The organism is Candidatus Obscuribacterales bacterium, from assembly GCA_019744775.1.
GTDB lineage: Bacteria > Cyanobacteriota > Vampirovibrionia > Obscuribacterales > Obscuribacteraceae > SBAT01.
In genome coordinates, this window is record JAIETZ010000006.1 from 1 (window position 1) to 57,671 (window position 57,671).

At 50.5% G+C, this 57,671-nt stretch carries 20 protein-coding genes and 1 tRNA gene (1 of these 21 running past the window's edge); 13 read left to right on the forward strand and 8 right to left on the reverse strand.

The features are described from left to right. Nucleotides 1-46: 46 nt before the first annotated feature. The 4 genes from K2Y22_13440 to ruvB all read right to left on the reverse strand — a co-directional run bounded on the left by K2Y22_13440 (nucleotide 47) and on the right by ruvB (nucleotide 3,500). Nucleotides 47-136 (reverse strand) — tRNA-Ser (locus tag K2Y22_13440). A 130-nt stretch (nucleotides 137-266) separates the two neighbouring features. Continuing rightward, on the reverse strand, nucleotides 267-1,163 hold the full coding sequence (locus K2Y22_13445) for a phosphatidate cytidylyltransferase (protein ID MBX9879459.1): 897 nt from the start codon (nucleotides 1,161-1,163) through the stop codon (nucleotides 267-269). After that, entirely contained in the window at nucleotides 1,160-2,341 is a 1,182-nt protein-coding gene (locus tag K2Y22_13450) for a YibE/F family protein (protein MBX9879460.1), read from the reverse strand. Before K2Y22_13450 ends, K2Y22_13445 begins: the two co-directional genes overlap by 4 nt. Next, nucleotides 2,334-3,500 (reverse strand): Holliday junction branch migration DNA helicase RuvB, encoded by a 1,167-nt coding sequence (ruvB, locus tag K2Y22_13455; GenBank protein ID MBX9879461.1) that lies wholly within the window; start codon nucleotides 3,498-3,500, stop codon nucleotides 2,334-2,336. The genes K2Y22_13450 and ruvB overlap by 8 nt, the downstream gene beginning before the upstream one ends. Before the next feature lie 79 nt (nucleotides 3,501-3,579). On the opposite strand from ruvB, the gene K2Y22_13460 reads away from it, so the two are divergent. The 3 genes from K2Y22_13460 to K2Y22_13470 all read left to right on the forward strand — a co-directional run bounded on the left by K2Y22_13460 (nucleotide 3,580) and on the right by K2Y22_13470 (nucleotide 7,981). After that, nucleotides 3,580-4,629, forward strand: coding sequence for a glycosyltransferase family 2 protein (locus K2Y22_13460; GenBank protein MBX9879462.1), 1,050 nt, complete (start codon nucleotides 3,580-3,582; stop codon nucleotides 4,627-4,629). Between the two features lie 98 nt (nucleotides 4,630-4,727). After that, a complete protein-coding gene (locus K2Y22_13465; protein MBX9879463.1) occupies nucleotides 4,728-6,740 on the forward strand; it encodes an HDIG domain-containing protein in 2,013 nt (670 codons plus the stop codon). Nucleotides 6,741-6,847: 107 nt separating this feature from the next. Then, nucleotides 6,848-7,981 carry an aromatic ring-hydroxylating dioxygenase subunit alpha gene (locus K2Y22_13470; GenBank protein ID MBX9879464.1) on the forward strand — a complete coding sequence of 378 codons (1,134 nt, stop codon included), beginning with the start codon at nucleotides 6,848-6,850 and terminating at the stop codon, nucleotides 7,979-7,981. Between the two features lie 42 nt (nucleotides 7,982-8,023). Here the strand turns inward: K2Y22_13470 and rsmD are convergent, their stop codons facing one another. Next, nucleotides 8,024-8,566, reverse strand: a complete 543-nt coding sequence (rsmD, locus tag K2Y22_13475) for a 16S rRNA (guanine(966)-N(2))-methyltransferase RsmD (protein MBX9879465.1) — start codon at nucleotides 8,564-8,566, stop codon at nucleotides 8,024-8,026. A 174-nt stretch (nucleotides 8,567-8,740) separates the two neighbouring features. Between rsmD and nusB the strand changes: the two genes are divergently transcribed. From nusB to K2Y22_13495, 4 genes are all read left to right on the forward strand, one after another. Further along, nucleotides 8,741-9,517, forward strand: a complete 777-nt coding sequence (gene nusB, locus K2Y22_13480) for a transcription antitermination factor NusB (protein ID MBX9879466.1) — start codon at nucleotides 8,741-8,743, stop codon at nucleotides 9,515-9,517. 2 nt (nucleotides 9,518-9,519) lie between these two features. Continuing rightward, nucleotides 9,520-10,545 carry a signal recognition particle-docking protein FtsY gene (ftsY, locus tag K2Y22_13485; protein MBX9879467.1) on the forward strand — a complete coding sequence of 342 codons (1,026 nt, stop codon included), beginning with the start codon at nucleotides 9,520-9,522 and terminating at the stop codon, nucleotides 10,543-10,545. A gap of 77 nt (nucleotides 10,546-10,622) precedes the next feature. Then, complete coding sequence (locus tag K2Y22_13490) at nucleotides 10,623-10,874, forward strand: type II toxin-antitoxin system prevent-host-death family antitoxin (protein ID MBX9879468.1); 252 nt, start codon at nucleotides 10,623-10,625, stop codon at nucleotides 10,872-10,874. Further along, nucleotides 10,871-11,125, forward strand: coding sequence for a Txe/YoeB family addiction module toxin (locus tag K2Y22_13495; protein ID MBX9879469.1), 255 nt, complete (start codon nucleotides 10,871-10,873; stop codon nucleotides 11,123-11,125). Before K2Y22_13490 ends, K2Y22_13495 begins: the two co-directional genes overlap by 4 nt. Before the next feature lie 8 nt (nucleotides 11,126-11,133). Here the strand turns inward: K2Y22_13495 and K2Y22_13500 are convergent, their stop codons facing one another. Beyond that, complete coding sequence (locus tag K2Y22_13500; protein ID MBX9879470.1) at nucleotides 11,134-13,107, reverse strand: AMP-binding protein; 1,974 nt, start codon at nucleotides 13,105-13,107, stop codon at nucleotides 11,134-11,136. Nucleotides 13,108-13,253: 146 nt separating this feature from the next. Between K2Y22_13500 and K2Y22_13505 the strand changes: the two genes are divergently transcribed. The 4 genes from K2Y22_13505 to def are packed head-to-tail and all read left to right on the forward strand — an operon-like array spanning nucleotide 13,254 to nucleotide 17,891. Next, nucleotides 13,254-14,663 (forward strand): hypothetical protein, encoded by a 1,410-nt coding sequence (locus K2Y22_13505; protein ID MBX9879471.1) that lies wholly within the window; start codon nucleotides 13,254-13,256, stop codon nucleotides 14,661-14,663. Nucleotides 14,664-14,671: 8 nt separating this feature from the next. Beyond that, nucleotides 14,672-16,819, forward strand: coding sequence for a hydantoinase/oxoprolinase family protein (locus tag K2Y22_13510; GenBank protein ID MBX9879472.1), 2,148 nt, complete (start codon nucleotides 14,672-14,674; stop codon nucleotides 16,817-16,819). Nucleotides 16,820-16,840: 21 nt separating this feature from the next. Continuing rightward, nucleotides 16,841-17,386, forward strand: a complete 546-nt coding sequence (locus tag K2Y22_13515) for an ACT domain-containing protein (protein ID MBX9879473.1) — start codon at nucleotides 16,841-16,843, stop codon at nucleotides 17,384-17,386. Nucleotide 17,387: 1 nt separating this feature from the next. Next, entirely contained in the window at nucleotides 17,388-17,891 is a 504-nt protein-coding gene (def, locus tag K2Y22_13520) for a peptide deformylase (GenBank protein MBX9879474.1), read from the forward strand. On the opposite strand, the gene K2Y22_13525 is transcribed toward def, so the two are convergent. Together K2Y22_13525 and K2Y22_13530 are read right to left on the reverse strand one after the other, a co-directional pair. Beyond that, on the reverse strand, nucleotides 17,892-19,274 hold the full coding sequence (locus K2Y22_13525; protein ID MBX9879475.1) for a glycosyltransferase: 1,383 nt from the start codon (nucleotides 19,272-19,274) through the stop codon (nucleotides 17,892-17,894). Continuing rightward, the gene (locus K2Y22_13530) at nucleotides 19,267-20,619 is read right to left on the reverse strand and encodes a nucleotidyltransferase family protein (protein MBX9879476.1); all 1,353 of its coding nucleotides are present in this window, start codon (nucleotides 20,617-20,619) and stop codon (nucleotides 19,267-19,269) included. Before K2Y22_13530 ends, K2Y22_13525 begins: the two co-directional genes overlap by 8 nt. A 333-nt stretch (nucleotides 20,620-20,952) precedes the next feature. Between K2Y22_13530 and K2Y22_13535 the strand changes: the two genes are divergently transcribed. Next, on the forward strand, nucleotides 20,953-38,232 hold the full coding sequence (locus tag K2Y22_13535) for a hypothetical protein (protein MBX9879477.1): 17,280 nt from the start codon (nucleotides 20,953-20,955) through the stop codon (nucleotides 38,230-38,232). 263 nt (nucleotides 38,233-38,495) lie between these two features. After that, nucleotides 38,496-57,671, forward strand: the 5' portion of a protein-coding gene (locus K2Y22_13540; GenBank protein MBX9879478.1) for a hypothetical protein. It continues 3,039 nt past the right edge of the window; only the first 19,176 of its 22,215 coding nucleotides appear in the window; it begins with the start codon at nucleotides 38,496-38,498; its stop codon lies beyond the right edge, outside the window.

The following is a 57,671-nucleotide window of genomic DNA, read 5'->3' on the forward strand; positions in this document are numbered from 1 at the left end:
TAAAATTCAAAAAAAAAGAGCCCTGCAAAGCAGAGCTCAAAAGATTCGGAGAGGGTGGGATTTGAACCCACGGTACAGCTTTTGACCGTACAACTTCTTAGCAGGAAGCCGCTTTCGACCACTCAGCCACCTCTCCAGGACCTAGAAATATATCATATGCTGAATCAAAGAAGCGAAGCAAGGGCGGCGATGAGCCGTCCGCCGCTAGCGCACTCCCACAGCCGGATGGCAAGCGAAGGTGCTGGCTTTGCAGCACCGGAGCGTTACTAAAGAATCCCTAATACGACGAGACAAACCCAGTAGTAAGCAATCGGAGCTGCGATGATTAAGCTGTCGCCTCGGTCAAGCATGCCGCCGTGTCCTGGAATAAGCGCGCTCGAGTCCTTAAACCCGGCGTCGCGTTTCAACAGAGATTCGCAAAGATCACCAAGTTGGGCAGCCACTGAAAGCACGGCTCCCATAAAGGGTGCCTGCCAGTAACGGAATTGAAATGGGTGATTGGGAAAAAGATAGTTGTCGGCGACATAGCAAACAAGACACGAGAAAAATATTGATGCAACTAGTCCGCCAATTGCACCTTCAACGGTTTTCTTGGGACTGACTTGCGGATACAAAAGAGTCTTGCCGAATCTCTTTCCAATTACATAGGCAAAGACATCAGTCGCCCAGACGATAAATAGAGTTGCCCAAACATACGCCAGTCCAGGTTGTTGCAATGGATTGAACGGAAGTTCAGTCATATTTGGTGGTATGAGCGTGCGCAACATAACTAGATGGCTAGGCATCCAACCAACGTAAATAAATCCAAGCACGGTGGTGGCGATATCCGCAATTGTTGCCGGTGGATTTTCATGACGGAAAAGCAATCGAAAGAATGATGTGCAAACTCCAACAGTTAAAACAACAGGCAAATGCTCAATAGAAAAATCCCAGGAAAGATTCAATCCAGGAATTGCCGGCAACGCAGCAAGCACAAAAAATGCAATGACCATGCTACGAATAATTCTTGGCGATGGATTCATACCCTTAGCCCGTGTCATGGCAATATATTCTTCACCAGCTAGTAATGAAACCGCACAAAGAGCAATTGCCAGAAACACACCGCCGGCCATAATGCTGCCGACGGCAACTGCAAACATCAGCCATCCCCAGAGCACTCTCATAGCTTCACCCCGGGATCGGAATTCGTCTTCGATGCATTGAATGACTTCATATCTGCACTGTCTTTGCTATGGGACATGAGACGAGCGGATATGAGAGCCGTTAATGGAATAGTTAACACCAGTCCAATGCTGCCTGAAAGCGCAGCTGCTATTTCAGTCGCCAAAAGATCAAGATTCAAAAGCTTTATCGAAGGCATTTGTGCAACCAACAACAAAAGTGGCAACGCACTTCCAGCGTAAGCCAACACAAGCGTATTGGTCATCGTGCCCATAATGTCGCGACCAACATTCATACCGGACTTGTACAAATCAGCCACGGTCAAAGTCTTATCCGTGGAACTTACTTCAGCAACACTGGAAGCAATTGAAATTGCCACATCCATAATGACGCCCAATGCTCCGATAAGCATTCCCGCTGCCAAAAGTCCGCTGTAGAACTTAAGCGGCACGCCGGCAAGAGTCGCTCTTAGGATTTGCGCTTCTTCACTGGTCAATCCCGTAAGTGGAGCGGTAATGATAACCACATAGGAAATGAGCCCGGCAACAATGACCCCGCCAATGGTTCCTAAAATTGCGGCATATGCTTTCTTACTGAAGCCGGCAACCAAAAGCATTGAACTTGCTGTAGCTACAAGACAAATTCCTGTCGCAATGAGCAAGGGATTGCCGCCCTGAAGACTCAAAGGCAAAAGCACAAAGGCAATTAGCGCTACACAGATAACGAGACCGGCAAGTGACTTAATGCCTTTCTTACCGCCAAAAATTAGAAACACCGTTAGGAAAGCTGCAAACAACCAACCAAGAATTGGCGCGCGGTGGTAATCGGAAATATTTACTTCACTATGTCCATTCTTGTCAGTGATAACAGACAAGATAAGTTCTTGCCCTGGTTTAATATTTATATTGTAAGCAGGGTTGTCCGTAACTTCGTTGGTTACGGTAACGGTTGCGCCCTTAAGCGTGCCTTCCAATATATTCACTTCAACCAATTGCTGCCCGCTAACGATACCGGTTGATTGTTGCAACGCTTGGTTAATTGACGGCTGAGAAATTTTCAGCACCTTACCCGCTACAAAATCTTCTTTCAATTCGTCAATGGCAAAAGCAGGCAACAGAGAAATCACCATCAGCATAGTGGCCACGACAATCACTTGAAAGAAGCTTTTCAAATTAGCCAATCTCTTCGCCTTCTTCAAATTCCAGGCTCAACTGCAAGCCGTTAAACTTACGTCCAAGATGTTTGTACGCGGCAGGTGTAGCCATGCGTCCTCTAGGAGTCCTTTGCACAAAGCCTCTTTGAATTAAAAATGGCTCGTACACATCTTCCAAAGTATTGCTGTCTTCACCAAGCGTTGCAGCAATGGTATCGATGCCGACAGGACCGCCGCCATAACTATCAATAAGAATTTCCAGAAATCTTCTATCAGTTGGATCGAGACCTAATGCATCAACTTGATACGTGTTCAATGCTTCTTCTGCCAATGCACGATTAACGGAAGTCTTTTCTTTGTATTGGGCAAAATCTCGCACCAGCCTTACCAGCCTATTTGCAATACGTGGCGTGCCACGCGATCTAGCTGCTACAACTTCTACACCATCGGCTTCGATGCGAACATTCAAAATGCCTGCTGTTCTGTGAACGATAGAGGCCAATTCTTCCAGCCCGTAATATTCAAGGCGAAGAACAAATCCAAATCGATCACGCAGAGCGTTCGAGATCATTCCTGCTTTAGTCGTTGCACCAATTAGAGTGAAACGCGGTAGAGGCAATCTCATACTGCGTGTTGCATGCCCCTTACCAGTTGTTAAATCAATGACGAAATCTTCAACGGCCGGATAAAGCAATTCTTCCGCCACGCGGCTCAACCGATGAATCTCATCGATAAACAAAACATCATGCGCTTCCAACTGGTGCACAAGACCAATGATGTCGCGCGGACGCTCAAGAGATGGTCCTGATGTGATGTGCAACTTGGAACCCATTTCATTGGCAATTACGTGAGCCAAAGTTGTTTTACCCAATCCAGGTGGACCGTAAAAGAGAATATGGTCCATCGCTTCGCCACGCGATTTAGCTGCGGCAATTGACATCTCTAAAATTGATTTCAGACGAGCCTGTCCAATGTACTCAGCAATACCCTTTGGTCTAAGGCTCAAATCAATGCTTTTATCAGAGGCAAATTCCTCACCTGACAAAATTTTAGACCTGTTATTTTTAGGAGCGGAGCTAGGTCCCGGATTGCCTTGAGTCTCCGAAACAATTGGCGTCACAGACGGCTTTCCGCCGCTTGCGCGCCGAGGTTCGGCATCTTCAGCAAAGCTCGATTTAATAGTCATCGCCATATTATAAGGTGACATTTACGGTTAATGAGAAATTCTTCAAGGTACTCAGGGCAAGCGACCATATAATGTCAACATGCCAATAGAGTCATCTATCCAAAACAATGTTATGGCAGCGTCGGCGCAGATTGAAGCGCCCGCAGCTTCCACGCCTGCACTTATTCCGTCAAATCCTGAATTGTCGGTGATTATTCCTGTTCTCAACGAAATTGAGAATCTGGAAAGGCTGCACAAGCAAATAACAACAAATTTGGCCGGTCTCAACCGCGCCTTTGAGGTTATTTACGTTGACGACGGATCGACAGACGGCTCCTATGAATTGCTTTCAAAAATTGCCGCCAAAGACATGCGCGTCAAAGTCGTAAAATTCGTGCGCAATTTTGGTCAAACAGCAGCATTGGCTTGCGGTATCGATCACGCAGCCGGTGACATTCTTATTCCAATGGATGCCGACTTACAAAATGATCCTGCCGACATCGAACAACTGATTCAAAAGCTGGAACAAGGCTATGATGTGGTGAGCGGCTGGCGCAAAGAACGTCAGGACGAACTTTTCTTGAGACTCATCCCATCATGGTGCGCCAACAAATTGATTTCCGTTATTAGCGGCGTGCGCCTACATGATTATGGCTGCTCACTGAAGGCTTATCGTCGCGAAGTAATTAAAGACATTCGCCTCTATGGTGAAATGCACCGCTTTGTACCCATCTATGCAAGCTGGGTAGGCGCGAAAGTCACGGAAATGCCTGTTACTCACCATGCCCGCCAATTCGGCAAGTCGAAATACGGCATTGAACGCACCTTCAAGGTCATCCTTGATCTCATGACCGTCAAATTTCTCTCGTCCTATGCAACCAAGCCAATTTACGTATTCGGCTCGGCCGGTCTTTGGTCCTTTGTGGCAGCGGCAGCCGGCTTTACCTGGATGGTCATCCTCAAGTTTTTCTACAATTGCACCTTCATTCAAACACCACTGCCTGTGCTTGTAGCCATGTTTTTCATGCTCGGTATCCAGTTCATTCTCATGGGACTTTTGGCTGAAATCCTCATGCGCACCTATCACGAGTCCCAGGACAAGCGCATTTACATAGTAAAGTCATCTATTAACTGCCAGAGCGACAGATAAAGTAGCTTAGCCTTGAGAAAGAACACCTAAGATGCGCTTGTAGCGCTACAATTAGATATTGCGGATATCGGTTTTAAGCATTTCATAGAAGAAGAGAAATGGCACCCACCAAGGAACAAGCAGGAATCGACTTCCTACATCCTGGGGCAGAATTAGGTTATTGGCTGGCAGTTGTAGTAGCCGGCTACATTGGTCTTGTCTTTGCATTAGGCGCTCCCCACATTTTCAATCAGCGGATTGAAGTGGGAGAAGTTGCCACTAAAAATATCATCGCTAAAAAATCCATGCAGGTCGTAGATGAGCTGGCAACGCATAGAGCACGTGATTTTGCCAGACATGCAGTAGCGCCCGTGCTGAAATGGGACCATAGCGCCGACGATAGAATTATCACCCGCCTGAATAAGGCATTGGAAAGCGGGATTTACTCAAATACTTACAGCGCGGATCAAAAAGCTCAAGTCATTCAATCAACAAAACAATTGCTCAAGATAAGTCCGCTTTTGCCTGAACAAGATCAAAAGCAATTGCAGCTTTCCGCCTTGGAAGTCTTGCCGGCGAACTGGGATGCCGGACTAAGAGCTAAAACGGCACACTTAATTGCGGCGTGCCTTGAATCTAATGTACTTCTCGATACGGAAGCCACCAAAGCAAAAGGTGAGCAAGCGGCGCGTCAAATTGATCCGGTGATGAAAGAGGTCAAGAAAGGTGACCTGATTGTCCAGCGCGGACATGTAGTATCAGCAGAACACGTGCACACGTTGAGCACAGTCGGTGGAAATCAGGAAAGAGATACAGCCGCTCTCATGAGCCTTTGCCTTTCATTGCTGGCTGCATTTGTCTTGACCGGCATTTTCCTCTGGTCGTATGAACCACGGCATATGTTCTCACATTCATCGATTGGTTTGATATGCACAATTTGTGTAGTCACATCATCTATCGCAGCTTTTGCCGGCGCACAGTACCCGCAGTTTATTCCATTGCCTGCGGCGGCCCTGGTGATGACTATTTTCCTTGGACCGCGAATTGCTGCCGTCATTGCAATGCTGTTGATCATCTTCCTATATACAGACAGCCTGCTGAAAATTCCTGATCTCATTGCACTGGGCACAGCTTCAATGTTTGCCTTGGGTGGACGCATATCAGATCGCCAACACCTGATGTTGCGTGGAGTATTAATTGGATTAACTCAAGCCGGTGCTTACTTTGCGGTTGTACTTCTAACCCAATCGGCTCATTCGGTATCGGAACTCGTTGCCGACCTCACTTTGCAATTACTCGGCGGTCTATCATCGGCTATTGTGGCCATAGGCAGCTTGCCATTCCTGGAAAATCTCTTTGGTGTTGTGACACCATTTCGTCTTGCTGAATTGACTGACCCCACACAACCTTTATTGCGGCAATTAGAAGATAGAGCACCCGGTACATATCAGCACAGCCTCGCTGTGGCCAATCTTGCTGAAGCAGGCGCTAAAGCAATTGGCGCTGATGCCAATCTTGCCCGCACAGGTTCGCTCTATCACGACATAGGCAAACTTGTTCGTCCGGTTTATTTTATTGAAAATCAACTAGGCAATAAGAATCCTCATGATGAAATTTCACCAGAAGAAAGTAGAGATCGTGTGCTTGCCCACGTAACGGACGGCATAACACTTGCACACAAATATGGTCTACCGAAAATCGTGCAAGACTTCATTCCGCAACATCAAGGCACAACAGTGATGGCATATTTCTATCACAAGGCATGTTTGCGCGATGGCACGGAAAACGTTAACACTTCGTTTTACAGATACCCAGGGCCTAAGCCACAGTCAAAAGAAGCGGCAATTGTAATGCTTGCCGACGTATCGGAAGCAGTTACACACAGCATGCGCGACCCCAGCGAAGAAGAGGTTGAAGCTGCTATTTCCGCAGTATTTAAGGCTCGTACCGACGACGGGCAATTTACGGAATCAGGAATGACCGCCCAAGATCTTGAAAAGGTGAAAAAAGCTTTCGGTCGAGTATGGCGCACTTTGCACCACGAAAGGCTAAAATATCCCTCCACAACCACTGGTCGGATGCCATCACCTCCGGATTCAGTAGCTCCTTCGCCCGAGGAAGGTTGTTGTTAGGAAGGACTGGATCGCTTGATAGCTCAAAAGGTTTAAAGTGGATTTAACCTTTCTGATAATTAAATGGATCAAATTTATGATCTAATTAGGGCATGACTTGGAGACCGATGAGCCCTAATTTCACATACAGCACGCAGATGTCGTCGTTCGTGGCGCCACCTGTCAACGATGAGACGTCCGCCAAACAAGATGTCTTACCGGTTGGCTTAACGTATGTCGATCACATGTGGTATTTCGCGCTATCCGGAAAGGCCCTTAAGCCAGGCAAAATGACTGCCAAAGTAATGCTCGGTCAACCAATACTTATTGGTCGCGATCGTGACGGCAAAGTGTTTGCCATGAAAGACATTTGCCCGCACCAGGCTGTACCTTTATCCAAAGGTCGCTTTGATGGTTGCGAAGTCGAGTGTTGCTTCCACGGCTGGAAATTTGATACTGAAGGTGTCTGCACAGAAATTCCTTCACTTGTTGAAGGTCAATCAATCAACTTGTGCAAGATAGCCACCCAGGCATATCCGTGCAGAGAAGTGCAGGGTAATATCTGGGTCTACTTCGGCAAGCACAAAGAAAATACACCGGAAGTTCCAAGTGCTCCAGGACTAGATGGAATTTCCTATGATCAGACAACAACTACACTTTATTTGCCCACGCATATTGATTATGCCGCCGCGGCGTTAATTGATACGGCTCATGTTCCATACGTGCACAATGCCTGGTGGTGGCGTTCCGCTCGCGTGCTCAAAGAAAAGACAAAGACTTATGTACCTGAAGGTACCGGCTGGACAATGGTGCGCCACAAGCCATCTAAGCACTCAATGATTTTCAAACTAATAGGCGATTATATCGAAACTGAAATTAGTTTCCGTCTGCCTGCCTGCCGCCGTGAATACATTGTCTTTGGTGGACGCACAATACTTTCCGGCATCACAACGTTGACTCCTATTGATGAAAACACAACGGAGTTAAACCACACAACCTACTGGACAATTAGAGGATTCAAACCACTTGTTGAACCAATAATTCAATATTTCGTCCGCGTGTTTTTAGGACAAGATGCCACCATTGCCCAAATGCAAGCTGAAGTCTTGAAGTACAAACCGGATTTGATCATGACCATCAAAGATGTGGGCACGCCGGGCAACTGGTATTTCCAACTCAAAAGAAATTGGAACTACGCTGCCGCCAAAGGCATTCCGTTCGTAAATCCGATCAAAGAGAAAGTCTTAAAGTGGCGGACATGATCTCGGTTCTGTACGCGCATTGCATGCGCCCTTTTTTGTGCCCTATTGCTTGCGACGATAAAACGAAATCGACGTCTGTCCGTAGTCTCGACGGTCATAGACAACTAGATCGCCAGATTCTTCCGGCAATTTGAATTCTCTTGCGTGTTCAATGGCAAGAACACCATCATCATGCAGAATATCTCGACGCGCGACTTGATGAAGAACACTCTCCGATTGCCGACTCTTATAAGGCGGGTCCGCAAAGATTATGTCGAAGCCGCGTTTGGGTAATTGGTCTAGAAAACTTCGGACGTCGGCTTGAATGACCTGTCCTTGGAAGTTGAGCTTCTCCAAGTTATCTTCGATGACTTTGACCATCTTGCGGCTTTCATCAATGGCTACGAGTTCACGGGCCCCTCGGCTAAGCGCCTCCAGCCCCATGAGACCAGAACCGGCAAAGAGGTCCAGAAAACGGGCGTCATCTACTTTGTTACGCAATATGTTGAAAAACGCCTGCCTAATCTTAGAGGCAGTAGGTCTGGCTTCCAGCCCCGGTGGGCAGTTTATTTCACGTCCCCTGGCTATACCTGCCGTAATTCGCATGGACCTTTATACAACCTAAACAATATGTAATAGGGAGACATGGTAACATGTCATGTTATGCCCGCACTAGCGGAGCAAGGGTTGCGTAGAGCAATCCGCCGCGGAGCGCTAACGAATGCTGGACAGCAAGCGAAGGTGCTTACGCAGAAAGCACCGGAGCGTTAAGAGTTAGATATGTCATCCCGCCGCCTAGCTCGCGAACTAGCGATTATTACATTGCCCCAGTTGCCCAAAGATGAGGCAAAACTGGATCAGTTGGAATTGGACTTTTTGGTGTCCAAAGCCGTGCAAATGCTTTGCGACTATGCCAAGCAAAATTTGGCTGACGCCAATGCTTTACTGGTGAAGGCCGACAAAGAACTCAACGAAATTGAAATTGAACACAGCGACAATGCTAAAAATGTAGACGAATTGGAATCAGTTCCACTGACGACCGGTCAGTTGCGCAAACAACTTGAATTGATTGAGAGATCTCTTCATCTTGCTTCGGAAGCTTTGGATATTCCTGAGATTGCTACACATAGCGCGCACATCATCAAAGAAGTAAATTGCAAAAAATGCAAAGTCACGTTGGAAGTACCGATTCAAAAAACAAGTGAGTCGGATGTACTTTCGTTCTTCCGTCAACTAATAACCACTTACATGGAACATCGTGAGCAAATTGACGAATTCCTCAAGCAAATTAAAGCGAAGTGGCGTTTGGACAGAATGATCTCCATCGACCGCGATATCCTTCGCCTGGCTTGTGCAGAGTTATTCTTCATGCCTGATGTACCAGTCAAAGTTGCTATCAACGAAGCCATTGAATTGACACATCGTTTCGCTGATGACAGAGCTGCGAAGTTTATCAATGGCGTGCTTGCCGATCTTTCTGAAACTGCTGGTCAATACAGAACCACCGGCGAATTCACGTTACAAGAAGAAGCAGCAACACATTCATCCGACAAATAGAGATGGCTGACGAACAAACCAATCAAGAACAAGGCAAAGGCTGGTGGGGTTCCACCCTCGGCAAACTAAAATCCGCGCTTTCCAAAACGAAGGAAGCCGTAGTTGATTCTGTTGTTGAACATCCAACCGCTCACGAACAAACCGACTTTTCACAAGCCACCGAACATGTAGCGGCCCCAGTTGCAGCACCGCCCGCTCCTCCTCGTGCAATTGACTATGACTATCTGGAAGACCTCGAAGAGAAACTCATCAAAGCAGACTTGGGTCTTGCCACAGTTGAGCTGATGATTGGTCATCTACGTACTCAAGCAAAACAATCAGGCTGGACTTCACATGATGTAGAGAAGTTTCTGCAAAAGGAATTTCAAACTCTTCTGCAAGCTGCTCCTGATTGCAAACTCAGAATTGAAGATAACAAGCTCAATATCATTCTCGTAGTCGGTGTTAACGGCACAGGCAAGACAACCAGCATTGGCAAATTATCCTGGCGATTTAGATCACAAGGACACAAAGTCTTAATTGCTGCCGGCGACACATTCAGAGCTGCCGCCGAATCCCAATTGGAAATCTGGTCCCAAAGGGCCGAAGTAGATATAGTCCGCTTAGCAGACGGCTCTGATCCAGGCGCAGTAGTCTTCAAAGCAATACAACGCGCCAAAGAAGAAAACTACGACATTCTCATCGTTGATACTGCAGGTCGCTTGCATAACAAATCCAATTTAATGGCTGAATTGAAAAAGATAAGGGGCGTTGTCGACAAGAATGCTCCAGATTGCAATATCGAGTCGCTACTTGTTATTGACGCATCCACCGGACAAAACGGTATGCAACAAGCCCGCGTCTTCACAGACATATGCCCACTGACAGGTGTCATCTTAACCAAGCTTGACGGCACATCCAAAGGCGGCATCGTCTTCAGCATAGCCCGCGAACTAAAAATTCCAGTCAAACTAATTGGACTCGGCGAGCAAATAGATGACCTGCGTGACTTTGAGCCGGAATTGTTCGTTGAGGCGTTATTCGCCTAAATTCAAGCTTGACCGGACCTTGACAAAAGCTCATCCTGTACGTAGAATTGTACATGTACAGAATAGGAGGCATTGCCATGGAAGCCATTTCGTATACGCAAGTCCGAGAGAAACTGGCCAAAACTATGGATCAAGTTTGCGAGAACCACGCTCCAATTATTATTACAAGACAGAATGCAAAGCCTGTAGTAATGCTCTCGCTCGAGGACTATGAGGCAATGGACGAAACAGCCTATCTCTTAAGAAGTCCGGCCAATGCCAAAGAACTGTTGAAGTCCATAAAAGAAATTGAAAAGGGTAAAGTTAAGGAGAGAAAACTCCTTAAGTGAAAATTCTCTTTAGCGAAACATCGTGGCTACATTATTTGTACTGGCAGGAAAATGATCCAAAACGCCTGGCACGAATCAATGACCTTATTAAGGACGTGCAGCGCAGCCCTTTCCAAGGCATAGGCAAGCCGGAACCTCTAAAAGCAGATCTGTCAGGCTACTGGTCTCGACGAATAGATCGAGAACATCGACTAGTCTACAAAATACAAGACGATTGCATTCTCGTTGCCCAGTGTCGCTATCATTACTAAGATAGTGATCAACTGCGATGAATGTCGTCCAGGGCATCAGGATTTTCCACTGATGAAAGATCGCCAATCGGTTCACCAATATACTTTCGACGAATAGTTCCACGAACTATTTTGCCTGAACGTGTCTTCGGCAATGCACGTACGACATGAACCGCTTCCGGCTTCAGTGGCCCGCCAAGTTTTTTGGCAACAAGATCTTTCAACTGTTTGATGATTTCATCACTTGGCTGTGTATTGGGAGTTAAAACAACGAAGCAGACAATTCCTTCACCCTTAATTTCGTGTGGCACACCAATGACGGCAGCCTCTGCTACTTGGGGATGCTCGATAAGAATTGACTCTACTTCACCGGGACCTACGCGCTTACCGGCTACCTTAAGGGTATCGTCGGAGCGACCGAAAAGGAACCAGTAACCGTCTTTGTCCACTTTAGCCCAGTCACCGTGATACCAGACTCCAGGGAATTTGCTGAAATAGGTTTCTAGATATCTATCCGGATCTTTCAAGAAGCCTTTGGTCATGGACGGCGCCGGCTTTTTGCATACAAGATGCCCAATGGCGTCATGAATACTATTGCCTGATTCATCAAATACATCTGCATCCATGCCTAATGCTGGCGCTCCTAGGGAACATGGTTTCAATGGCATGATTGGCAAAGGTTGTAAGTGACAGCCGACAATTTCCGTGCCACCGGAAATATTGATAATCGGACAACGCTTGCCGCCTACTTTGTTGAAGAACCACATGTAACTGTCTTCATCCCACGGTTCGCCTGTTGATCCAAGCAAACGCAAACTGGAAAGATCGTGTTTGTCCACCCACTCATCGCCAGCCGGCTTAATTACGCGCACGGCTGTCGGGCTTATGCCGAGCATGGTTACTTTATGCTTGTCCACCATTTCCCAGAGTCTGTCAGGATTTGGATAATTCGGTGCACCTTCAAACAGCACCATCGTGCCGCCCCAGAAAGTAACTCCTATCATTTCCCAGGGTCCCATCATCCAACCAATATCCGTGACCCAGAAAAATACATCGTCCGCTTTTGTATCAAAAGCAAAACCTACTTCTTTGGCAATTTGCGCAAGCGCTCCACCATGCGTGTGCACTGTGCCTTTCGGTTTACCAGTTGTTCCAGATGTATACAAATACATAGACGGGTGCTCAGCCGGCAATTTTGCTGTTTGCGCAAGCGGTTTCTGCGCTAAGACTGCATCTTCCCACTTAAGGTCCCTGCCTTCTGTCCAATTTTGTTTAGTGCCACAGTGATCCAATACGACAATGTGTTTCAGACTAGGAACAGCCTTAGCAGCTTCATCCGCATCAGGTTTAATTGGAATGATTTTTCCACGACGTCTTCCCGCATCAGCTGTAAAAAGAACTTTTGCTTCAGCATCGGCTAATCGCGCCGACAACGCTTCTGTACCAAATCCACTAAAAATAGGAACCGGCACTGCACCAATTTTCAAACAACCAAATAATACGGCCACAACTTCGGGCACCATAGGCATGTAGACGCCGACTGCGTCGCCTGCACCAACAGACATGTTTACCAATGATGCGGCAACTTTCGATGACATTTCATCGAGTTCACCATAGGTAAGTTTGCGCAGACCGCCATCATCAGCTTCCCAAATAATCGCCATATGGTCCTTGCCCACAGGCTTGCGATTGACAACAGACTCACCAGTTTCACCTTTTACATGCCAGTCCAAACAATTGGCATATATATTGATTTCACCATCGACAAACCACTTAGCCCAGGCAAACCCTTTTGATGTGTCCAGCAGTTTGCTGTAGGGCTTAAACCAGGAGACTTCCATATATTTGAGGGCTTCCTGCCAGAACCATTCGGTATCTTGGCTTGAACGTTCTAGGAGCTTCCGCCAGTCGGAAATACCTTGCTTGCTCATGAATTCGGCTACACGACAATCCATGTATTTGCCGCTTGGCTGCCAGATGAATTCCGTCAAAGTTTTGTTCATGTTGCCCGCTTATTTGCCCGTATATGAAAGACAAAATTGTACCCGATCAATCCGGCAGATGTCATGCGCGCGAATGCAGTGAAAAACAAGGCTGGCAGCTATACTAAATGGGCGCATGCAATGCGCCCCTACAAAAGGCTACAAGAGTGGATTCGTCGCTAATCGGCATAGCTTGTTTTTTAGTTTTCCTGGCAATGGCTGCGCTTATGTACACGCGCCATTTGTCGACATTGTTGGCTTTGCCGATAATGGCAGTGGCAATTGCTGTCATTGCTCAAGTTTCCACTAAAGACATTTTGTCGGAAATTATCAATCAAGGCGCATTGAAATACGGTGACGTTGTCACAACCGCTATGTTCGGTGCAGTGCTGGCTGAACTTATTAATCAACAAGGCATAGCCAAAAGTCTCGTGCGTTGGGTTGCTGAATTTGGTGGGGACAATCCATTTATGTTGGGCATCTTGCTCACCTTAGTCACAGCTGTTTTGTTCTCAACACTTGGTGGACTTGGCGCTGTAATCATGGTCGGCACAATTGTTTTACCGGTAATGCTTTCGCTGGGAATTTCTGCTGTAACTGCAGCTGGACTTTTGTTATTCGGCATTAGTTTTGGCGGCATGTTCAACTTAACCAACTGGCAGCTCTACATAAATACTCTTGGGCTAACGCGACAAGACATGATGGCATTTCTTTTGCCGTTTTCAGCTGTTGTAGCACTTGGTATTATGACTTTCCTTTTTGTGCAATTAGGCGCCCGTCACGTAAAGTCGGCAATAGCAACAGTGTTTGTCCTTTTGCTGGGCTACGGTGTTCTCTATTACCAGATGTCCAGTTTCAAGGAAAAGGAAGCTCTTACAGCAACGCCGGAGTCAATTCTAGTGGCCACTGTGCTGTTGGGACTTTTAATTGTTTATGCTCTTTATCGTCATCTAAAACGCGTGAGCACTTTACCCTCGTTAGCGTTGATTACACCTCTTATTCCATTGTTGTTGGTTCTTGTTTGCCACTGGGAATTCATTCCGGCATTTGTCGCCGGCATCACTTACGGCGTACTTATCTGCTGGCAGCATAGTTCGGTCAACACCTTAACTAAATCCATAATTGAAGGCATTTCTCAAGTTGTACCGGCAATTGTTTTGATAATCGGATTAGGAATGCTTGTCAAATCTGTAATGCATCCAAATGTTTCTCACGCAATGGCACCACTTTTGCAAATGTCCGTACCGAGCCATGCACTGGCTTATGTCATCGGCTTTACAGTATTTGCGCCACTGTGCCTTTACAGAGGTCCCTTAAACATGTGGGGCATGGGTGCCGGACTGCTTTCGCTTATCAGCAAAGTTAATATCCTATCTTCCAAGGCAATTCTCGGCATGGTTTGGTCGGTCGGACAAATTCAAGGAATTTGCGATCCGGCAAACACACAAAATCTTTGGGTCGCTAACTATCTAGCAATTGACACTCAAACTATTTTGAAAAACACATTGCCCTACGCCTGGACATTAGCATTTCTTGGACTTTGTCTGGCAGTAGCGTTTGGCTACGTGAGCTTTTAGGAGATAGGATGCCTGGCATAATTAGAATCGGCATTGACGTCGGCGGCACATTTACACATGCCGTAGCCATTGATGGTTTAACACTTTCCATTTTAGGAAAGGTGAAAGTGAAGACTACTCACAAGGCAGAAGAAGGTGTAGCTAAAGGTATTATCGAATCACTCAATAAACTTTTGCAGCAAGCTAATATTGATCCGGCATCTGTCGGCTTCATCGCTCACAGCACAACTCAGGCAACCAATGCACTTCTAGAAGGTGATGTTGCTGAAGTTGGTGTCATCGGAATGGGTCAAGGCGCCAATAGCTGGCTGGCAAAAGCAGCAACAAATATTGGCAAAATTGAACTAGCTAAAGACAAATTCCTTACCACTTATCACCGCTTCATCGATACATCTACTCCGCCAACTGATGCAGTCGTTAAACAAGCGATTAATGAGTTGATTTCACAAGGCGCTAAAGCCATTGCCATAAGCGAAGCATTTTCCGTCGATTGTCCTGAAAATGAAAAACGTGTATTGGCGATGGCGCAAGAGATGAGTCTACCAGCCACAGCTGGATCCGACATTAGCCAGCTTTACGGACTAAAGGTAAGGACCAGAACGGCAATTATTAACGCCTCAATGTTGCCGAAAATGATGCAGACAGCTGATATGACCGAGTCATCTGTTCGCCAGGCAGGCATCAAGGCGCCAATTATGATCATGCGTTCGGATGGCGGCGTCATGGATATTGAAGCCATGCGCAAAAAGCCGATTCAAACCATGCTTTCCGGTCCGGCTGCCGGCGTGGCGGCGGCAATGATGTATTTGCATATTTCAGATGGCATTTTCTTAGAGATTGGCGGCACCAGCACTGACATATCCGCAATTAGAAACGGCAAAGCATTGGTTAAATCAGCCGAAGTCGGCGGACACAGAGTCTATATGCGCACACTTGATGTACGAACAATAGGTGTTGCCGGTGGCTCAATGATTAGATTTAAGAACAACCAAATTACAGATGTCGGGCCACGTTCAGCACACATTGCCGGTCTCGATTACGTATCATTTGCAAATTCATTAACTGAACCAAGAGTTCATCAGATACAGCCAGATGCAAAAGATCCAAACGATTACCTAGCAATTTCTGATGGCGATACAAAACCGGCGTTTTGTCTAACCACAACATGCGCCAGCAATTTATTGAATTTAGTTCCCCAAGATGACTGCGCATTTGGAAAGCCAGATCAGATTAAATCGGCATTTAATGTCTTTGCCAAACAACTGGGCAAAAGCGCCGAAGAAACAGCTCGTGAAGTATTAACTCAAGCAAGCAAGAAAGTTATTCCAGTCGTTTCGCAATTAATCAAAGACTACAAACTGGACCCGGAACTGGTGACACTTGTCGGCGGCGGTGGCGGCGCTGCAGCGCTTGTGCCTTTTACAGCGCAAGAAATGAAGTTGCGCCATACTCTTGCAGACAATGCTGATGTAATTTCGGCAATTGGTGTAGCGCTTGCCCTTGTTAGAGAAACGGTTGAAAGACAAATTATTAATCCGAGCAATGATGATATTTTGCGCGTTCGCCAGGAAGCACAATCAGCTGTTGAGAAGATGGGCGCCGATGCGCGTTCTATCGAAGTGCACGTGGAAGTAGACAGCCGTACTAATATAGTGCGCGCCACTGCCTATGGGGCAACATCAACGGAGACCTCCACAAATGGGAAGCATTCATTGAGCGATGAAGATAAGCGAATTCTTGCAGCAGAGTCAATGCGTGTGCAGAACGATGCAGTTATCGTGGAAGCCAAAAGCGAAAAATTCACCGCATTTGCAGCGCCGACAATAAATAAACGTCTGTTTGGTTTGATAAGAACCAAAGGAAATTCATTGAGATTAATTGATGAATCGGGAACTATTCGTTTGCAAATCAAAAAAGGAATTGCTCGCGAAACAACTGCTTCTTCTGCTGCAGAAGTTGTCGCGCAAATTGGCGAAGACCATGCCAATTACGGTGATGCCGGTAAGCTTGTACCGAGAATGCTGATTGCCGCCGGCAACAAAATAATTGATTTGTCCGGATTGTTGAATCTGGGACAAATGCAAGCACTGGCCAAAATAGAACTTGAGCTTTTACCCAAAGACACCAAAGTCCTAGTAATTGCCAATTTGGATTAGGAAATTGAGAGAGGAGCAGCTGTGTCCAAAACAATAGTACTTACAGGTACAGGACGTGATCAGGTAGGTATAGTAGCCAGACTTACCGAAGCTCTCTTTGAACTCGGCTGCAACCTGCTTGACTCCAGCATGACTTTACTACGGGGCGAATTTGCCATTATCGTCATGGTCGAACTACCTGGTGAAGAAACACTTGAGGCATTGCAAGCGAAACTTGCCTCTATAGAAAAGTCGTTAGGATTAACCATCCACGTGCGCGAGTTAAGCGAAGCTGAATTAGAACCAGGTGATACTCCCAGAAACCCTTACTTGATTTCCGTCTATGGAGCCGATAAGCCGGGAATAGTCGCCGGCATTACGCGCGTGCTGGCCAACCTCGGCATCAATATTTCCGACGTGCAAACCTCATCCACAAAATCAGAAACAGGCGATGTATTTGTGATGATTCTGGAAGTCGAGGCGCCTGACAATCTTTCGGTCAATGAACTGACAGGCATTCTTACCAAAGAGGGAAAAGCCCTGGGAGTCGATGTAACCGTTCAACCGATTGAAATAATGGAATTGTAGAATGGCCGTCCTGCCCATACTTACTTATCCGAATGCTCTTTTAAAAGCTGTCTCTGAGCCGGTTTCGGTATTAGACGAACAACTACTCGACTTTGTTGAGGACTTACGTGAGACTTTATACAGTCATCCTGGTTGTGTTGGCATTGCCGCGCCACAAACTGGAAACCTAAGACGCGTGATTGTCATAGATGCACAAAGAGCGAAAGCAGGACAAGACTTCAACAGCGGTCCCCTCGTCATGATCAATCCGGAAATCAACTGGCAGCAAGGCGACGTGCTTGCCCGCGAAGGCTGCCTGAGTTTGCCTCATCTAACAGCCAATGTCAGACGAGCAAGAAATATTCGTGTAAGTTATATGGACAGTCAAGGCACACAACACTCATTAGAGACGCGAGACTTTGAAGCACGCGTAATTCTGCATGAAACTGATCATTTAGACGGGCTTTTATTTTTAGATCGCGTCAGTTCTTTAAAAACAGATGTCTTCAGGCGTAAGCGATATTAATTAGCTGCGCAATAGTGAGCCTTGGGAAAGCCGTCGTGACACTTTCTCGATAATACCTGACAGTCCAATTTTTCTCGCGTACAACAAACTATCTTCCATGCGCGAAATATTGAGCGCACACTGGTCGGAAAATCGTTCCATAAGTGAACCAGAAGCCGGAAAACTTTCATTTTCTGCTTCCGTATATTCGGACAACCAGCTTTCTGTCAATTCATAAGAATCATCGATACCCGGCTCCGGAAACTTAGAGCTGGACTTGTTTTTAACCTTTGTCAAAGACGCAATGATAAATCTTCTCAGTCGGGACTCAACAATCTCAGGCGCAAAAGTCTGGTTCATATAAGTACGTCCAGCTAGTGCCAGTTTTTCTTTTTTGTCGGTATTTTCACTTAGATACATGAGTGCCGCAGCCAGTGAAGAGACGCTATTGGCAATCAAGCCTCTTTGATTGTGCCGGCAGAATTCGATTTGCGCATTGTCCATCGAAGGAGTTGAGTTGGCTATTACAGGCAACCCGGACATCATTGCTTCAGCCATTGCCAGACCAAATGTTTCACCGATAACCGAATAGTTGACGACAACGTCGCTGGCAGCAAGGGTCCTGCGCACATCGGCGTCTTTGGCGCTTGGTTCCAGCAAAACAGCGGCATTTCCCAGCTTTGCCTTAACCCAATCATGCCTTTCAGGCGGTGCAGCGCGCAAAACAAGACAAGTTTTCTTCCTCTTTTGCAGTTTTTCCATTGCCAGCACTGGTAACGGATCCCATTTTCGTAAATCCGGACGGACCAGGCGTGCCACCACAAAGGCATCTCCAGGCACATTCAATATTTTGCGAGCTTCTTGTCTTTCAGCATTAGTGATACTGCTTGCAATACCAGATACGGTATCACTTGCGGTACCGCTTGCGACACTAACTGCATATCCAATGGCTTTTTGATTACTCAAGTCTAGTGGTGCCGCTCCGCGTCTTCGAGCATATTGCAAAAGACTAGCTCTTGAAAGATGAATATGTCCTGTCCATAGATGATCGGTAGCAGCATCAACTCTTGCAAATGTATTGTATTCAAAACAAGCAACTCCAGCCTGATGGAAAACTTCTACCAGAGCCGTTTCTGTTGAATTTGGAGCGCCATTACGATGAACGATCAATACATCGGGGTCGTTGAGTTGCAACCAGGAAGTTAGTTTGGACGATGCCACCATATCAGGTGCAACAATAACCTGCGCATTTAATTGATCAGATCTTGGTCCTGGCTCATTGGTCTGCGTTAAAACGGAGACACGAGCCCACTTTGCTTGTTCGTTTGCAAGTGATACCAGGTTTTTGGCGTCACCACCAAGTCCCAGATCTAATATCCAGTGTGCTATATGTACTTCAGCCATCTACACCAAATTTCTCCGCATCGGGATGCTTCCAATACGCATAACCGAACATTTTTCTCACGACGCCGGCAGGCAAAAATAAAACAAGCCAGTGCAACACAATCGATTTCAAGCGACTCAAGATGTTTAGTTTCTGTCCATCACAGTAGTAGTCCGACAAAAATTGGTCATCAGGAAAAATACTTTCCGACAGTATGCGCAATTTTCTTTTCCCATCGCCCATCGTCATAGCATTGAGGACAAGCATTGCCAGACCGTTAGCATTCCAAACAAATTCCGTGCTGACAAACTTCATAAGCGGTGCTGTCAATACGACATTATTACCCAATTCATCGATAACTTCATCGGGAATTTCGGTATGCAAAAGCGATTTCACTCTTAAAAGAGCTGCTCTAGCACTTTCATTCACGCCTTCTTTCTTTAGTCTTGCAGTCAACGTACGCCATTGAGATGGGTCTTCATTAAGTTTATTGCAAATCATATGCACATCGTGAATCCAACCAAAACCAAAAAGTCTGTGTTTATGCAAATGGACAAGCTCGACAATTAAGTGATCAACCAACGAAGGCGCCTTAAATACACTTTCACGCCAATGAACATCAACAGCATCCGCAAAAAACCTGTCCAACTCTTTCATGGATACCCCATTATCGAGCGGATTTATTTTCAATTCCAGATGCGGCCAACCTGGTGCTGTCATTGTCAGATTGTGACAACCTTCCAATTCTTTTTGTGGCACCAAAAATAAGTCAGCCAAATTCTCAGTCGGTCCAACACCAATTTGGTGGCAATGTCCCGGCTCACCCAACAATGGCTGCCAACCTGATTGTTTCAGTCGCTTCAAAAGTTTCGGCATATGTTCTTGTTTGACGACAACATCATAGTCAATACCGACTCGATAATTGAGTTTACTGTACAGTGTCCGTGCTAAGACCGTGCTCTTTATCCAAATCATATGCGGAAGTTCTTCGTCGAGAAACTTCAGTAATTCAAAAAATCTTTCATCGAATTGAACTGCTTTTATCGCCGCTTGCTTTGCTTGATTTTCCAAGTAATCAAAAAAGTTCAGTCCATTTGGCAGAGGAATTTTCAGAGATTCCTTTGCATCAAGTTCACATGCTCGTTCGTAGAAGAGCCCACAAAGACCTGATTCGGCCGCTTGAAACAAAAGTTCGTCTGGAAAATCGTTGAATCGTAAAGCGTCAGCAAGACTTGCTTCCATAGCGGCCCTATCTTTACGCAAAAGTGAGGCCAACAACTTTTCGGTGATAGGTTGAGCCGGAGCCCCGATCATGTCCCACTGTCTTTCGCCAAGTTTCAATTTAACCTTACCACTAAGTGTCATAACTCGGCCTATACATATATCCATATATGTATATCTTGGTTTGAAATTTCGCGAAATTTCAAACCAATTTCGGGCCCAGAAACTAATTTCAAGTCCCCTTGGCCGGGTATGGGAAATTAATCTACTCCTTTAAAGATTAAAGCTACTGATAGCAATTGATTATATTAGGGAATAAAAGTATTGAAGTGGACGTAGGTGGAGGAGAACCAACCGCGCGTTGGTTCTGCAGTGAAAACCAGCGGACTAACCCAGTTAGTCATGCCGGTCTAATCTGCTTTAAGATGCCACCCCGCTCAAGCCCATTCTGGAATCCCTATGCGTAGCACTGACCTAATGGCACGGCCCCTGGCTCTTTTGCTAGCCTTCGTTTTAACGATAGGTGCTACCGCGTTTGCCCAACAAGCCGAAACTCCAGCCCAGCCGGCATCTCCAGCCACCCCCACTGTGCTTGATCAAAGCACACTCGGACAAATGTCCAGCCTGGTCGTCAATCATAACGAGACGCTGGCAATTGATTTCGGTGCCCTGAATAACGGCATTAACCTGACAGGCAACCTTACCAATAACGGGTCCATATACGCCTATTCAACCAATCCCAATGTCACTGCCGGCTCGATAGGCGCCAACAACATTTTCAACGGCGGATTAATTACATCCGTTATGCCGACAAGCGGCATTCCCGGACTATCTTTGGATTTATCTACACTGGTAAGCAACTTCAGTCTCAACCTGAGCGCCATAAACAATATCGTAAATGCCGGAACCATAGCCAGCGCTGGAAATTTAAGCCTGACGGCCGGAGGCACGATAACCAACGCGGCAACAGCAGCAAATATGTCCGCAATCCTCTCGGCAGTCAATAACATCAACATGACAGCCAACAACATAATGAACAGTGGCGTGATTGCCGCTATGCAAGGCAATATCAATATCGCCTCGCAAGTAGCTTCCAATTTGGTGCTCAACAATATTGCCGGACAACTTTCCGCCCTCAACGGTCAAATCAACCTACGCGACCCAAGTTTCGCCGGAAAATTCAACATAAGCGCATTGGGAGGAGACTTCCTTGCACAGCAACTGAACGCCTATTCAGGCGAGGGCATTGTCAGTATAGACGTAGGGCGCCTTGTCGGACGGGTAAACGTTCAAGCCGGAGATCTGCATATCGCATCGGCTACAGACAACTTGAATCTCGGCGATATTACACTAACCGGCGATCCAACTTTCTACAACACGGCCGGTGACGTGACTATAAGCGGCAATCTGGGAACCTTCGCTTCGCCATTGACTGTCTTAGCGGTAATTGCCAGTGGCAATATTGTGACTACTGCAGGAGCCGGCTCCATTGATACCCACAACGGATCGGGATCAGGCGGAGCTATTACCATGATCGCCGGGGCTCAGTTCACTTCCAGCGGTCCGGCATCCGGCAGCAACGATGTTTCATCAACACTGACAATTACCGGCGCTTCGGCAACCGGAGGCAGAATCGATCTTTCCTCCGGCACAGCAATTACCTCTTTGACTTCCGCCTCCACTGGCGGAGGCGGAGCAGGCGGCGCCATTCAACTCCTGGCATTTGCCGGTACAGCGAGTAATTCCGGCACGATCACTCTGCCGACTGCAGTCACAGTAAACGCCAGTGGCAATGGTGCCGGCAGCAACGGCAACATTACCATCCTGGCCGGAGCAGATACAGGCACCACAATAACGACGGGCGCAATAACATCCAGTGGCGGAGCGGTCAACTCAGGCAGCATTACAGTCAAAACAGCGCAGCCGATACTAACCAGCGCCGCAGTGACTATTAATCCGGGCGGTGCCATAGGCGCAGGCGGATTTGCCGCCGGTGCCATTACCGGAGCCTCGCTATCCACGTTGGCATTACTATCAGGAGGCGGCACCATAATAGTAGCCGCCGGTAATAATGCCACCACGGGCGCAATTACGAGCACTGCTACCGCCTCCGGAAGTGGTGGCACCATCAGCATCAACACCAACAGCGCAACAAGTTTCAATGTCGGCGGCGGGGGATCCAATGGTTCAACAGGCGCCATAGTAGCCAATGCCCTCACCTCCGGACAAGGCGGCAGTATATCCATTACCAACAACGGCTCCGGTGGTATCACACATAACACTTCCGCCAATTTAAGTGTGACTTCAGCAGGAAATGGTCGAGGTGGCTCTATCACGCTAGACGCTCTAGGTAACGGTATCACTGGAGCATTGCAACTGGGCACTGGTGGAACCGCAGTCACCATCAGCGCCAATGCGTCCGGTTCAGGTTCCGTCGGTGTTGCACCAAGCAACAACATTAAACTTGTCGGCTCAACCTTAAGCTTCAGCACTAATGGACTTAATCTCAATGCCACAGGAGGCACGACTGGAGCCGGTGGCAAAGTTTCCGTTGAAGTGATCGGTGGCACAATAACTGCCGGCACAGCCACAACGCTCAAAGTCAGCGCCATCGGAGGTAGTACATCAGGAGCCGGCGGCAGCATCACATTGAGTTCAAGCGGAACATTAACAGTGACGCCCGGCGCCAACTTCTCCGCCAATCCGACAAACGGAGCAGGCGCCACTTACAGCTTAACTTCTACCGGAGCGGCCGTCTCAGTAACTGCAGCTCTCAGTGCCAGCGCAGCAGGAGGAGGCGGTGGAGCCGGCGGCACCATCACAGTCAGCGCAGGAACTACCGCAGGATTCACCGGAGCGCTGAGCGCCAATGCGCTTGTCAGTGGTGCCGGCGGCATCATTCAAATCGACAGCAACAGCGGCACTGCCTTCAACGTAGGCGGCTCGGGGACGCAAGGGACAAGCAGCACAATAAGTGCCAATGCCGTCAGCGCCGGACAAGGTGGACAGTTATATATAACCAATAACGGCACAGGTGGAATTACACACAATACAAGCGCCAACATAAGCGTCAGTTCCGCCGGCAACGGACGAGGTGGAGTGGTATCACTCGACGCCGTAGGATCCGGCATGACCGGTGCTCTCACATTAGGGACTGGTGGTACAAGCGTGACTGTATCGGTCAATGGCTCCGGCTCCTCTTCCGTCGGCAGCGCCGTCACAAATAATATTTTCCTGAAAGGCTCGACGCTTGCCTTCAGCACCAACGGGCTGCAGCTAAATGCAAATGGAGGCACAACAGGGCAAGGCGGCAGCATCTCCGTTGAAATAATAGGCGGCACACTGACTGCCGGTACAGGAACAACGCTGAGGGCCAGCGCCATAGGTGGCAGCACATCAGGGGCGGGCGGCAGCATATCACTTATATCCAGCGGCGCTCTGACGGTCACACCCGGCGCCAACCTGACAGTAGCCCCAACCAACGGCGCCGGTGGCACCTATCAATTTACTTCCACCGGTTCATCGGTAACGGTTTCAGCGGCACTAACGGCCAGCGCCAGTGGTGCCAATGGCGGAGCCGGAGGCAACATCTTCGTAAATGCATGGACCACCGCCGGCTTCTCTAGTACAGTTTCCGCCACTGCCGCAGGTTCGACAGGCGGAAATGGCGGCACAATAAGCATCACCACTAATAGTGCATCCCCGTTCAATATCGGTAGCTCCTCCTCACAAGGCACAAGCGGAGCAATTTCCGCAAATGCGGCGGTCAGTGGACAGGGTGGCATTGTCACCATAACCAATAATGGCTCAGGCGGTATCACTCACAATACAACCGCCAACTTAAGTGTCACGTCGGCAGGCAATGGGCGAGGCGGAGCAATTACTCTTGATGCTTTAGGGTCAGGACTGTTAGGAACATTACAACTAGGCACCGGCGGCACCGCCGTCACACTCACAGCTTCAGCCAGCGGCTCAGGTTCAGTCGGAACAGCGCCGGATGCCAACATAAAACTAAAAGGTGCTTCACTCACTTTTAGTACTTCCGGGCTCCAGCTAACTGCAACCGGTGGTACCACTGGTGCCGGAGGCGTGATTGACGTTGAGCTTACAAACACTGCACTCACCGCCGGTACAGCAAGCACTCTACGAGCAAATGCCGGAGGCGGTAGCACATCAGGAGCTGGTGGTACAGTGACGCTCAACGCAAGTGGCGCCCTTACCCTCACGCCGGGTTCCAATCTGACAGCCAACCCAACTAATGGTGCCGGTGGCACTTATAACTTTGTATCCAGCACATCTTCCGTCACGACTTTGGCCGCGCTGAGTGCCAGTGCCGTAGGTGCCGCTGGAGGCAACGGCGGCAACATAAATATCACAGCCGGAGCCAATGTCGGCATAACTGGAGCACTTAGCGCTAATGCGCTTGTCACCGGCTCGGGTGGCACCATTTCACTAACCAGTAACAGCGCCACTACATTCAACATCGGTGGATCCGCAACACAAGGTACCAACAGCACGATAAGCGCCAATGCCGCAAGCACCGGACAAGGCGGCAAAATATCCATTACTAACCACGGCAATGGTGGCATCACACACAATACCACTGCCAATCTCAGTGTCACATCAGCGGGAAATGGTCGTGGCGGCTCAATACTGCTCGATGCTGTAGGCAGCGGCCAAACAGGTGTCTTGCAGTTGGGCACCGGCGGCACACTTGTTACGCTTGTCGCTAGTGCCTCCGGTTCAGGCAGCATCGGCACGGCACCTGAATATAATATCTTGCTCAAAGGCTCAACACTGAACTACAGCACCAACGGATTGCAATTAACCGCTGACGGCGGAACCACGGGACAAGGAGGCAGCATTTACGTAGAGGTTTCAGCCAACACGTTAACCGCCGGTGCTACATCTACTGTGCTCATCAGTGCAAAAGGTGGCAGCACATCCGGATCCGGCGGTGCAATTACGCTCATTTCCAGTGGCGATCTTACAGTCACCCCGAATGCAACGAGATTCACGGCTGCACCAACCAACGGCGCTGGAGCAACTTTCAACTTAACTTCCACCGGTGGACTAATCGAAGTAACCGCAGCCATGAACGCAAGCGCGCAAGGGTCCGCCGGCGGCGCAGGAGGAAATGTGTACGCCAGCGCTGCTAAAACAGTCGGCTTCACCGGGTTGCTAACTGCAAACGCTGCCGGCAGCGCTGGCGGCAATGGTGGCACGATTTACATCGAGAGCATTAGCAGCGAGCCGTTTGATCTAAATCACTCCGGCGTACAGGGTACGACAAGCCGTATTGAAGCGGAAGCTGCTGTGAGCGGGCAGGGCGGCTCAATTACAATTATCAACAACGGCACTGGCGGCATCTACAATCATGCCACCAACAACCTTAGTGTTGCTTCAGCAGGCAACGGACTAGGAGGCAACTTGACACTTGATGCCGTAGGCAGCGGCACCGGCGGAACGATTCAAATAGGCACCGGCGCTACAGCGGTCACCATATCGGCCAATGCATCGGGATCTGCTTCCGTAGGTGTAGCCTACGAAAATAACATTACGATCAAAGCAAAAACACTCACCTACAGCACCAGTGGAATGGACTTAACCACCACCGGCGGTGCCACAGGGCAAGGCGGCTCGATATACGTGCAATTGATTGGCGACAACATTAATGTCGGCACGGCAACAAGCGCTCGATTCAATGCCGCCGGGGGCAGCTCGTCAGGGGCAGGCGGGCGCATTGACATACAAACAATGGGCTCACAAGCAATTACAGTCGGTTCAAATTTCAACGTCGCCCCAACAAACGGTAATGGCGGCTCCTATAATCTGACATCACTAAACAGCTCAATAAACATTAGCGGTGGCAGTCTTTCCGCTAATGCCGTTACATCCGGCTCCGGCGGCAACATCACCATATCAGCAGGACTCGACAATTCAACAAAAGGCGGCTTGTTGAGCTTCTCCACAGCCTCTTCAACCTTGACTGCCAATGGAGTCGGTTCAGGTAGTGGCGGTAATATCAGCATTAGCGTCAATAGTTCATTGCCTTTCAATATTGGCGAAGCCGGTCTTAATACCAACGGCACAGGCGCGGCGATCTCTGCCAATGCCGGTGTCACCAGCGGCAGTGGCGGTTCAGTGAGCATATACAATTACGGCAACGGCGGTATCACATTGCCCGCCAATAACATTTCCGTAACGTCTTCCAATGGTGCCGGCGGCACAATAATCTTGGATGCGACTGCCGGCACAGTAGACGGTCCGCTCAACTTAGTAAATGGCGGCATACTGTCGGCCAATGCCACAGGAAATGGTAATGGCGGAACAATTAGCCTTTCTGCATCGTTAATAAACTGGGCTGCCGCCACCGCACCTGGACTAACGCTCAATGCCAACGCCGCCGGCACAGGCAACGGAGGCATTGTGTCCATAACAACTACCGACAGCCTCACTTCCATCACCATTGGTTCTGCAGTCATGCAATTTACAATAAATGCTGTCGGCGGTTCAATATCGGGCTCAGGCGGACAATTAACACTTTCGTCAGGCAAAGACATTACAGTCAATGTAGGTTCGTTGAGCCTCAATCCTGTCTCCGGCAGTGGTGCCAGTTATACATTTACGGCCGGCACGAATGCTGCTGCCACTAGCGGCAACATCGCCATTAACGGCGGCAGTTTGTTTGCCGATGCAATTGCCGGCGGTGCCGGCGGTATAGGAGGCAGCGGTGGTACAGTAACAATTATTGCCGGACAAAACAATACAACGGGTGGTGGCATTCTATCTTTCGGTTCAAGTTCGGCCACTGTTACAGCCAACGGCACAGGCACCCTATCCGGCGGACAAGTAAGTATTACTACCAACAGTTCCACTACCTTTAACATCGGTTCCGCTTCCACGGGAACCAATGGCACTGGTGCAGCCATTGCCGCCAAAGCAGAAGGCTCAAGTGGTAACGGGGGCTCAATTACAATCAAGAATAACGGCACTGGTGGCATCACGCTGCCTGGTTCCAATTTGCTTGTTACGGCAGCCAATGGTGATGGCGGCACAATCATTCTTGATGCAGCAAGTGGTGCCACAGCGGGCGCCCTGACAATTACAACCGGCACGGTACTTTCCGCCAACGGACAAGGAGATGGCGCAGCAGATGGCGGGCTAATAGGTCTCAAAGGTAGCTCCATAACTTGGGTCGGCAGTGCAAGCCCGGCGTTAACACTCAACGCTAATGCTTCCGGCACTGGTAACGGCGGCCAAGTAATAGTAACTACAACCGGCACCACAAGCGACTTGACGATTGCCTCGTCAGCCACAGGCTTGGTAATAAACGCACGAGGGGGCTCCATCCAATCAGCTTCCGGCAATGGCGGAGCGGTGACCATATCCGCAGGCAGAAACTTGTCGATAACCACTGCCCAGCTATCAGCTAATCCATTAGGATTTAACGGAAGCGGAGCGCAACTAACATTTACTGCCGGTGCAACTGGGACCACCGGCAATCTAGTCATTACAGGAGCGCTGGCAGTAAATGCAGTTGGTGTCGGCAACGGCGGCAATATAAGTCTTACATCGAAGTCTGCGACCACCTTCAATGTTGGTGGTGGCGGCGCCAATGGCACGAGCAGTTCAGTTAGCGCCAATGCGGTTACAAGTGGACAAGGCGGCACGATTTCTATAACCAACAATAGCACCGGTGGCATTACTCACAACACCTCAGCGAATTTAAGCGCAACATCTGCAGGAAACGGTCTGGGCGGCAGCATTATTCTTGATGCTGTCGGCACGGGCAGCGGCGGTGCGCTGACACTAGGCACAGGTGGAACTGCCGTTACCATTTCCACAAATGCCGTCAACTTGGCATCAGACGGCAGTGCTCCAACCTACAACATCAGGCTGAAAGGCACCACTCTCAGTTTCAGCTCCAACGGTCTCAACTTAAACGCCAATGGAGGCGTAGCCGGCAAGGGTGGAACTATCTCAGTTGAAATTACAGGCGGATCGGTCACAGCCGGTACGGCAACGACGCTGAAAGCTTCGGCAGTAGGCGGCACTCGTTACGGGGACGGCGGTAACATATCCGTCAGTTCAAGTGGTGCGCTTACGGTGACTACAGGGGCAAATTTCACTAACAGTCCAACGGACGGCAGCGGCGGCATATATAATCTTGCTTCGACTGGCGGAGCAGTCAGCATATCGGGTGCGATTAGCGTCAGCGCCGTAGGTAGTGTCGGTGGAATAGGCGGCACAATTTCAGTTAGCGCCGGTACCACTGCAGGCTTCTCCAGTACAGTCAGCGCCAATGCCTCCGGTTCACAGGGCGGCAATGGCGGCACTATTTCCATCAGCAGCACCAGCGGCACTACTTTTAACATCGGTGGTTCGTCCTCACAAGGAACAAGTGGTGCCATATCGGCCAATGCCTTAGTCAATGGACAAGGTGGCACGATTTCCATAACCAACAATGGCACAGGCGGCATAACGCACCTCACGTCAGCCAACTTGAGCGTGTCATCAACCGGCAATGGTCTTGGTGGTGCAATCCTACTCGACGCATTAGGCTCAGGTCCCAGTGGCACTTTGGTATTAGGCTCTGGTGGCACAGCAGTGACAATATCCGCCAATGCTTCCGGTGCCGGATCTGTGGGGGTTAGTCCTTCCAACAATATTAGGTTAAAAGGAGGCTCCCTGACATTCAGCACTAACGGGTTGGTGCTTGATTCAAATGGTGGCACCACAGGCAATGGTGGCAACATATCCGTACAAGTCACTGGTGGAACAATAACCGCCGGCACAGCTACGACTGTCATGATTACAGCTGAAGGAGGTAGCACATCAGGCAACGGGGGAAGCATCTCACTTTCTGCCAGTTCAACCCTGACCGTAACTACCGGTGCCAACTTTAACGCCGCGCCAACGGACGGAGCAGGCGCCAACTACACACTTGTTTCAACCGGTTCTTCCGTTAGTGTAAGTGGTGCTCTTTCAGCTAGTGCAGCAGGGAGCATCGGCGGAGCTGGAGGAACAATCAGTATAAGTGCCGGCACCACTGCCGGTGCCTCAAGCACTCTCGCTGCCGGCGCCGCCGGCACACAAGGTGGCAATGGCGGCAGTATTTCCATAACAAGCACCAGTGGCACCACATTTAATGTCGGCGGCTCAAGTTCACAAGGAACAAGCGGCGCCATCACCGCTAATGCCGCAGTCAACGGCCAAGGCGGCTCGATTTCTATAACCAACAACGGCACAGGCGGCATTACTCATAACACAACGGCCAATATCAGTGTCACGGCAGCGGGTAACGGCAAAGGCGGGTCGGTTAGCTTGGACGCTGTCGGATCCGGGTCAGGTGGTCCTTTGCAATTGGGGACTGGCGGCACATTATTGACAATAGACACAAGCGCCATTGGCTCAGGCAGCATGGGCACCCAGCCGACAAACAACATTTTTCTAAAAGGCACCACTCTTAGTTACAGTTCAAGCGGACTACAATTGACAGCCGATGGAGGCACAACAGGAGCCGGCGGCAAAGTATATGTGCAAGTTACAGCCGGTACTCTCACAGCCGGTACAAACTCAACCATCAAGGTTCATGCCGAAGGCGGCACCACATCAGGAGCCGGTGGTGCAATAGCACTCATTGCCAGTGGCACTCTGACGGCCTCCCCACAAGCCACGCGGTTAACAGCAGCACCAACCGACGGTGACGGCGCCAGTTACACTTACATCTCAACCGGTTCATCAGTTGTCGTTACTGCCGCCATCAACGCCAATGCCCTGGGACCAAGCGGCGGCAAAGGCGGCAACATCACAATTGAAGCAGCCACTACAGCCGGACTGACAGGACTTGTGCGTGCTAATGCTAAAAATTCCATCGGCGGCAATGGCGGGACCATTACCATTACGACCAATAGCAGCACCGCTTTTGCCGTCAATGCTTCGGCAGTCCAAGGCACAACTGCAGCCATCGAAGCAATCGCAGCAGGCGACGGACAAGGCGGAACAATAATTATTACGAACAACGGCATCGGTGGTATCACAAACAACACCAACGGCAATATAACAGTCACTGCCGCCGGCAGCGGCTTAGGTGGCGTAATTGTTTTGGACGCCATAGGCACAGGACCCGGTGGGCCGTTGCAGATCGGCACCAGCGGCACCGCCGTTACCTTGTCAGCCGATGCCGTCGGATTCGGCGCAGCGGGAAGTGCCGCAACCAACAACATAATTCTCAAAGGAACTACCCTGAGCTATGCCACAACCGGACTCGTTCTGAGCGCAACTGGGGGCACCAGTGGCGATGGCGGTAAAATAAGCATTCAAACAACCACAGGCGGACTCGTTTTAGGCACAGCTTCCAGCATACGGATCAACGCCACCAGCGGCAGCACATCCGGAAACGGCGGCAGCATCACTTTAAATTCCGCCGGCGCGCTAAACATAACCACAGGAGCAAATTTCACCGCTGATCCTGTTTCCGGCGTCGGTGCCACCTACAGTCTGACTGCTTCAGGCGCAATAGGTATTAGCGGTAATCTAAGCGCTAACGGTGTGGTTCTCGGGGGCGGCGGAACAATAACCATAAATTACAACGATGCTTCAAATTCGTTTGTCGTCGGCGGTGTGGTCACCAATAGTGGTATCACCGGCAATTTAACGGCCGACTCCGCAGGTCAGGGAGCTGGTGGAGGGACAATTACCATCAACAATTCGGCGTCCGCCAACTTAGACATATCATTGACGGGCTCAATCTCTGCAAGCACCACATCGGGAACGCTTGGACAACTCAATTTCAGCAAGCCGGGACAAACAGTGCAAATTCTCGGCACGGCAGGCGCCGGCAGCTTAGCAGGATTTGTCAATGCAACAGGAAGTGTCATAAATATTCAAACTCAAGCTAATAGCACTACACTCACTCCCGGAACCATTACAAGCACAGCAGGAGCTCTAACCTTAAGTGCTGCCGGTTCAGGCTCCAGCATTCAACTCCTAAATCAAGCGGCAATTAGCGGAACTGGCGGCACTGTCACGCTATCAGCACCAACTATCAATATCGACTATATTGGTGCTTCGCATATCACGACTGTCGGTGGAGCAGCCCTCACTCTTAATTCATCGACGGGCTCATCGCTGACAATTATTAGCCCCTCCAATTTCGGCGCCACTCTCAACACTAATGGCGGTGCCATTACCATTGCGCCCGGTGCCGGACAGAACCTCATCTTTGCTAATTCAGGCAGCATTGCCACCACTCTCAGCCTAACGGGTGCAACAGTCGCCATAACCACTAGCGGAACCGCATCAACCACCATTAACAGCCTGGTCAATGTAACCAGCAGCAACAATATCGTTCTAACAACCAGCCAGTTGAATTTGAACAATGCCGGACAAACAAACCTAAGCGTTTCCGGTGCTGCAACAATTCAAGTCACTTCACCCACAGGACAAGCACTGACCATTCAAACACCATCAGGTTCATCGGCAGCCATTGGCACAGCAGGTGGCTCGCTGACAGTCTCACCTATATCCGGACAGAATCTTTTCTTTGCCGTTTCCGGTGGCACAGCCGGTACTCTCAACTTAAATGGCGGTGCGGTCAATATCACAACAGCCGGCACAGCAACAACAACAATAAACAACTTCGCCACTGTACAAAGTAACAACAATGTTGTTGTAACAACCAGTCAATTGAACTTGAATAACGCCGGCAATACTAATCTGACAGTTACCGGCGGTACAAACACAATCCAAATAACCTCACCTTCTGCTCAGACCCTAACAATCCAGTCTCCCTCAAGCTCATCGGCAACTATTTCAACAGCCGGTGGCGCTCTAACAGTTGCTCCATCCTCCGGACAAAATTTGATATTTGCTGCCTCAGCAGGTGCCGCCACCACACTTAATCTTAGTGGAGTCGCACCCAGTATCTCAACAAGCGGCACAGCGACTACAACCATCAATAATTTTGTTACCGTTTCAAGCAACAACAATATGACAGTTACGACAAGGCAACTAAACCTGAACTATGCTTCAGGCACAAGTCTGAGCGTCTCCGGCGGCACAAGTACAATCCAAATAACATCACCAAGCGGGCAGTCCTTAACAGTACAGGCAGACTCCGGAGCCTCATCAACTATTGCCACTGCCGGCGGCGCCATCACCATCTCGCCTAATGCCGGACAAAATCTTGTATTTGCCAACGCCGGCGGAATTGCTGCCACCATCAACCTAACAGGAGCAGCAGCAGGAATTAGTGTCAGCAGTTCAGCTACAGTAACGCGTTCCGGGGATGTAACCATAGGCGGCAGCACGCTCAATTTCACATCAAGCACTGGTGACATTGGTTCGTTGGGCACCAACATTAAGACATCGACAACGACACTTTCCGTGAACAATTCCAATCCGGCAAGAGCATATTTCAGCAATGCCGGTGCGCTCACTCTGGCTGCATCGTCAGTAGGCGGTGAGTTCGCCGTCACAACAACCGGTAGTAGTGCCAATATCGGCACGACAGGCGCCATCACATCAACCAACGGACTGTTGAGCCTCACAGCTAATGGAACAATAACAACCTCAAATGTAATTTCAGGAAATTCACTGCTCCTGCAAACCTCATCAGGTTCCAACGGTAGCATCGCACTCAATGCCAACGCTACCGGAACAACCGGCGTCACCATCACCACCGACGGTACAGGCAACGTCACCAATCAAGCTGCCACTCAGATTTCCGCAACTAATTCACCAATTTCTATAACTGCCAATGACGTGGCATTTTCCGGCACAGTCAATGCCGGCACCAACACCGTGACACTTCTACCTAATGGTGCAAAATCAATTTCGGTTGCCGGTGCCGGTGGAACTTTCTCAGTTCTTGCAACCGACATAACTGCCGTCACTGCCGGTACCTTAATAGTAGGAACAACCGCTCAAATAGGCGGCTTGACCATTGCCGGTGCGTTAAATGTCTCCGGTGGAGGTCCCAACGGCGTCTTTAATCTTCAGTTCAATAATGGCGGCAACTACACAGCTGCCGGACAGACAATCACGCTAGGCACACGCACCTTAACCGTGACAGCACTAGGCACTGTTGACACGGGAAGCGTCAGTGGCGGCAATACTACCGTGTCTATAACCGGTGGCACCAGCGTAAATGTTTCCGCCGCTGTGACAGTGTCCGGTGGCGGATCTATCACACTTGCCACCAGCAACAATGGCAACATAAGCTTAAGCGCCAATGTCGGGGGAGGAACAACTACGACATTGAACGCCAACGGTACAGGCAACATAAGTCGTTCAGGAGCATTTACTGCCTCGGGAACGACAGTCAATCTATTGTCAGGTAGCGGCACCGTAGGCACAGTCGGCACACCAATACTGACACAAGCAGGCACGCTGACTGCCACAGTAGGCGGAACCGGCACAGCCTTCATATCCAATAGTGGTGCCGTTACCCTTGGCACTTCATCAGTTGGCGGCAACTTCTCCGTCACTACAACCGGCGGATCTGCCACCATGGGCACCAGTGGTAACGTTTCGTCAACAAGCGGTACTTTGTCACTGACGTCCAATGGAACCATGACAATCTCCAATGCAATATCAGGAAATGCCGTATCGCTGACAACATCTTCCGGTTCTAATGGTGCCGTAACACTCAATCACAATGTTACAGGCACAACAGGGGTCACAATAACTACCGATGGAACAGGTAATGTCACCAATGCCGCTACCAGATCCATTTCCAGTACCAATGCCCCTATTACGATAACTGCCAATGACGTAGCATTCTCAGGCACTGTTAATGCCGGTACCAACACAGTCACACTTCTACCCAACGGCACGAAGTCAATTTCCGTGGCCGGTGCAGGTGGAACATTCAGCGTTTTATCATCAGACTTAAGTGCAATAACTGCCGGTACTCTCATTGTCGGCACCACATCAACCGGTGGCGGCATCACGGTTGCCGGAGCGGTTAACGTATCCGGTGCCGGACCAAATGGTGTTTACAATTTGCAGTTCGACAATGCCGGCACATTTACCTCAGTCGGACAAACCATCACCTTGGGCGGTAAAACCTTGACCATTCATGCCCTAGGAACCGTAACCCTCGGCACTGTTGTCGACACATCCGGAAACGTCACTGTAACCAGTAATACGTCGTTCACGCTGGTAACACCTATCACCATGAGTGGTGCTGGAATCGTCAGCATCACCACCAATGGTGGAAGCTCATCAGTAGCTATTAACTCAGATATTTCCACAGCCGGCAACGTCACCATAACCACCAACGGCAGCTCTTCCAATGTAAACATTGCCAATCAAATCACGGCCGGCGGCAGCCTCTCTATCACCGCCAACGGTAATGTAGTTGCTTCCAACACCTTAACCAGTAATTCGCTGTCCATCCAAACATCGACTGGTTCCAACGGCAGCGTCACATTCAACCAAAATGCCAGCGGAACAAACGGCGTCACAGTGTCAACCGACGGCACCAGTTCAAGCATTACTGTTGCCTCCACCAGGACAGTCGGCTCATCCGCCGGCGACATTCTCTTCACGACCGCCAATGCCACCATCAACGGCACCGTCAGCACCGGCAAGACTGATGGCAGCCTAACAATTCATAGCAATGCAGCGCTTCTCTTGAGCGGCAATGGAACCTTGGAAGCGACAGGCGGGGGCTTCCCGTCCATTCTTGCCGAGGCAACCGGAGCCAACAGTTTAACAATTGCCGGCTCATTAAACTACAATGCTTGCGCATCATGCCTTGTCGCCTTGCAATCAACAAGCGGCTCGGTAGTGTTTAACAGCAGCACCACACAAACAGGCAATAACGGCCTCTACTTCCAATTTATAGCACCACAAATTACCTTTAACGGCACTGCCACCATCAACAACACAGATGGTTTCATGGATCTAACCGGCAATACTTCAAGCACAACAATTACTCTTGCCGACAATACTACCGTCAATGTAAATCTGGCATCAGGAACGGCATTCATTGGTTCGTACACGTCTCAAGCGTTAGCAATAAACAAAACAGCCGGCGCCAACTCGTCCACACTGCAAATCAACAACGAAGTACAAACATTCTCCTATGGCGCCAATACTACAATTGCCGCCGGCGTCGTCCTTTCTTCCAACAACAATATAACCGTAAGCGTCGATGGCGGCACGCTAAACTTGAACGGATCGCTGACTTCCTCCGCTACAGATGGCGTCATTGCCATAGGCAGCCTCGACGCCAATACGACGCTAGCGGGCACGCCGCAAGCAGTCACTGTTACAGGCGGAGGTAATCCAACTATTCTTGTGCAGGCAGGCGGCGGCGGGCATAACTTGAACATCAACAGCTCCTACAATTTCAACGCCGGTCTCAATGGTACTGTCGTATTGACGGCTGATACTTTGACGGTCGCCACCAGCGTCACCGCCCAATCTACCAACAGCCCACTCTCCTTTGTCGGTCAAAACATCAACCTGGCAGGCGGCGCCGTCATCACCGGCTCCCACGGTGTGTCCTTCTTTGCCTCAGGCGGCTCAAACACTCTGACTGTAGTATCGCCGGACATGACCTCGGCTCAAATCTCGTCCGGTTCCGGACAAGTACAATTCCAAGGACAAAGTGTTGTCTTTACCAAATCAGCAGGTCCGAACACCACCTTCCTCAATGTAAACAACTCTCCTGTATACATACAGTCCGTCAACGGCAATGTGACAATTGACTCCTCAGTCACGGTTAGATCCAACAACGATATAACATTGCAAGCAAACAACGGTGTCAGCCTGAATATCAGCGGCGCTTTGGAATCGACCAAGAATAGCGGCATCATAAACATTTCCGGAACTGCCGGCATGACGATAGGCGGCTCGTCTACAGGCACCATTAAGGTCTCCGGCACCGGCGCCAACTCCATTTCCGTTATTGGCTTCGACAGTGGTCTTACACTCAACAACTCACTTATCCTTGATGCCGGCAGTTCCGGCTCGGCTCTCATCGGAGCTGCCGCCGGCAACATGACGATAGCTGCCAACAAAAACATCACTTTTGCCAATTTAACTGCAGGCAGCGTACAAGCGACAACTCTTTTGCTGTCCGGCAACAACACCATTACAGGTAGCAAGACTTCCGGAACTGCTCTGTCAATTTTTTCTCCTAATCCAAATCCATTCACCCTTCTCTTGCAAGCCAACACCTCCTCTACATTTGCTTCCGGCGGCGGCGCAATAAATATCTTTTCGCCAAAAAATGTCACTATCGGAATTAATGGCGGCGGTCCCACAGATACGGCCACTCTCAATTTGACAGGCGGTCCTGTTACCATCACCTCAAATCAAGGGACAACTATTATTAGTCCCAGAGTGACAATCAATTCCCAAAACGACCTCACCTTCAACGTCAATCAAATTACCGTTGGTTCAGATGGTCAAATAAATACTTCCCTCGGCTCCATTACCTTAATTGCCGCCACCGGCACTATCAGCATCGGCAACAACGTAACCATGTACGCCAACGAAGGCAATTTGACTATTCAAAACACAGATGCCTCCGGTGGCACCATTGATATTGCCAGTGGAGCCGACCTGACCGGCTTCACCCTAAGTAATCCCGGACTGGGATTCGTCAACATTGTCATAGGACCTATTCCAAGCATGCCTGTTGTAGGTAGCGTGCCGGCCAATGTCACACTCAATCAGTCGGGTGGCGGTGTCATATACTTCGGCACAAACAGCATCAATGCTGCCGCTCCGAACAATACCCTCAACGCCAAAGGACGCAACATCATCTTCAACACAGGTGACCAGGGTCCGGCAGCCATAACCATCGGCGGCAATGTAACTATCACTGCCGATCCCCCGGAATTTGCTGCTTCACAGACTGGCAATTCGGCAGGTCAGTTTGCATTTTCCAACTTAAACAGTATTGCATCTACCGATTCAACCAGTATCACCAACCGTAATATTGCCACCACGGTCATACCATTTGATACCAGTCCTTCATCTACGCTGCAATCTATTGTAAGCGACGACACAATCAACAACGTCGTAACCGAAGCCCTGGAACAATCAGGCATTCTCAACGAACGCAAGAAAATTGAGCAAGAAAATTCCGGCAATCCTTACGAACCAATTAGCTACTCTTCATCGGTAATACCGAAGAAGATAATTCCACCAACTAACCAGAAAGGGCTATACACATTAGAAACGGACAACGCCTTAATTAAGTGTATTCAGGGTGCCAAAATCTCCGTGAAAGACGGAGGCATAATTAGTGTCAAATCAGGAGAAGCCCTCATCGTTACCGGAAATAACCCGCAATGTGTAGATGTCGGTTCAAGGCAAATCTTCATAGGCAGTTCAGCGGCTGTAGTAGTCAGTTTTGATGGTGAAATTCTAAAAGTTACCAACCTGTACGACAAAAATTTGCATTCTGTATTTGTCACGGTCAGCAACGGCAGAATTCCATTAGGCTCCGGTCAAGAAATAATTATTGCCGCTGACAACGAGTCCATTTCCGGCGAGATGAAACAAGACAGACTAGGCAGACGTCATACAAAATCACATGTCCTGCCATCGACAAAATGTTTGGCTCATAGCGAAATCTCGTTGGTGTCGCTACTGGAGAACAACTCCACAGTTAATCAACTGGTATTGAGCCGCGATCCCGACGACCGAGCATTGGCTAATCGCGTTTTGAAAATGGCAGCGTGTCTGATGATGGCTACAACCAAGCGCGGTCCATATCAAAGCAAGTAAGCATGCAAATTCCACAAGAATTTCACGATTCAGATCTAAACTGTTACTGTCTCAATTTACACCTGAAGTGAACTTTTAATCATTTATAATTTGAAAACTCACCCATTTGAGGGATAGAAAGTTCATAATAGATATAGTGGAGCGGTAGTGGCAGTGGTTTCCCAATGGGGCGTTCGCGACGAGTGCAATGAGCAAGTCCAACGCTAGTTGGATGCCTTGTCTTATCGGCGTAGCACCTTCAATACCCCTGTTGGAATCCCTTGATGCTCACGTTCTCCCCACTCGCCAAGTTATTGTCAGCAACACTTGCCCTGTCGCTGATTTTGCCGTTTGCAGCCTTTGCGCAAGAAACCCCATCGACGCAACCGGCTCAACCAACTACCAGCAGCACACCCACAGTTTTGGACCAAAGCGCTGTGCAACAGCTAACGAGTCTTGTCGTTAATCCACAGCAAACAGTAGCAATAGATTTCGGCAATTTAGCCGGCGGACTCAATTTATCCGGCAATCTAACCAATAACGGCTCCATCTACGCTTACTCGACAAATCCCAATGTCACCGTCGGCTCGTTTAATGCCAACAACATCTACAACAATGCCGGCGGACTAATTACATCCGTATTACCAACAGGCGGAATTCCCGGACTTTCAATGGACGTTTCTTCGCTGGTCAGCAATTTCAGTCTTAACCTGACGGCCATCAACAACATCGTCAACGCCGGCACCATAGCCAGCGCCGGAAGTTTGTCGCTTGCTGCCGGAGGCACGATAACCAATGCAGCGACACAGGCAAACATGGCGGCGCTACTTTCAGCAGTTAATAATGTCAACCTAATGGCGAGCAATATCGTCAATTCGGGAGTCATAGCGGCAATGCAGGGAAACATCAACATTGCCTCGCAATTGGCACAACATTTAACCTTGAACAATATCGCCGGTCAGTTACAAGCCTATAACGGCAGCATAAATCTGCGAGACATTAATTTCGCCGGCAAGTACAACACGTCATTAACCGGCGGCGACTTCTTATCCAAAGAACTAAACATATTTTCCGGCAACGGCATTGCCAACATTTACGCCAAAGACATAAGTGCTCTCGTCAACATAAGCGCCGGCGAGGCACATGTAACTGCCGCCACTGAAAATCTGCGGCTTGGCTCGATGATAATCACAGGTGATCCCTCCATTTTTAACTTAGCCGGAGACGTCACTATTTCAGGGACACAAAGTTTTGCCGGACAACCTTTATCGATAGTAGCTTACGGCAATATTGTCTCGGCAGCAGGAGCTGGAGCCATAAGCACTGCTAACAACTCCGGAGCCGGCGGCAATATTTTAATGGTGGCCGGCGCCAACTTTACTGCTGATGCCTCAAACAACCTAACAATTTTAGGAGCCTCATCTTCCGGGGGCTTCATCAATCTTTCCTCCACCCCAATAACATCACTGACAGCGGCAAGCACCGGAGGCGGTGGGTCAGGCGGCAATGTCACACTGATTGCTTACACCGGACTGAGTTCAAATTCAGGAGCCGGTTCCGGCACAATAACTCTACCAACCGGAGTGGCAATTACATCGGGCGGCAACGGCACAGGGACAAACGGCAATGTCCTCATAGTTGCCGGAGCAGCCGGGACAACTGCCGTCACTACGGGAGCAGTTAATGCGAGCGGGGGAGCTGCCTCAACAGGCAACATCAGCATTTACACATCGACACCGACTATAAACGGCGGCGGCTCATGCTCTCCCTGCGTCACCATAAACGGTTCAGGGGCAGTAACAGGCGGCTCATTTGATGCCACGCGCGACACTTTCAATGCCGTAATTGCGCAAACAGCTTCCATCTCCACAGGCAATTTGACAGCCGGCGGCAGCACAATTGATATTGTCTCCGGATACAACGCCTCTATAGGCACAGCCGGAGCAGGCAGTAACGCCATTATCAATAACGGCTCAAGCGGCGGCGGCACGACAAACATAACGGTCAACAGTCCAAGAACACTTCTTATCAACAGCTCAACTGGTCCAAATAACGTAAACGGACTAATCGTAGCCAATGCGACAGGCACAGCAGGACAAGGCGGCAAGATTTTCCTAACCAACAACGGCACAGGTGGTATCACATTAACTGCGCCGACGAATCTTTCCGTCTTAGCCGGCAGCACATCAGGAAATGGAGGCACCATAAGCCTGTCATCACCTGGGGGCACCGTGACCATACCTACAGGCAACCTGAATGCCAACGCATCAGCAGGAGCAACCGGGGGCGCCGGCGGCACACTAACGTTGAACGCATCAACCGTAACCATCACCGGTGCCGGACCTCTCAACATGAACGCGGCAGCCAACGTGAACGGCAAAGGCGGAACGATCTCTGTCACAGCTTCCGGAGCGGCATCCACACTTACGGTTAATCAAACGGCCGCAGGCGCTCTAAATCTCTGGGCAGTCGGCGGGGCAACATCCGGTGACGGCGGCTCCGTCACTCTTATTGCCGGCGGCGCACTTAACTTTACTGATTCCGGCGCTTCTAATAATCCTGTCGGCTCAGGCTCCGGCGGATCGTACTACTTGCAATCAGGAGCTGCCGGCAATGGTGTCATCAGCTACAACGGCTCATTTACCGATTCAAATGCCGTTGGCACAGGTTCAGGCGGGAATATTACTCTTATAACTAATAGCTCCATAGCCTTCGACATGGGTTCCAATGCCGGTGGCAACGGATTTAGCGGCATCATTCATGCCCATGCTGCCACATCCGGAGCAGGCGGCAAGATAACAATTCAAAATTTGGGCAGTGGTGGTATCACTGTTTCCGATCTCAGTGTATTTGACGTGCAACAAGCAGGCTCGGGATTGGGCGGCGAAGTCAGCTTATTAGCGCCAACTGGTCCCATCAACATAACGCCGGCTTCCGGCACTCTAGGCGGCACAACCCTACAAGGGGCAGGTTCAGGAAAAGGTGGCTCGATTACCATGGTCTCCACTACATTGAGCCTAACCAATAATTACATACTCAATGTAAACGGTGGTTCCAGCGGCTCCGGAGGCAGTGTTTCCATAACCACTTTGGGCTCCACGGGTTCAATTGCCGTAGGCTCATCCAGTGGGCAGTTTGATATCACAGCCAATGGCGGCAGCGGCGCATCGGTCATAGGAGGGAACATCAGACTGTCAGCGGGGCAAAATTTGACCATTACCGCTCCGGCAAGCAATTTGACGGTGGCGCCAACCAGTGGCACCGGTGGCAGCTTAACCCTCATCGCAGGAACAGCAGCCTCAGGCAATCTTTCAGTGTCGGCGGCTTTGAGTGCCAATGCCGGAGGCACAGGCTCCGGTGGCTCTATTACTATCATCACCAATAGCACAACTGCTTTCAACACCAACTCCAATTCCGGAGGCAACGGCGTGACAGGCGGAATTACGGCTAACGCCGCCGGCACCGGATCAGGTGGCTCAATATCCATCACTAATCTGCAAGGCGGCATTACCGTTTCAAGCCTGACAAGTGTTTCAGCAACAGCAGCAACAACCGGCAAGGGCGGTTCGCTATCTCTTTTTGCGCCATTTGGAGCGATTACAATTACGCCGGCCAGTGGCACGCTGGGAGGAGCAACCGGTTTCAACGGGATAGGCACTACCGGTGGTGGTGGGCTCATATCCATGTCAGCCGGCAGCTTTTCGCTGACAAATAACTACACTCTTTCGGTCAACTCCGGCGCCTCAGCAATCACCGGCGGCACGGTCAGCTTGACCACCACCGGACAAGCAGCACCTCTGACAATCGGTTCAGGCAGCGGCGCCTTCGCCATCTCGGCCACAGGTGGTACCAACTCCACTACACCAACAAATATTTCAGTTTTGACAGCGGGCAATTTAACGATTACTTCGGCCAGCCTCTCCACTACACAAAGCTCTGGACGAGGACCAAACATCGTTTTAACTGCCGGAGTAACCGGTTCCGGATTTATTGCCGTAACAGGCGGACTTTCCGCCAATGGTGTAACCTCCGGTTCAGGCGGCACGATCACTCTGACAATGAACACCACCAATGTGTTCAACGTCGGCGGTGGCGGCACCGGCACAACTGCGGCAATAACAGCAAATGCCGTAGGCACGGGCAATGGTGGCACGATATCCATAAATAATTTAGGCACTGCCGGAGGCATTTCATTAAGCTCATTAGCCAACGTATCGGTCAATTCATCCACATCAGGCGATGGCGGCAACCTGACACTTTACGTGCCATTCGGAACTCTCACTCTTCCCAGCGCAGGTAATTTGTCAGCTAACGCATCAGGAAGCAATTTCAAAGGCGGCAGCATATTTCTACAGAGTTCAGCAATATCCTACAGCTCAAGTGGTGTCTTAACACTTAATGCCAACGCCGGCACCGGCACGGCCAACGGCGGCAGCATTTCCGTGGTGACTGGCAATCCCACTTCCGACATTACTGTCGGATCAAGCTCCGGCAATATCGCACTTTCAGCCAGGGGCGGTCTCACAGGTGGAGACGGAGGCATTATTTTCCTTTCCGCCGGACGCAATTTGACAATTGATCCCTCGGGCACCAACTTTGTTGTCGGTCCCCAAGCTGGAACCGGCAAGGGTGCCGATATAACTTTCCGCGCTGATTCAGCCGGCGCCGGAACAGTAAGAATAACCGGCACGACTTCCTTCTCCGCCAATGGGCTGGGCTCCGGAAACGGCGGGAAAATAAGCATCAGCTCGGGCAATATCATTGACCTAAGCGCCTTATCCAGCCTATCCGTCAATGGTGGCACAAGTGGTTCCGGTGGTCAGCTGAGCCTTGAAACTTCATCATTCAGTTATCCCGCCTCAGCAGCACTGGCAATTAATGCTAACGGCAACTCGTCGGGCAACGGTGGCATCATAACAATCAGCACCACCAATGCCGCGGTGAGTGTGGGCAGCTCAGCCGGCAATATCTCCATTTCTGCCGTGAGTGGTGCAAGTGGCGGCAACGGCGGTCAAGTGACGATATCATCAGGACAAGGTCTGACGATTAATGCCGCCTCTCTAAGCCTCGGTCCGCAAGGCACAAATGGTAATGGCGCAGTGCTTGCACTTTCAGCCGGCACAACAGACACCAACATATTGACGCTCACCGGTTCGCTTCTCGGACTGAGTGGTGCTGGAACAGGCTTAGCAGGACAACTGACTCTAACATCAGCTCATAACGGCACTCTGACTATCGGTAACGCCACCATAGCCGCCAATGCCGGAAGCACAAGCAATGGTAATGGCGGACAAATTCTCATCACTTCCGGGACCGGCAGCCTGACAATGTCCAACACAGCGCTCTCGGCAAACGGTGCCGGCACTGGCGCGGGTGGCTTAATTTCTCTAACTGGAGGCAGCACAAGCATCGCTTCCGGCACCATAACAGCTGCAGCCGGCGCAACATCCGGCAACGGCGGACAGCTGACGCTATCAAGCACTATTCTCAGCATAAGTGGTGGCACACTGGCATTGAGTGCAAATGGCACAGGCACAGGCAACGGTGGCAGTATCTCCATCGCAAGCACCAGCACTTTCACCGGCTTTGCCATCGGTAGCGCCAGCGGCAATCTGACAATTTCGGCAGTCAGTGGCGCAGGCGGCGGCAACGGCGGAACAGTTTCCTTAGTTTCCGGCTGGGATCTGTCCATTGACCCCAGCGGCGGCAATTTAAATATCGGACCGCAGGGATCTTACGGCAATGGTGCACTATTAACACTTTCAGCCGGGCGCAATCTTGCTATAAGCTCTACTTTGTCGGTCAACGGCATAGGCGCAGGCTCAGGCGGCAGCGTCAGCATAAATACCTCAAGCGTCACCACATTTACAATAGGCTCGAGCACCACCAATGGTGTCAACGGCAATATCACGGCCAATGCCGGCTCAACTTATGGCAGCAGTGGCGGGTCAATTGCCATTACAAATAACGGTTCGGGCGGGATTACACTTAATGCTTTCAACAACCTCTCCGTTGCAGGCGCCAGCGGCGGCGGCACAACAGGAAGCATCACTTTGAAGGCCATTAATTCGCTGTTGACACTTCCTTCAGGCACATGGAACATGAGCGCCACTGCCGGAACCTCGCCCTCACCAGGAGTGGGCAGCGGTAATTTCGACGGCGGCAAACTCACTCTCCAAGGCAATACTTTGTCTTTCTCCGGAACACTCACTCTCAATGCCGATGCTGTCGCCTCCGGCAATGGCGGCAACGTCTCCATAACCACGACAACAAACCTGGCATCCACCGTCACAATAGGCGTGGGCAGCATTGTTGTTTCCGCCCAGGGAGGCTCGGCCGGCTCATCAATGGGCAACGGCGGAACAATCGCCATAACCGCCTCTCAGAATTTAATAGTCAACACACCCTCGTCAAGCTTGTTGGCCGGTCCCCTGGGACGAAACGGCAATGGCGCCAATATTTCACTAGTGGCTGCCGGTCAAAATTTATTTATTTCCGGTTCTTCTCTATCGGTCAACGCATCCCAGAGTGCCGGAGCAATCGGCTACGGCGGCAGCATCACGTTAGTATCGAACAGCAATACCGTATTCAACGTTGCCGCAGGCGCCACCATTAACGGCTTTGATCTTGCCGCTCCTGCAATTACTGCCGCAGGCGGTGCCGGCTCGGGGGCAGGCGGTTCAATTACTATAAGAAACATAAGCACAGGTGGTATCAGTATAAGTGCCGGCAACAGTCTCACGGTGACTCCTGTCAGCGGCAAAGGCGGCACAATTGTGCTCGACACATCAAACGGAGTCGGCGGAGTGGCCAATGGTGCAATTACATTGCCCGGCAATGCCACAATAAATGTAAATGCCGTTTCAGCAAGTGGGGATTTCGCCGGAGGCAACTACGTAATCAATGGATCAACTGTCACCACTTCCTCGGCAAATCCGGTCACCATACAGGCTAGGGGTATTAACTTCGGTAATGGCGGAGCGGTTTCGGTAACTGCTGCAAGCGGGGGACTGACTATCAATAGCACCGCCGCCGTGGGCAACATTATCATTTCTGCCGTGAGCGGCACAAATGGTGGCAATGGTGGTTCCGTCAACTTAAAGGCCGGAGGCAACATCACAATAACCACCCCCAACAGCAATTTAAATGTGGCGCCTGCGGTCAATGGCAATGGTGGCTCTATTACTCTCAATGCCACCAATGTCGTTGTTAACACCAGCGGCTTCACCACAGTCACCCAGGGAATGGGCTTCGGTGCAGGCGGCACAGTTTCAATCACCACCAATAGTTCAACAGCATTCAACGTGGGCACCGCCGGCACCAATGGCATAGCAGGCGGCATCAATGTCAGTGCCGGCAGCACATCAGGCAACGCCGGCAGCATAAGCATCATTAACAATGGCGGAGGAATTACAGTCGGTGCTGTCGGCAACCTCACGGCAACTGCCTCATCAGGAGGAGGAAGAGGCGGGTCAATAACACTCACCGCCAATGGAGCCCTGAGCCTACCGACAGGCACTTACGCGGTAAATTCCGTCGGCAATAATGTTGGTGGTCAACTCAACTTTGCAGGGACAAGTCTGACAGTAAGCGGAGGCACATTGCTCACGCTACAAGGAAATGGTTCGGGCACCGGCAATGGTGGCGCCATAAGTTTAAACACCGGCAGTACAGCTGTGACCGTAGGCGCAAGCAATGTCAACATGTCGGCCAATGGTGGCACCAACCTTTCAGACTCCGGCGATGCCGGAAGTTTGACGATTATTTCCACCGGCAACTTGACTGTTGCCTCCGCCAGCTTGAGCGCCAGACCTTTAGGCACCAACGGCGCCGGCGGCACTTTCAACCTGACGGGAGCTAATGTTGCCATCACTGGTGCCTTGAGTGCTGCCGGATCAGGCATAGGAGCCGGCGGACAAATAAATATTACCTCTAACAGCTCATCTGCTTTCAATATCGGCGGAGGAACAGGCGCCTCCGGAACCAACGGATCAAACGCAGCCATAACAGCAAATGGCGGCAATGGTGTTTCGCCGTCAGGAGTTAACGGTGGCGCAATTGCTATTAGAAACAACGGCTCAGGCGGCATAACCCTGCCGTCAATAGCAAATATTTCAGTCAATCCATCAGGACAGGGCGGCGCCGGCGGCACCCTGCAATTTACAGCAACACAATCAACGGCAGTATTGTCACTACCCAATGGAACGTTTTCCGTAAATGCCATAGGAACAGGCGATTTCAACGCCGGCAAAATCATCATTAATGTAGGTCAAGTTTCAGTCGGCTCAGGAGCGCCGCTTCTTTTGGCGGCAAACGCCACTGGGGCAGGAGCCGGCGGCACTGTTTCAGTGACAACCACAAACAGCACAAGTTTAGGTGCGCTGACAATTGGTTCTGCCAGCCAGAATCTTCAAATATCTGCCTTTGGTGGTGCGGTCGGCACTGATAGTTCCGGCACGGCAATTGCCAATGGCCAAATTACCTTATCAGCAGCCAACGCCCTCAATATCAACTTAAGCAATATCAACGCAGCCGGCCCCGATTCAGTCAACGGCAACGGTGCCAGCCTCACACTAGCTGCCGGCACTGGTGCCCCCGCCAACTTGCAGGTGACTAACGGCAGCATTATTGCTGATGCCACCGGCAATGGAATAGCCGGCAATGTCAGCATTACTTACAACTCGGCAAGCCCGTTTGTTATTGGCGGAACTATCACAGCAAGCGGCATCAGCGGCAACATATCCGCGAGCACTGCCGGCACCGGTAGAGCCGGCAGCGTCAGCATTACCAATACCAATGCCAGCGCTTTGAACGTCACCTTAACAGGCAACATATCGGCAAATTCCGCCCTTGGCGCACCCGGCCAAATCAACTTCACACCGGCATCCGGGCAAGCTGTTAACAGTGTATCCGGCGCCGGCTACTTGAACGGCACGGTAAATGCCGGCGGCACATCGGTGACGATTAACCCGCAAACATCGGGAGCGGCCCTCATTTTGGGCACAATTGCCACCACAACAGGCAACGCTACGCTCACTAATAACATAGGCGGCGCCGCCGTCTTTATGTCCGCCACCGGTTCAATCACATCCGGCGGCACTGGACAGGTATCAGTAACAGGCGGCACTGTCACCTTCTACGGATTGGTCAGCGCAGCCACCTCTGCCACCATCTCCTCATCAGGCATATCATCAGTGTCCAATGTCAGTGCCGCCAATGGCGCAGTCACTATTACAGGTGTGGGCAATATGCAAATTTTGCCTGGTAGCACAGTAGCAAGCAACAACGGAAACATAAAGCTTCAAAACACCAGCACCACAACAGGGACAGTAACGATAGGGCAGGCGGCAACGCTTAATGCCACAGAAGGCAATTTGACTATCGAAAACGACAATACTTCAAGTGGTACCATTGCCGTAGCTGCCAATGCTACATTGTCCGCATCGACAGCAAGCACTTTCCTCGGCAGCGTCTATGTGGTTATCGGTCCACCACCGGCTGTTCCTGTGGCCGGCACGGCTCCGGCCAACACAGTAGCCACTGCCACCAATCTAGGCTTAATTTACTTCGGCACAAATAGTATTTCCGATACAGCGCCGACGAATAACGTCAACGCCAATGGCGGCATTGTCATCTTCAACACCGGCAGCCGCCCCGCCTCAGCTATTAACCTTGGCGGCAGCGTCACCGTCAACTCAACTACAGGCTCACAACTTCTCACCAGTCTGGATCTTACCGATCCGGCAGTGACCAGTCAGATTATCAATTTGCAAACAACCTTTAGAGCTGGTGGCACTCTCACTGTAAATGGTGGTGGTGTTGCCACAGGCGGTAACGCGATAATCACCCCCTCCAACCTGGCTTCTTCGCTCACAGCACAAAACATCCCTGCCAGTGTAACGCTTACTCAACAAGGATTTACCGCCTTAAATCCAATCACCATAAATATCACAGCCGCCAGCCACACAACGCAAGTAATTATTTCCGGCACCAATCAGTTCCTAAATTCCGGTGCATCCAATGCTGTAATAACCGTCAACTCCAACCAAGCCGGACCGGTTGTCTTAATGAACAGCACCGGCGTTTTATCCAGCGACGGCAATTTATCATTGACCGCCAATGGCAATATGACGATAAACGCGGCAATGCCTGTAGCTTCAACCGGCACTCTCAGTCTGGCAACGACAGGCAACGGTTCCATAGCTCTTGGTGCCAATATCGGCACAGTCGGCGCCACCACCAACTTACAAGTTAGCGGTTCAGGCACCATTTCGCAATCGGCCGGACGCGTGTTTGGCTCGCTGGTCAATTTATCATCAGACACAGGCAACATATTCGGCACAAGCAACAGCCCATCAACACCAATTTTAACTACAGCCACTAACACCCTGACCGTCAATACTACTGCCGGCGGCTCCGGCAGTGCCTACGTCTCCAATGCCGGAGCTATCTCTATAGGCACGTCTCTTGTGGGCAATAGTTTGCAAATTGCCACGACTGGAGCAAACGCACATTTAACAAACAGCGGCACGGTGACCGCCAACACCGGTCTTTTGCAATTGAGCGCCAACGGCAACCTCACCACATCGTATGCCCTATCCGGCAACACACTTAATATGCAAACGACATCAGGCAGTGGAGCAATTACTCTCAATGCCGATGCAGTAGGAACAAACGGAGCAACAGTGTCCTGTTGCGCATCCACATTTACAATTGCTGCCGGACAAACCTTATCCACAAGCAATGCAGCCATCTCCATCACAGCAACAGACATAGTACTGTCCGGCTCGGTGAACGCAGGCACAAGTACTGTGTCTCTCATTCCCTGCACTAACTCTCAAGCTATTCGTGTTGGAGGAGCAACAGCTGTCGGTGGCAGTTTTAACGCCACTGCAAGCAACTTGAATTCCATAACGGCAAGTGCCGTGACTATAGGGTCCGCCTCAGGAACAGGCGGCATAACACTTGCCGGCAATTTAACAATGCCTGCATCCGGAACCCCCGGTGTTACTGCCGGACTCTACGATCTCAATCTCCTTAACGGTGGAGCAGGCGGCACATACAACGGCTCAGGCAACAGCATTAACATGCAGGGTGAAAGCCTGACAATTACAACCGCCGGCGCACTCAACACCGGAGCCGGCTCAATACTTACATCGACAGGCGTAATTAACTTAACAGGCGCAGGTGTGACAATAGGCACAGGCGGCATAAGCCAATCCGGAGCATCCACAATAAATATCGCCACGCCTGGTGCCAGCACGGCCAATATTACATTCAACGGCACAGTCTCCACAGCTGCCGGCGGCACGGTCAATGTTACATCGAACAGCAGCGGCAATATAGTTGATGGCACAGGTGTCGGCGGCACCGCAGTAGCCGGAGGTTCATTAGTTGTCCGAGCCACCGGTACAGGAAGCGTTGGTTCGGCAGGCACGCCGTTTTCGACTACAGCTACAAACTTGACCGCCAATGCAACAGGTGGATCGGTATTCATCAACAATACAAGCTCAAGCACGGTCAATTTACAAAACGCCGCTGTCGGCGGCACACAAAATGCTGCTGCCGTAACTTACAGTGTGACTGCGGCACAGAATCTAACAACGGTGGACAGCTTCGGCACAATTAGAAATGTATCCCTTGTCTCAACAAACGGTGTTGTCGACTTAACAGGCATCTTATCGACCGGGACCATCAGTAACAGCGGTGGCAACTTCACCGTCAGCGCCGGAACAAATATCGTTGCTCCCGGCGACGTATCACCAACCACGCTCAATACGACAGGTGCCGCCGGCACAAACGGCACCTCCGGTGGTGCAGGAACAATTGGCGGCAATATAACATTGACCGCCGGCACCATATCTAATTCCGGCTTCATCGACTTGCCCAATCTCACCTTAACAAGCAACGGCGGACAAGGCGGCACTGCCAGTTCCTCGGGCAACACCGGCGGACTGGGCGGCAACGGCGGCACCGTAAGCGTCAGTGCCACAGGAGCAATCACGCTAGCGGCCATCAACAACAATGGTGGATTGGGCGGCAACAACACAAGCACATCAGGCGGCACAGGGGGCCGTGGCGGCAATGGCGGCTCTACCACCGTCAACTCGACAGTATCAGGAGCAGTAACTTTAGGCGCCCTTTCGGTTGCCGGCGCCTTAGGTGGTAACGGATCTTCCAGCGGCAGCAACGGCACCGGCGGCAGAGGCGGCAATGGTGGCACGCTGACAGTTACCAGCAATTCAGGCACAGTCGGCATTACCGGAAATCTCTCTACTGCCGGAGCCAATGGCGGACCGGGAGCAACCCAAGGCATTGGTGGCACAGGCGGTAATCAGTCTATAACCACCACGAATTTCGGCTCTATTGCCATCGTCGGCAATCTGACATCCTCCGGCGGCACAGGATCAACTGTTGGTCAACCTGGAGCTATTACAGTTAGCGCCAACAGCAACTTTGCCGGTCAAGGCTTTGCCGGTCCATCAAGCCCGGTAGGAATTAACGGTTATATAGTTGCCCAAGCTGGCGGTACCAGCCGCAGTGCTATAAACGGAACTGCCGGAATAATCACCTTGTCCGGCAATGATGTGGCCATTTACGGGACAACGCTAAATGTCAGCGGCACCAATTACAGCATCTATGGCGGGCGCCTCGTGAACATCACTTCCCCGGGAGCCAAACTGCCTCAGAATTATTCCTCCGCAAGCAATCTAAGCTCGACAAACATTATTACCAATCCCATTACGGCAGTAGGTTTTGATGCCTATGATCCCGGTGCTACATTTACGCTGGGCACAAGCGGCAGCACAGGCAATATTGCCAGCCGCATAAACGGCACCAACGATACAATTACAATCAACACTTCACCAAATGCCGGTCACCCTGCCGCGCGCAACATTCTTGATTCATCACCGCAAGTCTTTACGGGCGGCTCAGCTGTTTTTACTTACAAGGACAGCGCCAATGTCGTACACAGCGTCACGCAATCAAGCTCGATCACAGCTGCGGAACTTATCGCGCTCATTCAAACTCAGTACTCAAGCAGCCAGACACTGATAGTTGATACCACGAGTACACCTATAGCCACAGGCGGCAGCTTCAATATTGCCGCAGTAAATTTCCCGACAGCCACCGATAATGGCGGCAACTTCTCCACTCTTGTCATACCGGCATCAGTTACAGCAAATGTTGTCACCACTACCATCATTCCAGCCAACGGTTCTACAGTAGGGCCAATAACCGTAAGCGGCACATTGAGCTTTAATGCCATATCCGGCGGCTCATCAGGCGGCATCAATGCCGCCGGCAATATTACGACCGCCGGCACAGGCATAATAACAAGTTCTCAGACGGGCACGGTTAGCCTAACCTCAACTGCCAACAGCATCGGTTCATTGGCAACACCACTTGCTATAAACCTTTCCAATCTCACACTGAATGCCGCCAATGGTTCGGTTTTTGCCAATAACCAACTGGCAGCCGGTGACATTACAATAGGCAATTCCAGTGCAAACAGCTCAACGGGTTCATTCTGCTTTAATGCCACCACCACTTCAGGCAATATACTCTCGGCCTCATCAACGACAATTTCGGCCTCCAAGGTTGGTCTTTCAACAGCTAACGGCAATATCGGCACCGCCACATCCCTTGTTTCCCTCAACACTCCCGTGCTTTCGGCTTCGGCACCAAACGGCTCATCCTATATAACAGACAGCGCCAGGGTCACATTGCAGGACTGCTGCTCAATCGCCAATGGTGTCTCAGCTTCCGGCATCTTTTATCTGATTGACACAAACAATGCCGGTGCCGGCACCACGGCAATTGCCTTCTCCGGACCAACGGCAATTTCTGCAGGATCTCTTGTCTTGCGCGCCAGCGTCTCCGGTGACATAGGCTCTGCCGGCACACCAATTGTCACTACCGCCGGCAATATAACAGCAAACGCCGTAGCCGGATCCGTCTACATTAACGATACAAGTTCGGCCAACGTAAACCTGCAAAACACCAACGTCAACGGCGTAATTCAAAATTCCGCCAGCGTCGTTTTCAGTCTTACGACATCCCAAAGCCTGACTACGGTCAATGCCTTCAGCTCTATAAGAAGCGTCGCACTTACTTCAACTAACGCCGCTGTAGATTTGACAGGCACCTTATCATCCGGCACTATCTCAACCAATGGTGGTTCATTTACGGTAAGCGCAGGCACAGATATCCTTGCCCCGGGAGATATAACTCCAACTACGCTCAACACCACAGGCACCAATGGATCCAACGGCACATCGACAGGTGGCAACGGCACCATTGGCGGTGCAATTACACTTACCGCCGGAACAGGGTCCGGTACAGGCACCATAAATCTTCCCAATCTTTCCTTAGTAGCAACCGGCAGCAATGGTGGCACAGCCAGCAGTGCAGGCGGCACAGGCGGTCAGGGTGGAGCAGGCGGCACGATAAGCATAAGCACTCCCGGCTCGATAACGCTATCGGCAATTACCAGCAATGGCGGCACAGGCGGCAACAACACCAATGCCTCAGGAGGCACCGGTGGATTAGGCGGCAATGCAGGGTCCGTTACCATCAATTCAACAAACAGCGGCACAATTACTTTAGGGGCACTTTCGGCAAGCGGCAGCGTCGGCGGTAACGGCTCAAGTGGTTCTGTCGGTATAGGCGGCAAGGGTGGCAACGGCGGCTCGCTTACCGTGACCAGCGCATCCGGAGCAGTAAGCACAACGGGAAATATCACCACAACAGGAGCTAATGGCGGCACGGGAACAACTCAAGGCAATGGTGGCACCGGCGGTGCCCAGTCGATTACAACCACCAATCTAGGCTCTATTGCCATAACAGGCAATCTCACTTCCTCCGGTGGCACAGGACCAACAGTTGGACAACCTGGAGCAATTACTGTCAGTGCCAACACCAACTATGCCGGTCTCGGCTTAGGTGGTCCGGCTAGTCCGGTCGGTATAAACGGTTATATATTGGCGCAGGCAGGTGGTACAAGCCGCAGCGCCCTAACTGCAGGAGCCGGAGCAATAAATCTTTCCGGCAATGCTGTTGCAATTTACGGCACACCCATAAATATAAGTGGTACCAATTACAGCATTTATGGCGGCTCCAGCATAACCATCAATTCGCCCGGAGCTAATCTACCGCAAAACTACGCCTCAGCTAGTAATCTAGGTTCCACCAACATCATCGCTAATCCGATTACGGCAACCGGTTTCAGCGCCAATAACCCGAGTGCAACATTTACTTTGGGCACCAGCGGCAGTAAGGGCAATATAGCCAGCCGCATCAACGGCACAGCCGATACAATCACAATCAACACGGCACCCAATGGCGGACACCCGGCGGCCCACAACATTCTTGACTCTTCACCGCAAGTCTTCACAGGCGGCACAGTAGCCTTTATTTACAAAGACAACAATAATGTTACGCATACAGTCAACGCCTCAAGCTCGATCACGGCAGCAGAACTGGTAGCACTTATTCAAACACAATACTTGGGCACCCAAACACTGATTGTCGACGGTAGTGCCACGCCTATAGCTATTGGCGGCAGCTTCAACATTGCCGCAGTCAACTTCCCAACAGCTACGGATAACGGCGGCAATTTCTCAACACTAATAATTCCTGCCGGCGTTACAGCCAACGTAACTACTACAACCCTCATTCCTGCCAACGGTTCCACTATCGGACCAATTACCGTTAACGGTACGTTGAGTTTCAACGCCATCTCCGGTGGTTCATCCGGCGGCATTAATGCTGCCGGCAATATCACAACCTCCGGTGCCGGCTTAATAACAAGCTCTCAGACAGGCACGGTAAGCTTGACCTCAACAGCCAACAGCATCGGCTCATTGGCAACACCGCTTGCCGTGAGTCTGTCCAATCTGGCGCTCAATGCTGCCAATGGTTCAGTTTTTGCAAACAATCAACTTGCCTCCGGAGACATTACGCTAAACAATTCCAGTGCTAATGCCTCAACAGGTTCATTCTGCTTTACGGCGACAATAACGACAGGCAATATATTAACTGCCGTCGGCAATACTATTTCAGCAAATAGAATCGGTTTGTCATCAAGTAACGGCAATATAGGAACAGCTGCCTCACCTACTGCCGTCAACACGCCTATTCTTTCCAGCTATGCACCCAACGGTTCATCCTTCATAACAGACAGCGCCAAGGTAACCTTGCAGGATTGCTGCTCTTTAGGAAATGGCGTCAGCAGCTCAGGTATCTTTTACCTTGCCAGCACAAATAATGCCGGTGCCGGGGTGGCTGCAATTTCCTTTGCCGGACCGACTGCTATCTCAGCCGGAACGCTTGTCTTAAGAGCCACAGTTTCAGGTGACATCGGCTCGTCAGGCACACCGATTGTCACCACAGCCGGCAACCTGACTGCCAACGCCGCATCAGGCTCCGTCTACCTTAACAATACAAGTAGCGGCAATGTCAATCTGCAAAGCACCAACGTCAACGGCACGGTACAAAACTCAGCAAGCAATACTTTCAGCCTAACTACATCCCAAAACCTGACGACTGTAAATGCTTTCAGCACAATTAAAAACGTCACGCTCACATCGACCAATGGTTCAGTTGATCTTTCCGGCACAGTATCATCAGGTACGGTTAACACCAATGGCGGCAATTTTATAATCACAGCCGGAACCAATATCATTGCTCCGAGCAACTCCACTCCTGTAACTATCAATAACAGCAGCTCCGGGGCTAACGGCGGATCGTTTACCTTAACTGCCGGCACAACCAGTGCCGGAGGAATTATCAACATACCAAATATTTCACTTACAAGTGGTGGTGGCACAGGCAATATCAATTTAACCGCTACAGCAGGCACCACAAACAACGGCAACATAACAACAGCCGCTCTTACGACAACCGGTGCCAATGGAACAAGCGGCGCCACCGGCACGGCAGGCTTCCAAGGCGGCAACGTAACCATAAACGGTAAAGCAATAACAACAGGCGCAATCACTCTCAATGGCGGCACCGGCGGCGCATCATCGGCAGCTAGTGGCGGCATAGGCGGCTTAGGCGGTGTCCTCACAATTTCAGCAGCGGGCAATTCTTCCATAGGCGCAATTACAAACAATGGAGGAGTAGGCGGTCAGTCAATGCAGAATCTGACCGGTTCAACTGGTGGCATAGGCGGCGCAGGCGGCGACGTAATTATTACCAGTAGCACAGGCACCTTGTCGGTAGGTGCCATTCAAGCCAACGGCGGTAATGGCGGCAGTCAAACTACTGCCGGACAAACAGGCGGCGTAGGCGGAGCAGGCGGCGACGTGACTATAACAGCCACAGCCGGCTTGACAGTTACATCAGCCAGCACCAATGGCGGCACAGGCGGCAGTGAAACTAGTGCCACCACAGGTAAAGGCGGAGCAGGCGGGCTAGGCGGCACGCTAAGTTTAGTAAGTGCCTCAAGCACAGTCACTTCAGGCACGGTAACGGCCCTCGGCGGTGCAGGCGGTAACGCCTCAGGCACTGCCGGAATTGGCGGCAATGGAAATCTCGGCGGCAATATAGCTGTTGAAAGTCACGCATCCGGTGTCACCATCACGGGCAACGTGGACAGCTCAGGCGGATTAAGCGGCACAGGAGCAGGTGGCAACGGTACACCTGGACAACCGGCAGGCAACGCTGACGACGAGAGCATATTAATAGCAGGTGTCGGGGCTGTCTCCATAAGCGGCTACGTGGCCGCTTCTGCCGGCGGATCAAGTGCCAACGTGATAACGGCCATCAATGCCAACATCACATTGCTCGGCAAAACAGTAGCGCTTCCTGCCACCGGCACAGCCTTATTTGGAGGAGCAGGCGGCTACAATGCCTATGGCGGCTCAGGTATGACCATCATTTCTCCCGGCGTCATATCCAGTTTGACACAGTACAGTTCCAACGGTGATCTGTCTGCAAATGCCGGCACTGTGCCCATGGTAACTTTCACCGGACAAGCTTTTGTCGTAGGCACCACTCCGCTGGCCAATAGCATGGGCGCTGCCTTTGCTCTAGGCACAAAATCAGGCGGCATCCTCTCTATAAATGGCACCAACGCAGCCAATCCGGTAAACGGCAGTTCGCCTGTGCGCAGCTTTCAAGGCAATCTTGTCGTCATCTACAACGGCAATGACTTCCTTTCAATTTCACCTTCGCAAAATGTCACGCCTGCTCAGTGGGTAGCAGCCGTTCAGGTTGCCGCAGCCAGCACACAGATTGTCACGCTCAATCCAAATGGCGCCGGAGACGCAATTGCCAACAGTTTCACATTGTCTGACGCCAACTACCCACTGATCACACCTGCCGGCGGCACAACCAACACTTTCACCAACATCTACGTACCGGAAGGCGTGACTGCCTTTGTCACAGCCACCAGCGCCAACAACGCCGTTACCTCATCCGGCAACGTAACCATTAACGGCATTCTCAATTACCAGGCCGGCTCATCCGGCACTTTAAGCGCTACTGGAACCGGCGCAATAATCACAGCCAATGGCACAATCACCACAGCCTCAGGTCCACTGACCGTGTCGGCAACCGGCAGTGGCTCAAGTTTAGTAATCACAAGCACAGGTACGATAAGTGCCACCAGCGGCAATGTTACCGTGCAATCACCAACTATCAACAACAACGGACTAATAACCTCGTCAAACGCCAACGGCATAACCAGTGTGCAGAATTCCGGCGCGCTTACCCTGACCGGATCCGGGCTAATCACGCAAACCGGTAGTGGTATTCCTTCTATAGTTGTGCAAACGACAAGTGCCGCCGCCATCAACATGAACGGCAACTGGACATTCAATGCCGGCTCTTCCGGTACAGTCACCTTGAGAGCACAGATATCCGGAGCTTCTATAAATGTAGGCGCCGGCACTACTCAAACAATTGCCGGCGGCAGCGCTTTGACAGTAAGTGCACCGCAGCTCGCCATGGGAGCCGGCTCGCAAATCGCCAGTCTCAAAACCTCGGGCACAGGAATTACCGTCAATAACGGAACACTGTCCGCGCCGGTCATCCTTATAGCACCATCCGGCTCATCTGCCACGATAGGCACTCAGGGTGCCAACATAAGCATCAGTCCGTCGTTTAATCAGACGCTTACATTCGACAAGAGCGCCACTACTTTGGGCACACTTAACTTGAACACACAAGGACTTGGCAGTGTCACAATGACAACAAATGCCAATACCACCATCAATGCTCTCACGCTTGTGCAGACGGACAGCAATGTAACCATGAACGTCAACGGCGGCAACAGTGCCACCATTAATGGTGGACTGACAACCAGCATGGCAAGCGCCAACTTGCTCATACAAAGTTCAACATCCTTGACGCTGGCAGGCACCGGCAGCCTGTCGGTAACCGGTGGCGGCAGCAGTTACATTACGGTTCAAGCGCAAGGGGCTAATCCGCTGACTGTGTCCGCATCACTC

Bases quoted from the DNA above. Each gene is read 5' to 3' on its own strand.
- K2Y22_13445 (MBX9879459.1), bottom strand. From the start codon at position 1,163: ATGAGAGTGCTCTGGGGATGGCTGATGTTTGCAGTTGCCGTCGGCAGC.
- ruvB (MBX9879461.1), bottom strand. From the start codon at position 3,500: ATGACTATTAAATCGAGCTTTGCTGAAGATGCCGAACCTCGGCGCGCA.
- K2Y22_13460 (MBX9879462.1), top strand. From the start codon at position 3,580: ATGCCAATAGAGTCATCTATCCAAAACAATGTTATGGCAGCGTCGGCG.
- K2Y22_13525 (MBX9879475.1), bottom strand. From the start codon at position 19,274: ATGGCTGAAGTACATATAGCACACTGGATATTAGATCTGGGACTTGGT.
- K2Y22_13500 (MBX9879470.1), bottom strand. From the start codon at position 13,107: ATGAACAAAACTTTGACGGAATTCATCTGGCAGCCAAGCGGCAAATAC.
- K2Y22_13470 (MBX9879464.1), top strand. From the start codon at position 6,848: ATGAGCCCTAATTTCACATACAGCACGCAGATGTCGTCGTTCGTGGCG.
- ftsY (MBX9879467.1), top strand. From the start codon at position 9,520: ATGGCTGACGAACAAACCAATCAAGAACAAGGCAAAGGCTGGTGGGGT.
- rsmD (MBX9879465.1), bottom strand. From the start codon at position 8,566: ATGCGAATTACGGCAGGTATAGCCAGGGGACGTGAAATAAACTGCCCA.
- def (MBX9879474.1), top strand. From the start codon at position 17,388: ATGGCCGTCCTGCCCATACTTACTTATCCGAATGCTCTTTTAAAAGCT.
- K2Y22_13465 (MBX9879463.1), top strand. From the start codon at position 4,728: ATGGCACCCACCAAGGAACAAGCAGGAATCGACTTCCTACATCCTGGG.
- K2Y22_13530 (MBX9879476.1), bottom strand. From the start codon at position 20,619: ATGACACTTAGTGGTAAGGTTAAATTGAAACTTGGCGAAAGACAGTGG.
- K2Y22_13490 (MBX9879468.1), top strand. From the start codon at position 10,623: ATGGAAGCCATTTCGTATACGCAAGTCCGAGAGAAACTGGCCAAAACT.
- K2Y22_13535 (MBX9879477.1), top strand. From the start codon at position 20,953: ATGGCACGGCCCCTGGCTCTTTTGCTAGCCTTCGTTTTAACGATAGGT.
- nusB (MBX9879466.1), top strand. From the start codon at position 8,741: ATGTCATCCCGCCGCCTAGCTCGCGAACTAGCGATTATTACATTGCCC.
- K2Y22_13510 (MBX9879472.1), top strand. From the start codon at position 14,672: ATGCCTGGCATAATTAGAATCGGCATTGACGTCGGCGGCACATTTACA.